The sequence below is a fragment of the Komarekiella delphini-convector SJRDD-AB1 genome, assembly GCF_014831675.1.
GTDB lineage: Bacteria > Cyanobacteriota > Cyanobacteriia > Cyanobacteriales > Nostocaceae > Komarekiella.
Genome location: NZ_VJXY01000003.1, coordinates 1 through 57,671, shown reverse-complemented (window position 1 = coordinate 57,671; position 57,671 = coordinate 1). Strand labels below are relative to the sequence as shown.

The window sequence follows — 57,671 nt, the reverse complement described above, 5'->3', positions numbered from 1 at the left end:
AAACTATCAATATTGTAGAACCTGAAATAATCCATAATTTTTGATTTTTCCACATTTCACCTGCTCGCTCCCTAACTTGGTTTAAGCGTTCCTTTGTTGGACTTTGGAAATTTTTCCAGCGTGTGACTGTTTTTTGCCAGACTTTGTTTAAACGTTTTTTTAAGTTAACATCCATAAAATAAAGCTTTTTTAGAGCTAAGGAAGAAAAATATAATATAAGAGACTTAGTATAGAATAAGCAATTCAAATATTTTTGATTCCTTATGTTTGCGGAAATTATTTTTTTTATATAGTACCCTTAAGGGTACTTTTAATTTTAAAAGCTACCCTGAGATTTCACTGACATTATGTACAAAATATCCAGTTCTTAAAATTAGCCCCGACCTCGCAAGAAAGGTAAACAGCATTGGCTCACGAAAAGCCCGCCTGTGATTAGTTTCACTCTATGTCACATGCGGGCTTTTTTGATTTTTTCTTTTCTAGAATGAATCTATAAACCCATTGAATATAACATTAGACGGTCATAAACTTTGTCGGGCAAAAAACGCTTGAGGACTGCTGCGATTTTGGCATCTTGTCCAACAAGATAACGGGTCTTTGGCTGCTTTGCAGTGAGTGCATGGACAACAGCTTGAGCGACAATATCCGCAGATATTCCTTTGGACGCGATAATCCCCACTTTCTTACGCACAGCATTCATGGCATGGCCATAGAGATGGTTTGCTGAATCAGGTAAATTCTGTTGTGCTATGTCAGCTTGAGTTAAGGACTTATCCCAAATTGGGGTAGCGATCGCACCTGGCTCAATAATTGAAACCGAGATCCCCCAGGGTCGTAATTCCATACGCAAGACATCGGTAATTGCTTCCAGCGCAAATTTGGAAGCATTGTAAGCTCCAAGCAACGGGGCGGCACTTTTACCACTAATCGAACCCATATTAATAATTCGACCGCGACCCTGGCGTAATAGTCCGAGAAACGCTTGTGTTACTGCGAGTTGTCCGGTGACGTTAACATCCATCTGCTGTTGAAATTCGGCAATGGGTACTAATTCTAACGGGCCTGGAACGGCAATTCCAGCGTTATTTACTAAACCTAAAATCCCATGACTACCGACTGCGTTTGTTAATGTTTCAACTGCAAATTTAATTGAATCAGCGTCAGTAACATCTAAAAAAATAGGAATGAGTTTTTGTGACGCTTTCTGTTTGAGCTTTTGAGCATCAATATCTTTACGTACACCAGCAAAGACAGAGAAACCCAACTTATCTAAAAGTAAAGCACATGCCTCACCAATTCCTGTTGATGCGCCTGTAACTACAACTGTACGTTGAATTTCTACAACCATTTATTCTCTCCGCGTCAGCATGTTTACTTACCAATGCTGGTCATACAAACTTCTTGATTATTGCTATTCTTATTGTTGAGTAATTGATTTGTTGTTGCTGCTACAGTAGTAACAAATTATTTAAATATTTTTCAATTTACTATTGTTTAGCTTTACGACAGATAGAAATAAAAATTAAGCTGATTGTTCTTTTTTGTCTTGTACACATAAAAAAATAACTGCGATCGCAAAGTCAGATTTGCATCATAAATAGGTATAATTAAACACAATGTAAGATCCTAGCTCGTAGTGAGCGATTTATCGCTCAAAACAAGGATTATCAGGACTAAAGTCCTTCCTACAAGCTTTAATTTATTTACGCTTAGCTACTCGATCACACTTTCGGTTTAATTTGGAATATTTGAATTAATAGTTAATATTTCGTCATAAAACTACTGAATTTAACAGTGTATAATCTCCAAGCAATAAGTACTATAGATAACCTCCCAATATAGTCTTTGAGATTGACTGTTGCTTCATGCAACTTTACAGTTCTACCTTGTTCTAGTGAGTCAGTTGGGTAAACACCAAGCTGTGATGTTGCTGATTTGTAAGGAAATAGGGACGATTTCGCACAAACAAATTGTTCAGAGGGCCTATTACATTGTTTGAAGTTATGTAGCCTTTTGATTACGGCCTATCAAGCGCTGCGGTAAACTATGCCTTGATTATGATTCTTTCGCAGAGAAGAACACTCGAAAGGAGCGGTTTTTTCAATGTCTCATACTGTAAAAATCTACGATACCTGCATTGGTTGCACTCAATGCGTCCGCGCTTGTCCTACTGACGTACTGGAGATGGTTCCCTGGGATGGCTGCAAAGCTGCTCAAATTGCCTCTTCACCTCGTACAGAAGACTGCGTAGGATGTAAGCGCTGTGAAACAGCTTGCCCCACTGACTTTTTGAGCATCCGGGTTTACCTGGGAGCTGAAACTACTCGCAGTATGGGTCTAGCTTACTAAAAAGCTCAGTGCTGACTCTTGTACAGACGCGATTAATCGCGTCTCTCAGCACTCAAGACTTTTTTGAAGTGTCTCAATAGCAAGCATCTTTAGCATTGTAGAGTGGGCGCTGCCCGCCTTGCAAAATCTGACTTTTAGATTGGGGATGTAATCCCTGGATATCCAACTCCTAGAAACTGCTCTGGTACAGTAGGCTTAAGAGCAGAAAATTAGCTGTAAAAGCCCAAAATCTATAACAATACCTAGTGGCAGAGGGAGTAAATGGCTCCCTTTTTTCTTTGTCAAAACGCTACGTTTGTGGTAAGAACTATACTGGATTTAATAATCCTGAAAACAAAGTGGTGTGAGCAATGTGCGGAATCGTTGGGTATATAGGCACTCAAGCGGCGACAGAAATTTTATTAGCTGGGCTAGAAAAACTTGAGTATAGAGGTTACGATTCCGCTGGAATCGCTACTATTTGGGAAGGTGAAGTTAATTGTGTACGGGCAAAGGGTAAACTGCATAACCTGCGTTCTAAACTCGAACAAATAGAAACACCCTCCCAAATTGGTATTGGTCATACACGCTGGGCAACTCATGGGAAACCAGAAGAGTACAATGCCCATCCCCATTTGGATACAACAAAGCGAATAGCAGTGATCCAAAATGGTATTATTGAAAACTACCGCGAGTTACGCGAAGAACTTAAACAAAAAGGTCACGAGTTTCGTTCCGAAACCGATACAGAAGTCATCCCCCACCTAATAGCTGAATTCTTAAAAAATCCCCCCTCTTCACCTCTTTCCTTCTCTCCCTCTGCATTCCTAGAAGCAGTTCGCCAAGCTGTTAACCGTTTGAAGGGAGCATTTGCACTGGCAATTATTTCTGCTAACTATCCAGATGAACTAATTGCTGTCCGCCAAAATGCGCCCTTGGTGATTGGTTTTGGTCAAGGCGAGTTCTTTTGTGCTTCTGACACACCGGCGATAGTTGCTCATACCTGTGCAGTATTACCACTGGAAAATGGTGAAATCGCCCGTCTGACACCATTGGGTGTTGAGATTTACAACTTTGCTGGCGACAGGTTGAAAAAACAACCTCGAATGCTCAACTTGAATCCCATGATGGTAGAAAAACAGGGATTCAAACACTTCATGCTCAAGGAAATTCACGAGCAACCAGGGGTAGTAAGAGCCAGTTTAGAAGCTTACTTTAATCCTGATGTAAATCCAGCCATTGCATCTACTCAATCGCCAATTAATCTTGGTTTACCTGAGAAATTCTATACTAATTTAGAACAAATCCATATTGTCGCCTGCGGTACAAGTTGGCACGCAGCATTAGTAGGAAAATATTTAATCGAACAATTAGCAGGGATTTCTACTCAAGTACATTATGCTTCTGAGTATCGCTATGCACCATCACCACTAACGCCTAATACGTTAATTATTGGTGTTACTCAATCAGGTGAAACTGCTGATACCTTGGCGGCTTTAGCGATGGAAAAAGAACGTCGCCAAGACAAAGAACCCAAATATCAAGCCCGACTGCTAGGTATTACCAATCGTCCAGAAAGCAGCCTTGGTCACATGGTATCGCATATCATCAATACCTTGGCGGGAATTGAAATTGGGGTAGCGGCGACAAAAACTTTTACTGCTCAACTAATGGCGTTTTACGCTTTGGCATTGGATTTAGCTTATCATCGTCAAACAATTTCTCCAGAAACTTTAGAGAAGATTATTGACGGGTTGAGACAGATTCCTAAAGATATTGAAGCAACTTTAGAAAGTCAAGAAAGTTTAACCGAACAGCTAGCCCACGAATTTGCTGAAACCCAGGATTTCATCTTTGTGGGAAGGGGAATTAACTTTCCTATTGCTTTAGAAGGTGCATTGAAATTAAAAGAAATCAGCTATATTCACGCCGAAGGATATCCCGCTGGAGAAATGAAGCACGGCCCAATCGCCTTATTAGATGCGAAAGTACCAGTAGTGGCGATCGCAATTCCTGGTAGTGTGTACGAAAAAGTTATTTCTAACGCTCAGGAAGCCAAAGCTAGAGATTCTCGATTAATTGGCGTTACTCCCGTTAGCGATGGCGAAGCAGCAGAAATCTTTAATGACTTACTCCCCGTCTCAGATGTGGAAGAGTTACTTTCTCCCATTCTCACGGTAGTTCCCTTACAATTATTGGCTTATCATATTGCCGCCCGTCGCGGTTTAGATGTCGATCAGCCAAGGAATTTAGCTAAGTCCGTAACGGTAGAATAGTCTATTGATAGAGGTAGTAGCGTTATAAGCTCTGAGGACTACCTCAAAAAAACCCTTTATTAGAGGTTACATCATGACACAGACAACTACAGAGCGTCTGTACTCTTTTGAAGAATATCTTGCTTATGACGATGGTACTGATAACCGTTATGAACTGGTGGATGGGAAACTTGAACGTATGAATCCACCAACTTTCAGACATTTACTGATTTCTGACTTTATTCAGGATAACTTTAAGGCAGAAATCAATCGCTTGAGTTTACCTTGGCTATGCTTTAGAGAGGCGGGGGTGAGGACGGGATGGCGGAAGTCAAGATTGCCTGATGTTTATGTTGTAACGGCTGAACAGGTGATGGAATTCCTTGATGAGTCAGCTGTTTGTCAGTCTGCGCCGATATTAGTAGTGGAAGTTGTCAGTCTTGATTCAGTGAAACGTGATTATCGCCACAAACGTTCTGAATATGCAGCGCTGGAGATTCCTGAGTATTGGATTGTAGACCCAATCAAGTCAAAAATTACGATTTTATTGTTGGAAGAAGGATTGTACGAGGAAAAAGAGTTTAGCGGAAGTCAGCAAATTGTGTCTGCAACTTTCCCAGAAATTGCGCTTACAGTTGAACAAGTGTTAGCTGCGGGTAATGTTGCTTAGAAAATAGCGATTACCAATAATATTACATTTTCTCACGATCGCCATCGTTTTCTCAGCCACCAAACCACAAAACCAACAATTATTCCAACTATCAGACTGGAACTGAAAGGGTAGTCGCAAAAATAAGGAATTTTAGGAAAAATATCTTTCATACTTTCTTTACTACAAAAATCTTTGGCGGGTGATTGTAGTAGAGATGTTGTTGCTATTACTGAACCAGCGACAGCTACTAATTCTTGAAAATTGCGATCGCGTTCTGCTTTATCAACTTCTATACGACTGCTAGTAGCATTAATTCTATCTTCTAAAAGTGCAACCCAAGCTGCATATTTTCGATATCTTTAGTACTCGTAGAGAAGGGAGCAGATCAGGTTTATCTGTTTCTTCCCTGTAGCAACTTCTGCTTTCCTTGCAGCAACTTCCGCTTTCCCTGTAGCAACTTCTGCTTTCCTTGCAGCAACTTCCGCCTTCTCTGTAACAACTTCTGCTTTCCTTGCAGCAACTTCCGCCTTTCCCGTAGCGATTTTTGCCTTGCCGTTTCCGTGTTTCGCGCAGTCTGTAGCAGCTTACGCCTTGACGTTATTAGAAACAGACTTGTGTTATCGCATCTTCTCTTAAATAGAATACGCTTATTGAGTACAGCAGTGCTGTGCCCCTACAATAAATGTGGTTTCAATTCGCAAAAAATGCTGTAAATTACTTAAATTTTAGATTTTTTCAGAAAAATCAATAATTTCACGTATGACAACTTTTTCAACAATTGTCCACTATAGAGTTATTAGAATTTGGAAAATGAGTATTAATTATGGCAAGACAAAAACGTAATTCACGTACCCTCGACAAAGCTGAAGTACGTTTAGCAAGCATTAAATCTATTAGTCCAACTCTCGATGTTGGAGAAAAATTAACAGTCAAAGACTATACTGAAAAAATCGAAAGCCTCCGACAAACTTTAGAAGCATACAATACCACCCTCTCCACTATTGATGTTTTACTAACCCAAATCATTGAAAATGAACAAGATTTGGCAGACTATTCTGAGAAAATGTTGCGTGGTATTGCTTATAAATATGGTAATAATAGCCATGAATATCAGATGGCTGGAGGTACTCGTAAAAGCGATCGCAAGCGTACTGTGCGTCAAAGCGTGGTTTTGCCGAAGTAAGTAGGCGTGATTGAATAAGTGTTAGCTGCGGGTAAGAAGTGAGTGCTATCCATAAATTGTGCAGCTTGTCAATCAATTAAACCTGCTTCTCTGGCTCGAATTTGAGTTATGATTCGCAGATTTTTTCCTTGATTTTTTAATTCTTCACCATCAATACCTAAAGCATTTTGCAGCTTATCCCAGTAATGACGTACCATGCGTTCAGATACACTAATACGTTGAGCGATCGCCTTATCTTGTAATCCTTCTTGAAATGCTAGAGTTAGCAGTAACCGCCACTCTGGTTTTAGTTCCAATTCTGAGTAAATTTCTTGAATATCTTTTGTATGAGTTAATCCCTGTAATGCCCACTTAACTCTAGCGAGCATTTGCTTACTAGAAAGGCTTTTATCAGCAATTGTAAAGCCTCCTTTGTAGGCATCAATCTCAGGTTTCATCCTCACCAATGTCCGAATATGGGCACTTTGAACAATGATATTTAGGTTAGAATAATTCTCCATCAAATTTCTCAGGAGTTGCATACCTGTATTAGTTGATGCCATTACTCCAGGCTTTTCTGGAATATAAATATCAATTACAACAAGATCGGGTTGCAAAACCGACACTTGATTTAGAGCATTCTCGGCGGTTTGAGCAGTAAATATTTTAGCATCTGGGTACTGAGAGCGTAGCACCTCGATTGTTCCATTCAGACATATTTCGTGACAATCAATTAAAAAAAGTTTAAATGATGTCTTTTCTGGTAAATTTTGGCTCATGCTGCTAACTCGCCTTTCGATGCTTCTCCGATGAATGACTACTTCTTGTTTAAGGGGTTTTCCTGACGCTGCGAGTATTTAATGGCAGGTAATACCTCTGATTCTCGGAAATAATCCTTCTTTTGTGAGATGTCGGCTTGGTCATATCCCCCGTTGCAATAATCACAATTTGCTGCTGTAAGCTCTCATAAACAGCTTTCTTCATGTAGTTGCGTTGTCACCTCTACCGATATCGCAGCGTTGATGGATAAATCGACAATTTCCGTTAAAGTGAGCAAACCATCACATTGACCAGAAGGTGCAAAGACGATCGCGCTAGGTATACTTTGATCAGTATCATCTAACAACGCATGGGTTGTTAAATGAATAATTTTCGCAGCAAATAGCGATTGCATTGGCAAGTAGTGGCTGCGAAAGTGTATAACATTCCCAATTATTTATAAAAATGCCGGAAATCTTAACTGATAAAAACTTTACTTATGGTTTGAAAGTTATTGCTTCCCGCGATTCAGACTTAGCAGATATTCTCCAAGCTTTGGGTTCCCCGCCTCTTTGGGTACGCGAACCAGGCTTTGCAACGCTCATTCAAATCATTTTAGAACAACAAGTATCTCTAGCATCAGCTAAAGCAGTTTTTGAGCGTTTGCAACAAATCATATTACCAATTACTCCAGAAAACTTTTTGATTTTAAATGATGACCAAATCAAAAAAATTGGATTCAGCAGGCAAAAAGCTCTTTATGGGCGTTTATTAGCAGAGTCTATAATTACTGGACAGCTTGATTTGCTCACTCTTAATGGAATGGATGATGAGGATGTACGTTCTGTTCTCAAAAAGAGTAAAGGTATTGGAGACTGGACAGTTGATATATATTTATTGATGGCATTGCGGCGACCAGATAGTTTACCTAAAGGAGACTTAGGATTAGCCTTAGCAATACAGAAGGTTAAACAATTGGAAAAACGCCCTACACCACAGGAAATAGAGAGTATTGCTGAAAACTGGCGGCCGTGGAGAGCATTAGCCACTCGCTTATTATGGCACTATTATTTGAGTAAGCGATCGCTAAAGCAATGACATTATGTGTTGTGTATAGCAGTGCGATCGTAAATAATTTTAAACCAATTTAAAAAAAGAATGCAACAAATAAACCATTGTAGAGACGTTGCAATGCAACGTCTCGTTATTTAAATCTGCGATGAAAATTGTCAGAGCAAATTATTTAATCAAGTTGAGTACTGTAAGCGCTAAAACCATAAGCCAAAGTTCCTTTCAAAGCATCTGATGGCTTGAGGCTTCTGTTAATAGCTTTAGCAAAAGGCATTGGAATCCCTTTGATGGTTTCCGGTAAAATTGCATATTCTTCTGTAGGTTCGACAGTGTATTGCGGACACTTCGTTTTGATGCCAGCATCAGCCAACATCTCTTCGATTTCAATGGCTGAATATTGCTTAAGATAAACTGGATTTCTTGAAAACAGGTTCAGCCTTCTAATAAAGTTGTGAATGATATGAGAAGGACAGAATTTGTTGTGAAAAGAATGATTGAAAACAAAAATTCCACCAGGCTTGAGTACGCGAGATATTTCAGCTAACAAATTTCTTAATTGTGCATCTGGTATATGCATAAACACACAGTTAGAAATTACCAAATCTATAGAATTATCTTCTAGAGGCAATATTTCCGCAGAAGTGCAAATTAAGTTAAATTCAGAGCCAGGAAAAAAATCATATTCTTGTTTAACTTTGATTAAACGACGTAACAAAGGTTCAGAAATATCAATCCCATAATATTTTTGGCATCTCAAACTTTTATCTTTAGAGAGATGTAGAGGAGCGCGACCATAACCACAACCTAGTTCTAGAATAGAATCAACAGATTTATTCAGAGGAAATTTATTCCAAGTACCTCCAGGTCTACCAGTTAACAGAGTGTAATCGTCTTTAATAGGCGAAGTTTCTGCAAGTTGCTCAATTTTTTGGGAACCATAATATGTCTTACCAATTTTGTCCCATGTTTGTTTGTGTTTAGTCTTATTTAACTGTTCGTAGTCACTAGGAAAATAAATGCCATTTTGTAATTCAAAGTCATTCAGACTGAATTTAGCATTTGCTAATTGAGTCATTAGGATTATGCCTCATGAAGAGTTAAGTCTGTTCTCTGTTATACTCTCAACTCAGCATTATCAGCAAGTATCATTTGCTCAGTCGCTTGGTATGAGGCGATAAAAGAAAGAATCATTTTCTCTAAAGTCTAATAACCTTCTGAAGCTTATCTGAACGCAAGTTCGGATACATTAGTTGATGGGCTGCAATAATTGGAGGCTAGGATGATAGAAGAGTCACAAAAAAAACGAGTGGTAGTTGTAGGTGCAGGTTGGGCTGGCTTAGGAGCAACCTACCATTTGGCAAAACAAGGTTATGATGTGACACTTCTAGAAGCTGGCTCCTATCCTGGTGGACTAGTTGCAGGTTGGAAAACAGGAGCAGGAAAATCTGTAGAAGCGGGCATTCATGGCTTCTGGTATCCTTACAGAAATATTTTTTCTCTAATCAATGAATTAGGAATTAACCCTTTCACTACTTGGACTCGTTCCTCGCAGTACTCGCCTGCTGGTTTAGAAGTTGAATCACCGATTTTTCAAGACTTACCTAGACTCCCCTCTCCAGTAGGAACTTTTCTTTACACTCAGTTTAAGCGGCTACCACTAATTGACCGTCTCAGTGCCCTGCCTTTACTTTACGCTGTTGTGGATTTTGACAATACTGATACGGCTTGGCGGCGTTATGATTTTGTAACCGCTCGTGAGTTGTTCAAAGATTTTGGCGTTTCTGCGCGACTTTACCGAGACGCCTTTGAACCAATGTTGTTAGTGGGCTTGTTTGCTCCTGGTGAGCAATGTTCAGCCGCAGCAACTTTAGGGATGCTTTACTTTTTTATTTTGGCGCATCAACCCGATTTTGATGTGGTTTGGTGTCGAGGAACTGTAGGCGAGAAGATATTTCGTCCTTGGGTAGAGCGTATTGAAAAAGCTGGCGTGCGAGTTCTTCCGCAGCGTCGGGTTACAGACTTAATTATTGATAGTAATCAGCGAGCAACAGGTGTAGTTTGCGGTGATGAAGTATTTGATGCTGATGCTGTAATTTTTGCAGTTGGTGTTACTGGGATGAAGAAAATTGTCTCAACTAGCCCTAGCTTACAAAGCCGTGAAGAATTCCGCAATTTGAGTAATTTAGGGGCAATTGACGTTTTAGCAACTCGGTTGTGGTTTGACCGCAAAATTGATATACCTCGTCCTTCTAATGCTTGCTTTGGGTTCGACACAACTACAGGATGGACGTTTTTTGACTTGAATACCCTACATGATGAATATAAAAATGAGCCAGGAACGGTTATTGAAGCCGATTTCTATCATGCAAATCAGTTTCTAAGTTTGAGTGATGAGGAAATTGTGACGATAGTTCAGCGTTATTTAGCAACTTGTGTGCCAGCATTTCGGGAGGCGAAGGTAATTGATAGCAGTGTGATTAGGCTACCAAATGCAGTGACTCACTTTTCACCTGGTAGCTACCGCTATATGTTGCCAGCTAAGACAAGTTTTGAGAATGTGTTTATGAGTGGGGATTGGATTGCGAACCGTCACGGTTCCTGGTCGCAGGAAAAGGCTTATGTTACTGGTTTGGAGGCAGCAAATTTAGTAGTGTCCTATTTGGGTCAAGGCACAACTGCGGAAATTTTACCAGTTGAGGAGGATGAGGTGCATATACAAGCGGCAAGAACACTCAATCAAATAGTACGTAACTTGGGTAAATCTATCTTGCCTGACTTTTGGTTGCCGTAATCAGTAGACTTGTTGCAAAAATCGGAATAAGACCCAGGGAAGTTAGGCAAACAGAACAACAAAAGATATCTTAATCAAACTTCTCAGACCCAACAAGCCTTTTGCTGGTTCACGACTGCGACAGAGGCTTCTATGATAGCTAGCGCGTCAGTTAAGGATGACTTCGCGCTATAAAAAGAATAATGAAGATTAAAAAGAATGTGTATTATTATAGGCGCTAAACTGTCCTTCGTCTTGTATCCACCGCTGCGCGGAGTCTAGGATTAAAAGTCCAGAGTCTAAAGTAATTTTGACTCTTAACTATTGATTCTTGACTATTGGCTCTTGACTATTGACTATTGACAAAAAGTAACACTCGTGACGCAAGTTGTTTTAGAAAACGTTTATAAAAGTTTCCCCTCGCGTAAAGGGGAAAATGTTGTCTCACAAAACCAACTCCCACTCCCATCTGGAGAGGAAACTGATGCAGCGCGAGAACGTGCAGAGAGCGTCAATGTCTTGCGGCGGATTAACCTGACGATCGCAGATGGGGAGTTTATGGTGCTGGTGGGGCCTTCTGGTTGTGGTAAAAGCACCCTCTTACGGTTAATCGCTGGTTTGGAGGTCATGACCGGCGGCAATATCTGGGTAGGCGATCGCTTAATCAATGACTTACCACCCAAGGAACGAGACATCGCAATGGTGTTTCAAAATTACGCCCTCTACCCACACATGACGGTGTACGATAACATCGCTTTTGGACTGCGCCGACGTTTGGGGGGAGCAGGGGGAGAAGGAATTGCCAAGTGGTCAGAAAATTTACTTGTGGCCGTAACTAAAAAGTTACCTAAAGGACTGCGCTACATATCTGACAAGGAACGAGTGGTGAATGAACAAGTACGTAGTGTTGCCCAATTGTTGCAAATTGAAACCTTGTTGAATCGCTTACCCAAACAGCTGTCTGGGGGGCAAAGGCAACGAGTTGCACTAGGACGAGCGATCGCGCGTAATCCCCAAGTGTTTTTAATGGATGAACCGCTTTCAAACTTAGATGCCAAACTGCGTGCAGAAACCCGCACCCAAATTGTCAAATTACAACGCCATTTAGGGACAACGACAATTTACGTCACTCACGACCAAACAGAAGCGATGACTATGGGCGATCGCATTGCCATTATGTCTGAGGGTAAAATTCAGCAAGTTGCCGCTCCATTGGAACTTTACAACTACCCTGCTAACCGTTTTGTGGCAGAGTTCATTGGCTCACCGCCGATGAATTTTATTCCCGTAGAATTTCATGCTCCCCTATTAATTACTCATTCCCAGTTTCGTTTGACACTCCCAGAAGTCTGGGGAACAGTTCTGCAAAAATATGATGGGCAAACCTTAATTTTAGGTATTCGTCCAGAACACTTGAGTTTGAGTGCGGCTGCTACCAAGAATTTACCAGCGCAAGTAGACGTAGTGGAGAACCTTGGCAACGATAGTTTTCTTACCGTCAGACTTGCCGAACCAGGTTCTAGTGACAATACAGGTAATTACTTACAAGTGCGAGTACCACCAGACCGATTAGTCCGTACGGGTGAGCAATTGTGGTTATCGCTGAGTCCCGATAAAATTCACTTTTTTGACCCGGAAACTGAGTTAGCGATATTTCCTTAAAATCTGTCTGTTATTTGACGTTTGATATCAACTAATGCCGAACAGCGTTGTCGGGCGACGCCTATGGCGGTAAACTACGCACTATCCACAATTGCTAGCCAAGTATTTCACCTACTATGCTTGTGCTATTTGTTAAGTTTTTGCTGCTTAACTCAGGCGTCAATACCAAGCACAGATTTATAAGCTTTAACTTGCAAATCAATTCCTGTAATGGCTGTGCCAACTACAACAGCGTAAGCCCCTAAATCTAATGCTTTACGAGCCATTTCAGGTGAGGAAATACCACCTTCACAAATCACGGGTATACATAACTGTTGCACTATCTGCGTGAGGAGTTCCCAGCCAGGAGGAGGGTAATTACTCTCAAGAGTGTAGCCGTAAAGAGTTGTCCCCACAATATCAGCACCAGCATCTACGGCTGCTATTGCCGCCTCAATTGTATCCACATCTGCCATCACTGGTCTACCCAATTCCTGATGTATTCGAGTAATAATATCCGCCATTTTTTCACCACCGGGACGCTTTCTGCATGTTGCATCTACGGCAATAATATCCGCTCCTGCTTTTGCAACAGCAGCCGCATGGTGAAACTGTGGCGTAATGTATACATCAGATTCAGCTATTACTTGCTTCCATAAACCAATAATTGGCACTTTCACCCTTTCACGCACAGCAATGATGTGATTCGGCGTGTCAATCCGCACACCCACTGCACCATTGTTTACAGCAGCTTTTGCCATTGCTGCGATTATTATCGGCTCATGCAATGGTGAATCAACAGGTGCTTGACAGGACACAATCAGTCCCCTGCTTAAGCTTTGAATTGGGCATTGAGCATTGGGCATTGGGGACTGGGGACTGGGGACTGGGGACTGGGGACTGGGGACTGGGATTGGGAAGAAATTTTTCTATTTTCCCCGTGTGCTCCTCAGCACTCAGCACTCTTATGTGTTGGTATCCATATAGTAAAAATTGAACCAATGCCTACAGTGGATTCTACTTCAATTCGACCTCGATGGAGTTCCACGAGTTGTTTAGTTAAAGCCAAACCAAGTCCAGTTCCTTCGTAGCGACGACGATAGGGTGTATCGAGTTGCTGGAATTTTTCAAACATTAGTGGTAACTGTTCTTCAGCAATGCCAATCCCGGTGTCTTCGACTTGAAAGATAGCGGTGTTGTCTTCGACCCAAAGGCGCAGAGTAACGCTACCACCTTCGGGAGTAAACTTAATGGCATTGGTTAATAGATTCCAGAGAATTTGCTCTACTCGCCCTGCATCCGCAGTAAAACGATCGCGCCGTGGGTCAATTTGCAAATCTAGTTTAAGACTGATGTGCTCACTATTCGCTTTTTCTAGCAGTGATTCTATGACATTTTCTGCAATTTTTGTCAATGAGAATTCTGAAATATTTAAAATTGCCTTACCAGCCTCGATTTGCGATAAATCCAGGATGTCATTAATCATTTCTAATAAATGTTCGCCACTGTCATGGATTGTTTGTAAATAACCCCTTTGTCGTTGACTCAACTCACCCAAAGGCCAACGTAACAAAGTAGAAGACATGCCAATAACGTAAGTTAAAGGAGTGAGCAATTCATGGCTGATTGTGGCGAGAAATTCACTTCTGAGGCGACTAGCGGCTTCGGCGGCGAGTAAGGCGTCACGCAGTGCCATTGTCCGCTCAATCACTCGTTGTTCGAGAGTTTGTTTTTCTTGAGTGAGTGTTCGCGCAGCATCTCGTAGAGATCGCATTAACTCAGCTTGATGAATGGCGATCGCTAATTGTTCCGCGATCGAAGTTAGCAAGTTCTTTTCACTCTCAGTCCACTGACGTGGATCATTGCAATGATGAGCAATCAGCAAACCCCACAGTTTTTCTTCAAATATAATTGGTGCTGCTAACTTAGCCCGGACTTGGCTTTCCCTTAAAAAATTTAACAAACACTCCTCTAGAGCGTAAGTTTTTTCAACATCATCCACAGCTAAGGTAAAACCTTGGTTATACTTCTCCCAACATTGGGAGGTTCGCATAAAGCAATTTTGTTCTTTGTAATTCAACACTGAGGGGATAGCATCTCTAGCACGAGCTTCGTAGACAATACAACCTCCATAATCTTGGTAGTCTTCAACTGGGGGTTGAGAATTGACTGACACAGAGGATAAGTTTTGACCATTAATTGTTGAAGCGTTAGCCGCATGAGTAGAGAAGTCAAAATACGGGTTGGCAGCACTTTGAACTGACGACTGATTTCCGTTGAGATTGTGGCGTCTCGTTTTAGTAACTACCGTTCCATTGAGGAATTTAACTTCGGACTGGCGTTGTTGAGCCTTGACTTTAGAACCCTCAAATCTATAGATTACTAATCTGTCTAATTCTAAAAACTCACGCACCTGTGTAATTGCCGTTGCCATAATTACCGACAAATCCAAACTTTTGCGGATTTGAGTTGTCACCTGATTCAACAACCGCTCTTGGGAAATCTGTTTTTTCAGGGCATCTTCCACAGGCTGACAGACATAAACTTCAGGTTTAATTGCGCTTGAAGATTCTGTTACTTCCTCATTTGGCCGCGGCAGGAGATACTCTAATAACAACAGCGTGAATTTACTTTGGAGCGTGGCATCATTAAAACCCAGAATTTGACGATAGCGTTCAAGGTTTTGGTGAGTGTAGGAATCACGCTCAAACAAGTCTCTCAACTTCGAGATAAAGGAGGCGATCGCCTCTGAATTAAATGTCAATCTAACATTTAGACCTGAGTAAATTTCTTGCTCCCTCTGCTCTATCTTTCCCACCAAGAGCGCACTAAACCGCTCAGAAACAACCAGTGTAAACTTTTGCCCTTGCCACTCTACAGGTAGACAAATCCGCGCCAGCACTGCTTCTGTGAGTATTAAAACTTCAGCTTCTACTGCTTGAGCCATCTGCTGGAACAATTCCCCAAGCTGATTAAATACAACTAAAGGCAAGTTTCGAGAAAAGCTCAAATCAGGAGAACTAAGCATTTTCAATTTTCTGGTTAGAGAGGGCTGGATGCTGTGCGGAAAGGTTGTTTTGATTATCTACCAACCAACAGTTTAAAACGGTAATACAGGATTATGCATCGTATAAGTGCCACATCAGGCGGATGGGATCAGTCAGAAGGTGTAATTTTTATAGAACAAACTCCAGCGGACTTCGTGTTGATTACGGCTGCTGATACCGATATTCAAACTCTAGCGGCTGCGCTTTCCAAATTACCAGCAACATTTCCGACATTAAGAGTTGCCAACTTGTTGCAGTTGCAACAACAAATTAGTATAGATGCTTATGGAGAGCAAGTTTTGGAACTTGCCCAAGTAATTATTTTGCGCTTATTAGGAGGACGTTCTTACTGGGCTTATGGCTTAGAAGTAGTCCAGGAAATTGTGCAACGTAATGGCACAACCCTAATTGTAATGCCAGGGGACGACGCTCTTGATCCTGACTTAATTTCTCAATCTACCTTGCCTTTAAATATTGTTAATCAGGTATGGCAGTACTTTAGCCAAGGTGGCGTAGAAAATTTCGTTAACGCGCTCCAATTTATCGCCGATACTTGCTTGTTAACTTCATACAATCCCCTCCCGCCTCAACCGATTTCTCGTGTGGGATTGTATGAATGGGGACTGGGGGCTGGGGAACTCGGGGCCCCCTCTGGGGATAAGGGGCAATGGGGACTGGGGAAAAAGGGGTTGAGGAGCAGCAGAGGAGAGTTAGAACTGGATTCATCCACCTTAGAGCCTCAAAGCTTCCAATGCCCGATGCCAAAAGTCGGCATCCTGTTCTACCGCGCCCATTATCTATCGGGAAACACTAAGGTAATTGAATCATTATGTGCAGCTTTAGCTAAGAGAAATTTACAACCATTACCAGTGTTTGTTTCTTCACTGCGTGACACTGATGTTCAAGCAGAGTTGACCGAATTTTTTCAACCCAAAGACTCTCAGCAAATTGCACTACTGCTGAACACCACCAGTTTTTCTCTAGCGCGATTGGAAACAGACACACCGCAAATCGACCTGTGGGAAAAATTAGATGTGCCAGTGTTGCAGGTTATCCTTAGCGGCGGGTCAATTGAGCAATGGGAATTGCAGTTTCAAGGGCTGTCTCCCCGCGATATAGCGATGAATGTGGCGCTACCAGAAGTAGATGGGCGAATTATTAGCCGTGCTGTGTCTTTTAAAGCAGTGCACACTCGTAATTCCAACCTAGAGACAGATGTGGTAGTTTATGAACCAGTGAGCGATCGCATCGATTTTGTTGCTAATCTAGCAGCCAATTGGGTGCGTCTACGCTCTAAACCACCTCAAGAGCGGAGAATTGCCCTAATTTTGGCAAATTACCCCAACCGTAATGGACGCCTAGCTAATGGTGTGGGACTGGACACTCCAGCTAGTTGCATGGAAATTCTTCAGGCTTTGCATTCGGCTGGCTATGACGTGGAAAACTTACCTACTCAAGGAGATGAGTTGATTCAACGTCTGACAGCTGGCGTAACAAATGATCCGGAAGGACGAGAATGGCGTCCGGTACAGCAAAGTGTTTCTTTAGCAGATTATCAAGAGTATTTTGCTTCTTTACCGCCAGCAGTGCAGCAGGGTATTAGTGAGCGTTGGGATTCAGTGACTAGAGACTGGGGACTGGTGACTGGGCAAGAAGTTTCCCAATCCCCAATCTCTAATCCCCAGTTCCCAATACCCGTTCCTGGTATTCAACTCGGTAACGTCTTCGTGGGAATTCAGCCAGCAAGGGGTTACGATATTGACCCCAGCTTGAATTATCATGCGCCGGATTTACAACCAACTCATGATTATTTAGCTTTTTATTATTGGGTCAGAGAATGTTTTGGGGCTGATGCTGTGGTTCATGTGGGAAAACATGGAAATCTAGAATGGCTGCCCGGTAAAAGTGTAGCTTTATCTAGTAATTGTTATCCAGAAGTGGCTTTTGGAGCACTTCCCCACTTATACCCGTTTATTGTGAATGACCCAGGTGAGGGTTCACAAGCAAAACGTCGCGCTCAGGCAGTGATTATAGATCACTTGACGCCACCCATGACTCGTGCGGAACTCTATGGTTCTTTGCAACAATTAGAAAATTTAATTGATGAGTATTACGAGGCGGAAAGTTTAGATCCTTCACGTTTACCAGCTATTCGCGATCGCATCCGCAAACTGGTGATCACAGAAAATCTTTATCGAGATTTGGGAATTCAAGATGAAGATGAAATTGGAAATTTAGAATCTTTAATTTTGAAGTCCATAGATGGTTATCTTTGTGAATTGAAAGAAGCCCAAATCCGTGATGGCTTGCATATTTTTGGGCAATGTCCTCAAGGCCGCCAACTCCGTGATTTAATAGTTGCGATCGCCCGGACACCAAATCGCTATTCTTCAGGTCTAACCCGCGCCATAGCTGAAGATTGGGGCTTAGATTTCGACCCTCTCACAGCAGATTTGTCAATGTCTAGTGAGCAGTGGTCAATAGTCAATGGCAAAGAATGCCGCACCATCGGCGATGTAGTTGAAGTTTTAGAAGAACACGCAGCAGAGTTAGTAGAGCAACTCATCACTCCTGTAGAGACACGATTAATCGCGTCTCATTACTCATCACTCAGCACTGTTCTTGATTGGATACGCGATCGCCTCCTCCCTGCTGTTCAACAAACTCACCAAGAAATCACCAACTTATTACATGGACTCGATGGCGGATACATCCAGAGTGCTCCATCTGGCGCACCAACGCGCGGACGCCCAGAAGTCCTGCCAACTGGGAGAAACTTTTATTCTGTAGATATTCGTGCTATTCCTACAGAAACGGCTTGGGATGTAGGTAGGAAAGCAGCTGAAACCCTCATTGAATGTTACACTCAAGAACACGGTGAGTATCCGAAAACACTAGGATTATCATTGTGGGGAACTGCCACCATGCGGACTGGGGGTGATGACATTGCTGAGGCGTTGGCTTTGCTCGGAGTACAACCTGTATGGGATGGAGCAGGGCGACGGGTAGTGGATTTTGAAATTTTGCCACTTGCGATTGTGGGGCGTCCCCGTGTAGATGTAACCTTGCGAATTTCTGGATTCTTCCGGGATGCTTTTCCCAATTTAATTGATTTATTTACTCAAGCAGTCACAGCAGTAGCAAATTTGGATGAACCACCAGAACAAAACCCCCTAGCAGTTGCGGTTCGCCAAGAAACTGAGTTATGGACTATACAAGGTTTAACTTTAGAAGCAGCACAAGAGCGATCGCGCTATCGAGTCTTTGGATCTGCTCCAGGTGCTTACGGTGCTGGACTCCAAGGTTTGATTGAATCACAAAACTGGACAGATGACCAGGATTTAGCTCGTGCCTACATTAACTGGAGTTGTTACACTTACTCTTCAAAAAGCGAGGCAGAGGGGCAGAGAGGCAGAGGGGCAGAGGGGGAAAATGGAAAAATTTCTTCCCAGTCCCCAATCCCCAGTTCCCAATCCCCAGTCCCCAATCCCCAGTCCCCAATCCCCAGTCCCCAGTCCCCAGCCCCCAATCCCCAATCCCCAGCCCCCGCACCCGAAGCATTTGAGCGGCGCTTGGCACAAATGCAAATTGTGTTGCACAATCAAGACAATCGCGAACACGACTTGCTCGATTCTGACGATTATTACCAGTTTCAGGGTGGGTTAACAGCAGCGGTGCGTTCTCTACAAGGAAAAAATCCCCAAACCTATTTTGGCGATAATTCCATTCCTGCCCAACCACGCGTTCGCCAATTGAAAGAAGAAATTGCACGTGTGTATCGTTCTCGCGTAGTTAATCCCAAGTGGATTGCAGGGGTGATGCGCCACGGTTACAAAGGTGCATTTGAAATGGCGGCAACAGTGGATTACTTATTTGCCTACGATGCTACAGCTAAATGTGTGGAAGATCACATGTATCAAGGAATAGTACAAGCGTATTTGCTTGATCCAATTGTCTCAGAATTCATTCAACAAAATAACCCCTGGGCTTTGCGTGATATGGCTGAAAGATTATTAGAAGCACACAAGCGCGGTTTATGGCAGGATGTAAATATACGGACATTAGAAACTTTGCGGAACCTAGTACATCAAGCTGAAGCAACTATCGAAGAAAAATAAACTGTGTAGGAAATAAATATGGAAAACCTTGCGTATTTGCACTTAGCTTTCGCTTACGAAGACAGCGAACCCAATGAATTAGTCTCTCTGAGTTCTTTATTAAATAAAGCAGCAGCGCCAGACTGGAAACGGCTTTCTAGTAAGGCGTGGAAGTATATGCTTCCCCTTGCTATAGCTTTGTCCATTCTCAGCGCTGTTAGCAGTGTCATGGCACTGGAAAGAGGCGATCAAGGCCCTTCTGTCAGAAATCTACAACAACAGTTGAAAAGAGCAGGCTTTTATCCAGCACCCGTCACCCAAGTATATGACTTCTCCACAGAAGATGCCGTGCGACGCTTCCAAAAAGCTGCTGGCTTACCAGTGGATGGCATGGTTGGAGCAGCAACCATGCAAAAATTAGAACGCTGGCAGACAAAGGCTACGAGTACACAAGCCAAAAAAACTAATACTACGAGGACACAAGCCAAAAAAACCATTACTGCTAAATCAGCGACTAACCAGCGCCGTAACTCCAACTACCTTGCTAAGGGTGATGAAGGTGAAAACGTCAGAGTTTTACAAGAACGGTTACGAGTCGCAGGATTTTATTACGGGAATGCCACGGGGATATTTGGCCCAATTACCGAAGAAGCTGTCAAGCGGTTTCAAAATTCTTATAAATTAGACGCTGACGGGATTGTCGGCCCAGCAACACTAAGTAAATTACCGCCAACAAGTATTGGTGATGGAGAAGATTCTCCTAAACGAGTAGTTGATCGAAATAAACTCCGCATAGGCGATCGCGGCGAGCCAGTTAGAGTTCTTCAGCAACATTTAATCCAGGCGGGATATTTAGAGGGAGAGCCAAATGGCTACTATGGCCCCTATACCGCAGATGCCGTACGTCGATTTCAGGCATCAAATTATTTGGCGGCAAGTGGTGTTGCCGGCCCAACTACTAGAGGTAAGTTATATAGCCTAGTTAATACTGCTCCCAAAAGCGAGTTTAACGTCCTGGAAATCCAAACACGACTACGGGAGCGAGGTTTTTATAAAGGCGAGCTGAACGGCGTGATGGCATCTGATACCAAAAAAGCGATTAAACAAGCCCAGGAATTCTACGGTATCAGTCTCAATGATCTTAAGAGCGGACGCTTTTAGCATCCGCTTAGGAGTTGCTAGCATGAGTTCCCAAATGTTTTTTTGCCTCCGATAACAGCGAATACAAATAGCTCAAAATTCCACTTATTTGGTTAATTGAGTAGTTTCGCATTGTTATCCCACTCAGGAACTAAAGCGGCATCAGTGCTCGTTGGCACTTGGGACAAACCGCATGGATTGTCATTTGACAATCAAGCAGATGAAAACCTTCTTTTTGTGCAGTTTTAGCTCCAATTTTTAAAATAGAGTCGTTTTTGAACTCGATAGTTGAGTTACACCTAACACAGATCAGGTGATGGTGATGATGCGGGTAGGGCTGGTTGAGTTCATAATGCTTATGTCCTTCTCCCAGTTCTAATTCCCGCAGAATTCCCATTCTTGCCATCAACTTTAAAGTCCGATATATAGTTGACAGACTTATTCCTTCACCGTCAGTTTCTAGACGATGATAAAGATCTTCCGCACTGAGATGTTCACCTTGTGGAAGTTCCTGGAAAATGTGTAAAATTGTTTCGCGCTGGGGAGTTAAACGCCAGCCTCGCTCGTTTAGTTCTGCCTTAAGTGAAGTAGTTGTGTAGACAGTCATACTAATTTTTCTCAACAAAGCTTGTTAGTTGAGAATATAACAAATATTTTGAGCAATTTGCAACAATCATTGCTTATTGATAAGCTTTACTAAATACTCAAGTACAATTAATGAAATCTTAATGAGAAATTAGGTAATACATAATCCCCATCCTAAACATATCCTGAGAGTAAGGCTGGAGATACTTCGGTTAAATTAAATGCAAATAATTTGCTATAGCTTCTCAAGAAGCTATAGTTTTAGGGATCAAATCAGTTAATTGTCCTTAGTCATTTGTCATTTGCAGTTTTCTAATGACAAACCTGTAGGGTGCGCCGGCTACCCTACCGAAACGCCGTAGAGGTGAATCGGCGAACAGACACCAGTTCGTACAAGTCAGGGAACCAGCCCAAGCGACTGGTTCAACTTTGTAACAGATGACAAATGACCATTGACTAACTTAAAGACTCCAAGTAGTCGCGGATGAGGTTACGTCGCTTAGGTTGGCGCAGTTTTTGCAAGGCTTTAGACTCAATTTGTCGTACCCGCTCCCGCGATAAATCAAGAGCGCGTCCAATTTCTGCTAATGAGTAAGGATGACCATCTGCTAAACCAAACCGCATCAGAATTACATCGCGCTCCCGGCTAGTTAAATCTGATAAAAGATGATGCAAGTCTCTTTGTAAAGATTCTCGCATTAACATCTCCTCTGGGGTTACACTGTCGGTTTCGAGTAATTCACCTAACTCAGTGTCCTTATCCTTTCCTACCTTGGTTTCTAGAGAAACGGAGCGAGGAACCCGTAACAAAACTTCCCGCACTTGGGTAGGTGTCATTTCTAACTCAATTGCTAAATCTTCTAAGGTGGGAGTGCGACCTTTTTCTTGAGCAATTTTGCGTTGAGCTTTTTTGATTTTGTTCAGCTTTTCTGTAATATGAACAGGTAGGCGGATCGTGCGACTAGAAGTTGCGATCGCTCGTGTAATTCCCTGACGAATCCACCAGTAGGCATAGGTACTAAAGCGATAACCCTTGGTTGGGTCAAATTTCTCCACAGCTCGCTCTAAACCTAATGTGCCTTCTTGGACTAAATCCAACAATTCCAAGCCGCGATTTTGATACTTCTTAGCAACAGACACAACTAGGCGAAGATTAGCCTTAATCATGTGTTCTTTTGCCTGGAGTCCTTGAGACTGAATTTGCTCCAGTTCTTCTACTGTCAACTTGGCAATTTCCGCCCAGCGACGTTTGCCATCTGCTAAAGTCGGTCTGAGATCCGATACCATCACGCCAGCAGTGGCAGCCCACCTTTCTAACGAGGGGCGATGTCCCAGTTCAGAGGCTAGACGCTCTTGAACTTCAACTAATCGGAGATAGGGTGAAATCACTTCATCCCCTTGCTTTGCGGCATTAGCAAGTACTATTCGCATCCGCAAGTAGCGCTGGACTTTTTGGGCTTCTGAAACCTCTTCATCCCGCCCTAACAACCGAACCCGACCAATTTCCTGAAGATATAGACGTACCAGGTCAGTACTGCGACGGTTAGTGTTAGCAGCAAAGTTAACAGGGTCAACAGAAGCCATCTCCAACTCGTGTAGATCATCTACCGGTAGCTCACTGTCATCAATCGTGAGATCCGGGTCTAAGACCTGTCGGGACTTTTGGGTATTGTAGGCGGCATCTGCGTAAAAAGATGTTGCTGGCATAGGGATCGTCTCAATGGCTCCAGGTAACAATAGATTACGGTCAGCTAAGATTACGTTCAGCTATTTAACTGTTGCTATTGTTCCCGTGATTCAAGATGAACTAACACGGTTAAGGATTCCATTACAGTTTTTTTTTGAAAATACTTGCAATGGTTTTATTAGATACAGTATTACTGAACTTAATTAGCTACTAAGCTTTTGATTGAACCAATAGCTATTCAAATCTACAGCTAGGTTTTAAATTTCAAACTACCTAGTCAATAGTTCAATTTTGACTGGTTATGAATGTTATTTTTGTAACTATGTATAAACATATTTCAGTAAAAATCATGCTTATAATTGGCATAGTCATATTTACATGGCTATAAAAGTAATTTCCTGACGATTTACAATTTTTCCCTAGAGAATATTCGGAAATAAGTATAGCTAATAGATTATTGGGAACAGATTAGTAATAACGCCAAAAATGTTACTGTCAGCTAATTGCTGATTAACTATTCTCATTAGTACTGCTACCCTACGTCAGAGAAAAGTCAACAACCCTTTTTTTCGCTGAGCTTTTTAGAGAGATCCAATGAGGCAGCCCTGCCACCAACAAAAAGATGGGGTTTTACACGCGATCAATAAAAGTCAATTTCCAAGGTGTGAGCATTTCTATCAGCATCAGCGTCTTCAGATTATAAAAGAGCGATCGCCTTTTTTTGATTACCTGCGAGAAAGTCCATCATCGCTCTAAGGTAAGACCTTTTTTCGTTCTCAAAGGCAGTCGAACCGTAATTATTGCCTGCAAATTTTGTAATTGCTTGTTGGGAATGCGCCTGAAACTCCGCTGACATTTGTTGTGTCCATTGTGGCTCTGGTTTTGGCTGAGTGCTACCCAATAATAAACACGGTGAACAGATGATGTAGCGCTTTTTAAGGTGTAATTTTCGGGATACGGGACATTCCACATATACTAAGCGACCACCAAGCTAGATGCGTGAATTGGGCGCACTCAAACCAGTTGAAGGTAAAGACAAGGTAGGCAATGAAGACTGCTTCAATCCCACGGTAAGGCGAGTTAAATACCTGCCACAGACATAATGCTAACAGAGCTAGGTAGGATGTCATCCCCAGTAGCCCTACTGATAAAGTTGTATCTAAAATTAGATTGTGTGCCTTGGTTGTGGGTAGTTGTCTCGTTTGCATCTGCCCGTTTTTGTCTTGAAAGTCGAAACTAAAGTCACCCAAGCGAGTAACTTTAGCTATTGTTCTACTGTGGCGCACATAGGGATAAGCTGCGCCGAAGCCATTCATACCCCATCCGAGTAAAGGACGCTGACTGATTCCATAGTTGGCCATTTCCCACAGATAAACCCGGTCGGATGTGATTTGTTTAATTAAAGGGAAATTATTGATTTGTCTGGTGCTGGTAGTAATGCCAATGACGAGCAGACACACGAGCGTTGCGGGGACTAAAAGCTTATAATGCTGGCGTCCTAATAAGTAGATACTCGCTGTTAGTAAGGCTAATAATCCCGCCCTGGTTTGAGTGAGCAGCAAAGCTGGGATAATCAAGATGCCAGCAGTTGCAGCTTTTGGTGTGTCTATCCATCGCCACTGCCAACCTACAAATGTCATAACTGCCACTGCTGCTAGGACAAATGACGCATGACCCCGATGGGAATATAAACCTATTGGTTGCTGATTTTGGAAAATTGTACTCCGCAGGATATTGTCCTGTATTAACTGCCCTGTTGTGGCGGTATAATCGATGCGCCAGTTAATGGCTTGGGGAAAGATGCTGATTGCAAGGATGACTCCGCCAATTACTAAACCTTGTAGTTGAAAACAAGCTAGCTCTGGGTGCAGCCTTAATAGTAGGCTATTGCTGAGAGTAAAGATAGCGATGAGCAGCCAGTAGAGCAAGCCATCGCCCATCTGTTCTTGACCGAATAGGGAACGCCAGGGGAAAGGACTAGCGAGAGTTGCAATTAACCCAATTCCCAAAAATATTTCCCACAGGAGTCTGCTGATTTTCCAACCTTGAGGCAGCTTTAGGTTTTCCCTGTCTTCCCAGAGGATTAAAAAGTTGAGTATGCAGATAAGGCTAATGGCAAATACTTTTGGTTGAGTCCAGATTTCCCCACGCATTGCACCGATTGGGTTGATGAGAATGATGCTGAGGGAAAATAGCAGGGTGTAGATACGGTTCACGGTTATTTTTCAAGGCGAATTTTCATCGCTTTTATTATTCCCCACGAAAGAAGTGTTAATACTCCCAATGCTGATGTAGATTCGGGGACAGACTGAGGAGAAATTTCTTGAGAAAATGGACGCATTTTGAAACTGCCTGTGCGGTCATTAAATGCGAGTTGAATGGGGAAAGCAGTTTCTTCTGTTGAACCAAATAAGGAATCGATGCCAGTGATTTTAAAGTTGGAAATACCAGAACCAAATAATGATGTAAAATCTACGCTGTCTCCCGCACCGAATTCGCCCAGTATTCTATCTCCTACTGAAACAGTAAATCGATTGTCTGAGCCAACGGGAAAATCTAGAATTTCAGTAAATAATGTGTTGTCAAGCGCTTGGAATTCAAAACCGTAGGGAGTGTGGGGATCATACCAGCGGCAACCAGGTACGTCACGGAAGACTTGCCAATTTCCCTCTTTTGCATTGGGAAGGATTGGATTTTGTTGAGTTCCACCGGGGCGTTCTTTACCTACACCACCTCCACCGCTACTACCTACAACATACGGAAAATCTGCTTCGTCGTCGAATACTGCAACATTAAGTTCATAGTTACCTCGGTCTTCCCCACGACGACCACCATTAGCAGCACGAACATTTAAGTCAATAGTTCCATTGCTTGGAACAATACCTGTTAATGCAGAAGCAAAACCATCTCCTAATTGACTATTGTCATTGTCATAGTACCAAGCTCCATTTTCACCATATGTTTCTAGTAATGTATTTGGGTTACATTGATTACCAGGTATATCGTTATTGATATAGGCATAGTATTTTGCACCTGGAGAAAGTTCTTTTAGCTGAAATGCATCTTTTTCATAACCTGAGAATAGGCTACCTGGAAGCTTTTTGAAGGTGTTAAATGGTATGTGTTCCCATCCCCATCTAACCCCATCGTAAATGTTGACTGTTCTTTGCTGACTTCCTGGAGTTGTCACTTCCTCGACAAGATAGGTTTCGGCATAGAAGTAGATTTTTCTATCAAGTTTAAAATCAGGAACCCACGGGGCATCATAGAAAGAGTTGGGCCCACTAGTTCCAGGATAGAATGGGTTGTCCTGAAAAAGTATGATATCTAACTCGTCTCTTTCAACTACATCATAGTTATCTATAAATCGCTGAATCCATCGAATTTGATTACCGCTGGGGTCGCCCTGCTGTGGAGTGTAAGTTAAATTTAAAACAGCCCCTGCACCTCCAGTTTTTAACGGGGTCTCACAATGCCCATCAGGGAAAGGGAATGTTGGAGTGCAAGGGAAGTAGTTATTTACATCAAAATCGCCTTTTAAACCACCTACGGGTACAAATTTCCAATCAGGCTCTGGAAATTGATACTTTAGTAGACTGAGCAATTTATCTGTTCCGCCTGGTTTAACTTCCCCGACTCTCCCAAAATTTAAAACAGACCGTGGATCATAAAAGGGCCATGCTTGTAATTGTATTAAGCCTAATTTTTGGTTAATTGAATCTTCGTAAGGCATTATGACTGGTCTGCCTAGTGGACTATTAACTGTGACAGCGAAGCTAGACTGACTTTGTAGTGTAGCGAGAAGAGTTGTTGCTAACAGAACTAGTGAATATTGTCGTGATAACATTTTTATAACTCCGGTAAGTATTAAGTTTTAATCAGATAGTGGCTATCTCTGTAAATGGCAATCTTGATATCGCCTGAGTTTTAGAGTTAGACTAGATGAAACTCCACTTTTGGCATAGACACCATCCCTATCCAAAGACCTTCTATTAAGTTCGTATTCAGACTTTCTCTGTAATATATTTCTATTTCTTGCGCTGTATATTTGTTGTTGTAGACAAGCTGAATTTGATACATATCCACTTTGAGAACTTTAAAATTCCAGTAGCCACCATCACCAGCAGCAATACTAAGGATAAACTGGTCACCCTTGCGCCAATAAAGACCAGCTTCTTGAAATAAGGTTGTACTTTCTCCAGGCATAACTAACGAAAAATCAGATTCTAATGGCCTTTTAGTGTGACGCCGATAATACTCTCGCAAATGTACCTGACCATCTGCTCCCACAACCTGGGGTATTAAGGTATCAAAAAAGTTAAAACGGACTGGATTGGGGGTATTGTTGGTAATACAAATCCCTAACTGCACGCGAGTCACGACACGGCGCTTTTTCTCTGGAAGAGTCAACACCCGTTCTGGCACTAAAATTTCAAAACGAATGCCATCCACTTCTACTGCATTGTTGTCAACTCCCACAGGTTCAATTAAGCGAAGATTCACAAATTGAGTCGCCAATTGCACCGCACTCGCTGTTTCTTCTGTCGGCGGGTCTGAGCTTGGTTCACTGTCACCATAATTACCCCATATAAACCGAAACTGATACTTTCCTAGTTGGAGACCATTAAAAAACCAGGATTTGTCAAGAAGGCTAAAAATGATTGGTAAATATCTAGGGCTGTTAATAACTTGAAATTGCAGCCGATTATTTTGCCAAATGAGTCTTAGAGCCAGAGTAAAGGGTATGCGTAGTCCCGAATTGATTAAACGAGGATCAAACGCTCTAGTCTCACTTCGCTTTAGCAAGTGGGCTAAGTTTGATACGAACTGTCTCAACCAAATTCCAAAACCTGGCTGGGGAGGTATGTTCCTTTGAAGTTCGTCAACAGGTTCATCTAAAGTTATTTGCCTTTGTAATACTTGACCATCTGACATTAAAAGCTCTGGAATTAAGGTTTGATTGGGGTTGAGATGACAAGTATTTGGCGTATTATTGATTAGGTAAATCTTAATTTCCACAATTTCTACAGAGATACTGGAATCAGAGCGATTTTCTGGGATAGGTAACACTATAAGATCGGGTTCCCAGATTCTTAAATGGATACCATCTATTTCAAAGAAATTGCTTTCATTTGATTCAACAGATGTCATGTTACTTACCCTCTAAATTTTTAGTTTTTCATGCGCCATCAGACTGATTGGCGTATGACTTAATGACATTATTCCGAAAAAGACTAAAACCACAGCTAAAACTGTCGCTCTTAAGTAACGTATGTGATATTTAAAGCGTGTTGCGCGAGGATTTTGTAGAAACAACGTTTCAACCAGAGGCTGAAAATAAATTCTGTACTGCGGCGCTACATCTGATACTGATTCAATTAATGATTGCAACAAATCCTTTGTTAGAGACGTTGCAATGTAACGTCTCTCTACATGGTTTATCTATCACATTCTTTTTTTTAATTTGTATGAGCAATCAGAGAACATTAAGATAAATGTAAGCTGCTTTTGAATAGGTGATAAACTAATATTTACTGAATTGTTAAAACAGCATCTACTGAATTAAAAAATAAAACTTTATGAAGCTAATCGTATACCTTGACTGCATTTTTATCTCTTTTGTATAGTGATTAACTGCAAAATAACAGTGTTATCTGCGTTCCAAATAAATCGAATTCTCCAGGTATCTAGATAACCTAATGGCACTCTAATCCCAAGATTGAATCAGGTTAAATAAAAAGATAAAAAAATCAGTTTAACCGTTGCTTTGCTAAAATATATCTAATACGGCTGGGCTAATTTTTTCTTTGCAAGTGTCTTACCTCTTGTCAGATAGTAAGTTCGTTTGCGCTTACAAGTACTAATTAATAGTTGTACTCTGGTTTGATATTTCGCAGCATTAGTTCATCAAGGGCTTGTCGGGGAGAGACTTCACTCTGAAGTAACCGATAAACTTGCTCGGTAATTGGCATAGCAATATTTTGCTGCTGGGCTATTTGCATCAAAACTCGGCAAGTGTTGACTCCTTCAGCAGTTCCTTGTAAATTGGCGAGAATTTCTGTAAGTGTCTTGTTACCAGCTAGTTGGTAGCCAACTTGATAATTACGACTTAGGGGGCTGTTGCAGGTTGCTAGCAAATCTCCTAAACCCGACAAACCGTAAAATGTTTCCGTATTTGCACCCCAGAGATTACCAATACGAACCATTTCTGTTAGCCCACGGGTAACTAAAGCAGCTTTGGCATTTGTTCCTAGTTGTAAACCATCACATACACCAGATGCGATCGCAATTACGTTTTTCAGTGTTCCCCCTAGTTCCACACCCAAGGGATCGGGATTGGTATATACCCGAAACAGATTAGAAGAAAATACCAACTGCACTACTTGGGCCGCAGTGGGGACGTTGCTGGCTACTACCGTTGCAGCTGGTAATCCCAGTTCTATTTCTTTAGATAAATTTGGCCCTGATAGAACAACCACTGCATGATCAGGGAAAGCTGTTTGCCAAATTTGCGACGGCGTACATCTGGTTTCTGGATCTAAGCCCTTTGTCGCCGTGACAAAAATCGTCTCAGGAGAAAGGGGGAAAGAATGTACTTGGGAAGTAACATCACTCACACCTTTCATCGAAATAGCAGACAGGACTATTTGGGCATTTTCTAGCACGGCTTCCAAGGTGTGTGGCCCCTGACGCGACCACACACGCACTCTATGACCATTAGCCGCTGCTAGATTTGCCAGAGCCATACCCCAAGCACCAGCACCCAGAATTGTAATGGAAAGTTTTGAGTTTTGAGTTTTGAACTTTGAGGTGGAGTAAATCTGATCACTCATAACTCATAACTTATAACTCATTACTTTTTGAGCGGGGGTAACGTTCCATTAATTCCCTTACTTCTTCGGCATGATATGAGCTTCTTGTCAAGGGAGACGAAACAACTTGTAAAAATCCCAGTTCTTCTCCGAATACCTTCCAACCAGTAAATTGTTCTGGGTGAATAAATTCATTTACTTTTAAGTGTTTTTGGCTGGGCTGGAGGTATTGCCCGATTGTCAAAATATCACAATCAACTGTTCGCAAGTCTCGCATAACTTGGCGGATTTCTGCATCAGTTTCACCGAGTCCGACCATAATACCGGATTTAGTGTATGTCCAAGGAGCAATTTGACGCGATCTATTGAGCAATTCTAATGTGCGATCGTAGTTCCCTTGGGGACGCACTCGGCGATAAAGGCTGGGAACCGTTTCCGTATTGTGATTTAGTACTTCTGGTGCAGCTTGTAAAATTATTTCTAGAGCATCCCAATTACCGCACAAGTCAGGAATGAGTACTTCAATTGTAGTCTGGGGCGAGATGGTGCGAACCGCTTCGATACAGCGCACAAATTGGGATGCACCACCATCCGGCAAATCATCTCGGTTCACAGAAGTGATAACTACATGATTGAGTCTCATCCGGCGAATGGCTTCTGCCAGTCGCCCAGGTTCGGTAGGGTCTAGTGGTTTGGGTTTTTTCTCAAAGTCAATATCACAGTAGGGACAGGCGCGTGTACAAGCTGGCCCCATAATTAAAAAAGTGGCAGTACCAGCATTGAAGCACTCACCAATATTCGGACAGGACGCTTCCTCGCAAACCGTATTGAGGGCTAAATCCCGCAAAATTTCTTTAACGTTAGCAACGCGCTCCCGCTGAGGCGCTTTCACCCGCAACCAGTCTGGTTTTACAGTCACAATCCACTTTCAATAAAGTTATCTACATTTAATCGTAGCAAGCAAAGCCCTTGAGGAAGTAATCTGTGTAGATGTAGTTTTGTCATTTACTACTGGTTGTGATATTTTAAGTGTACAGTGCCATCTTTATGGCGGGATGTAGCGCAGCTTGGTAGCGCACTTCGTTCGGGACGAAGGGGCCGCTGGTTCGAATCCAGTCATCCCGATTTTTATGGAATTAGCGATAAAAACAGACTTACTAACGTGCTGTTTGTTAACTATATTTTTATGGCGGGAATCTTGGTTCGCCGCTTCATATACTTGGTTGCTTCTTTGCTTTTGGTACTGGCATTAATTTATCAAATTAAACTGGATGATACACGTAACTGGTTTAATAAAAATAATCACATTTTTTGATTCGCAGTATGTCCCTTGACAGCTTGACTCCAGAGCAAAAAGCTTTGATACCTCCTACCCGTGAAAAATGGCAACACTTTGGGCTATCTACCAAAACAATTGACCAACAAAAAGCAGCAGATGCGGTTAATGCAATATACATTACACTTGGACTGGCCAAGCCACAAATAATATTTGTTCATAGCCCCAATGCGGCATTGGAATACATTTGGAGGTTGGTGCGATCGCATTCCTACAATACACTAGGTAGCGCGATCAATAGTCAGGATTGGAGTAAACTCTACAACAGTTTGCACTCATTGTTACTTGTACAACTACCTGTAACGCTGCAAAATGACTTACATTCGGCTTTTGAAAATCATTTTGTCAAACAGTTTGCAACTCCGCTAAAACAACAGTTAGAAAGACAGTGGCGAGATATTGCCTATCAACAGTTTGGTAATAAATATCAAGAATTTCTCAAAAATATATTTTCCAGTTGCCAAAAGCCAGAAAGTTTAGTCGCAGGGGGTAGTTTCTTTGAATTTTGCATAAATACTTTCAACTATCGGCAATTTCAAGACAAACTGCTAATTTTAGAAACATTCACTAGAAACTGTGGCTGGACATTTTTCTTCAATAATATCTGTATTGTTTGCGATCGCCCTCAAAAAGTCAGCTTCGATAGCAAGAATCGCCTCCATGCAGAAGATGAAGCAGCAATTGTGTTTGAAGATGGCTATAGTTTATACGCTAATTCTGGTAAAATTCAACGGCAACACCAGCCGAAAGCAATTGATGACGCTGCTTGGGCACGCTTATTAGAAGAATTAAACGCAACTGAAATTGATTCCTGGGAAGAATACAAGCTATTTTACACGCTTTTACGCATCGGGAAGCGAGTCAACGTCCAGCCTCATCATTTTCTCAGAGCAATCAATTCCGACACAGGGGAAGTGCGAGTCATTAAAATACCACTGTATATTACATCCGCACGCGAGGCAGTAAGGTGGATAAGCCGAGGTCAAGACTGAAGAGTTTTTATGGGATTCTAGAGTTACGTTTCAACGATTGTCGATGTTTGTGTAAGTTTTGCGATCGCCTCCGGCGGAGCCTAGCTCATCGCACAGTTCAAGTAGACTTGGAATCATCTGTATTTTAAGCTTTACCTCATCTATTAATAGTTATTTAACAAGTTAATAGCTGCTTAATAAATACCTATCTCTGGAGAGAAGACATACAATTACTTATAAAGTAGTACGGGATATTTTTAATTAGAATAGTAGCTAAACATATTAATTAATTATAAGTAAATAAGAATGTCTGAATCTCAAAAGGTAGTAGTTTAGAAAGAAAAACTCATGTTTCATTTTGTTTTCTTTACAGATGCTTTATAAAATCAAGGATAATTTAAAACAATAAGTAAAGATACTATTGTTGTGTAGCAGTAATTTTTATGAGATGTTATAAATTAACCTAAGCATAAACAAAAGTGCATAGAGAATTTACTGAAAATGCCTGTAAACTTATCGACCGATTATCCCAAGGTAGTAGCAGCCAAAAATCAGATTTTTTCTGAACTGCAAGGAGAAGCAGTTATTCTTGATATCAACTCCGGGGTTTACTACGGTTTAAATCAAGTAGGAGTCAGCATTTGGAATCTGATTCAAGCTCCGAAAACTGTGAAAGAAATTCGGGATGCCTTGTTAGCAGAGTATGAAGTTGATTCCCAAGCATGTGAAACTGACATTTTGGTATTGCTTGAAGACTTAGCAACAAAAGGACTAATCGAGATAAGACATGAAGCAGGTGCTTAAATTGCTGCGCCTCACAAACAAAGATCGCTATCTTTTGATAAATACCTTTATTCTGTTGGGATTCATCAAATTAGGATTGTGGTTACTGCCATTTCAGACCTTACGGCAAATCCTGGGTAGCATTAGTCAGCCAAATACCAAACTAAACCCAACCTCCCTTAGCAAAATTATCTGGGCTGTTAATGTAAGTACTCTTTGTATGCCTAGTGGCGCTAAGTGTCTCGCCCGTGCTTTAGCTTGCCAGGTACTCATGACTCGGCGAGGTTACTCACCAGAACTCCGTATAGGAGTTGCTAAAAGTGACGAAGGGAAACTAGAAGCTCATGCGTGGGTTGAAAGTCAAGGACAAGTTGTAATTGGTTATCTAACAGATCTTCCACGCTTTACCCAACTGCCATCTTTGCCAGGAAACAGACTATGAGTGGTATCATCGGCATCTACAACCTAGATGGCAAGCTGGTTAACTATCAGCAGCTCAAGGATATGGTCAATATTCTTGCCCATAGGGGGCCAGATGGGTCAGATGCATGGTGTGCTGGATCTGTTGGGTTGGGTCATAGAATGTTATGGACTACTCCTGAATCTTTGCTGGAAAAGTTACCTCTGGTTAATCAAACTGAAGATTTAGTGATTACAGCAGATCTTCGTATAGATAACCGAGATGAGCTGATTTATACGTTACAGCTTAATAACTATCTACCTGAAAAAATAACTGATAGCCAGCTAGTGCTGGCTGCTTACGAAAAATGGGGTGAGCAATGCCCAGAAAATTTATTAGGTGATTTTGCCTTTGCTATTTGGGATAGGCAAAAGCAAATAATATTTTGTGCCAGAGATCATTTTGGCATTAAACCCTTCTACTACTATGTATCTGAAAAAGCTTTTATTTTTGCTAGTGAAATCAAAGCTATCTTTTGTGTGCCAGATGTTCCTCGTCAGATTAATAAAGTGAGGATAGGTGACTATCTAGCATCAATGTTTCACGAGGCAGATATTACCTCATACAAGGATATCTTCAGACTACCTCCTGCTCACAGGATGACAGTAAGCCTTGAAGGAATAAAATTACAATCATACTGGTCTATTGATCCTAATCGGGAATTACGTTTAGGTTCAGATGAAGAGTATGCTGAAGCATTTCGTGAAATTTTTAGCAAAGCAGTGCAGTGCCGCCTGCGTAGTGCCTTTCCTATTGGCTCTCATTTGAGTGGTGGACTAGATTCCTCATCGATTACTTGTATGGCACGGAAACTGCTTGCTGAAAATGGAGGGCGGCGTCTGCATACATTCTCGGCAGTCTTTGATGAGTTGGCTGAATGTGATGAACGCCCATATATCAATGCAGTTGTAGCGCAGGGTGGACTTGAGCCGCACTATATCAAGGGAGATCAAATTAGTCCGTTGAAGAACATAGACCAAATGTTTTGGCATCAAGATGAGGCCTTTTACGCACCCAATTGGTCTATGAGTTGGGCTTTGTATGAAGCGATTAAAGCGCAAGGTGTTCGTGTTGTCTTCGATGGTTTTGATGGCGATAATGTCGTATCAGATGGTTACGGTTACTTAAGTGAACTAGCACGAGCAGGGCGCTGGCTATCTTTGGCCAGAGAAATTAAAGAACTAGCTAAAACTTTCAATGTGAATTTTTGGAGATGGCTATGGAGTTATGTAAAACAATATGGAATTAAGCCGGCATTTTCCAAATACCCACCTCTGAGGCTTTTTCAACGGAGTTGGCAAGCATTTACTCGGTTAGGCTCTCGCCAAGACAACCAATCGGCTAACCAGCCTGCCTGGAGTGCCACATTGAATGCTGAGTTTGTCCAGCGTGTAGGTCTCCAAGAACGCTATCAGGCTTGGCAAAAAATCCAAAGTAACTTTGGTCAAAACGAAAGAGAACGGCACTACCGCAATATTACTCAAGGCTTAGTGTCATTTGCTGCTGAGATGCAAGACAAGACTTGTGCTGCTTTTTCTATTGAGCAACGTTATCCCTTTTGGGACAAGCGTTTAGTAGAGTTCTGCCTATCATTGCCTGCTGAGCAAAAGCTGCACATGGGCTGGAACCGAGTCGTTATGCGCCGTGCAATGGCTAATATTTTGCCGGTGGAAGTGCAATGGCGTCGAGGCAAAGCAAATTTTTCTCCAAATCTCGTCCACGGTTTGTTGTCTTTTGAGCGAGAGCGTTTAGACAAGTTAATTCTGCATAATTTAGGAGTCCTTGCAGAATATATAGATGTTACTGACCTCAAGCAGACATATCAAAGATTTATCTCTTCACAATCTCCAACAAGAGGAAAGGATGTCCACACAATTTGGATAGCTGTTTCTTTAGCTCTATGGTTACAGCATTATGCACAGGACAGATCTAATGAATTTGCCGGAAAAGGAGTTTAAATCAACGTCTTAATCTTCTAGAAAAGTTTCCACGATATGTCAAATCATTGTCCTGTTGGCTGTTCTCTTTTAGGCAACATCCAACAGCACAGCGAGTTTGATTGTTACCCAGCTAGATGGCGTGATATCACACTTAGCTGCTTCTTGGTTCTGAATAGAGCCAACCTTGAAAGTAAACAAAACACCAAAAAACAATGGAGAAAATTATGACTGCTAACAAGAAGCCCTACACCCAGCCCAAACTGACTGTTTATGGCGAAGTCGAAGTTCTGACTCAAGGTCTTGGCTTGGGCTTGTTTACAGATAAAGAATTTCCCATCTCGACTCCCAAAGACGATGTGACTTTCTCCTAATGGAAGTTTGGAATCACAAATAGGTAGATTAGGATACCCAAGTTTTTAAAGCATATACATTCCTAATTATCTACCAGTCAATCTGATACATAGGCTTTACAAGCTTAGAAAGTCCAGATTATTCACTTACCTCTGTTTAGGTTACAACTAAGCAGAGGTATTTACTCAACTTTAAATAAAGAATTAGTTTGTGTGGAAAAGTAACTTATAGCTACTGAATATGGAGTTTATGAAATGTATAGTTACACTGCTTATGGCTTGAATATCTGCTCTGCTTTATCTCTACCGGAGCTACGAAGTTCAACACATATAGAAGCAGATGTAGTTATCCGCTATGGAGAAATAAATTGGTTATTACCTACACCTGCCCCATCATGGAGTTACTTTCAGATTGATGGTGAATATACTTACTTGTACTGGAAAGTGGTAGGTAAATTTTTAGTACGTTCTGGAAAGGAAATTATTATCGAGCCGCTTCCAGGTGTTGAAGAGAGCGTTATTCGCTTACCTCTTTTAGGAGCAGTTTTAGGAATGTTGCTTGATCAACGGCAGTTTTTGGTGCTGCATGGTAGCGCGGTCGCAGTGGATGGTAATGCTGTCGTTTTTTTGGGGCGATCGGGGCAAGGTAAATCTACTATGGCAGCAACTCTCTATGGCCGGGGTCATAAACTGATGGCAGATGATGTAGCTGCTGTGGATGTTGACAGTGCGATCGCCCCCATATTAATTCCAGGATTTCCGCGAATCAAGCTTTGGCCCGACGCAGCCACAGCCGCATTAGGAGATAATCCAGAAACATTAAGGAAGATTCATCCTGACGCTGAGAAACGCGATCGCCCTACTGTCGATAACTTTTTACAAACACCTCTAACCCTCAAGCGAATCTATGTACTTTCTGTAGGTTCAACTCTTCAAATCAGACTTCTCAAACCTACAGAAGCCATAACTCAGCTAATTGCTAATTCCTATATCCCCATGTTAGTTGGCAAGCAATTTATCCAGAGTGCTAAAGCATCTGTGCATTTGCATCAATGTACTAATTTAATTAACAATTTACCTATTTACATTCTAGAACGACCCCGCTCTCTAGACTTATTGCCTGATGTAGCACGTTTGGTAGAAGAAGATTTGGCAAGTGAGAACCAACCAGTCACAGCATAGATTTTGTGATTTAGCTTAATCTAAATTTTAAATTTTATTAATGGATCAATTTCAAATATGCGAGCAGGCAAAAAGATTAAACAAAAAATCCAGCAAACTTTACACCTTGTGCCTGCATTACGCCTAGTATGGCAAAGTAGCCCCGGTTGGACGATCGCTCGCATAGTACTACTAGTTATCCAAGGTATACTACCCGTAATATCAATCTATCTCACCAAACTAATCATAGATGCAGTAGTTGCTAACCTCAACGTTGCTGATAAAACCGCTGCCTTTGGTGACGTGATCCTCTGGGTGATCTTAGCTGGTGTAGTCACTCTTATAAGCAGCGTTTGCAGTTCACTAACAGAATTAGTGGTTACTGCCCATTCTCAGGGAGTAACTGACTACATGCAGGGAATTATTAATGCTAAATCAATTGCTACTGACTTAGAGTATTACGAGAATGCCCAATACTTCGATGCCCTGCAACGAGCACAACGAGAAGCACCTTACCGACCTCCCGAAATCCTTAATCGTCTAGCACAAGTTGGTCAAAGTAGTATTTCCTTAGTGGCTATGGTAGGTTTACTGCTCTCACTCCACTGGGGAATTATTGGCATTCTTTTTGTAGCAGCACTTCCGGCTCTACTAGTACGGGTAAAATACAGTCGTGTCATGTATCATTGGCAGCGTAAGCGTACACAGCCGGAACGGCAAGCAATGTACCTTGCTTGGATGCTGACATCAGACCAGTACGCTAAAGAAATTCGCTTATTTGATTTAGGTGAATACTTCAGTCAATGGTATCTTCGTATCCGACGGCAGATATATAAGGAAAAGATAGCCATTTTCAGCAAACGCTCCATAGCTAATTTTGTTGCAGAAGCTATAGCGGGTATTTTCATCTTTGGTGTTTATGCTTTCATAGTCTATCAAGCTATCCAAGGTGTCCTACGTTTGGGTGATTTGGTACTCTATCACCAAGCATTGCAACGAGGACAAAATGATATTAAAAATCTATTAGTTAGTCTGTCTAATTTATATGAAGATAATCTATTTCTCGCTAACCTCTACGAATTTCTTGACTTAAAACCTAAGTTAGTAGAACCTTTAAATCCCCAACCTATTCCTCGACCGATGCAAACTGGCATCGTTTTTAATCAAGTGAGTTTTCAATACGCTACCACTAACCGTCAGGCACTTAAAGATATCAACCTGACAATTCGACCAGGAGAAGTAGTGGCGCTTGTGGGGGAAAACGGTTCTGGAAAAACTACATTAATTAAACTTTTATGCCGCTTGTATGATCCAACGACTGGCAGTATAACTATTGATGGCATTGACCTCAGCCAATATAAAATGGCAGACTTGCGGCGGGAAATCAGCGTGATTTTTCAAGACTATGCCAAGTACCACTTCACGGCTCAGGAAAATATTTGGTTGGGCAACATTGATTTACCAGCAGAGCGAGAAAGCATTATTGCTGCGGCGCGTCGTTCTGGTGCTGATGATGTAATTGCCAAGTTACCTCAAGGTTATGATACCGTTCTAGGGAAGTTGTTTGATCAAGGAGAAGAACTGAGTATTGGGCAGTGGCAAAAAGTAGCTTTGGCGCGAGCATTTCTCCGCAACTCGCAAGTGATTGTCTTAGATGAACCTACCAGTGCAATGGATCCCAAGGCTGAATACGAAGTATTTGAACAGTTTCGCCAACTAATCAAAAATCAAGCTGCAATCCTAATCAGCCATCGCTTATCCACTGTCAAAATGGCCGATCGCATTTATGTTATGGCAGATGGCACGATTGTTGAGAGTGGAACCCATGAAGAACTGATACAGTTAGACGGTACTTATGCCTACTTATTTGAAACCCAAGCCCAACAGTATCGGTAATATATTCAATCTACTACCTTGAGTAATCCTTTTTGTAAAGCATCAAATACTCGGCTGATTTGCAGCCGTTCTTCTTCGTTTAAATCTTCTTTGGACAGCAATGTTGACATTAATAATTGCTGATCCTGGCGTGTAATTCTGCGAATAGTAAATACGCGCTCCAACACTGTTTCTAACAGTATTTGGTTTGAGGGGCCGATAGCTCGCATATTTGTTACTGTAAAAGTATGTAAATTTTATAACTAATTATATTACTATACTAGTTTTTTACAAATTTTGACCTTGGTGACTCTACGTAAGAATGAAGAATTGCTGGTTGCTATTTTACTGCCTCCCCTGCTACTCTTCTTTTCGGTAAAGTAACTTGGCGGTGCAGCAAGGAACAGGTTCAGATTATGACTCAAGCTCGTATTGGGATTATTGGTGGCAGTGGTTTATACAAAATGGATGCGCTCAAAGATGTAGAAGAAATGCAAGTCCAGACACCGTTTGGTTCACCATCTGATGCTTTGATACTGGGGACATTGGAGAATACACGAGTAGCTTTTTTAGCGCGTCATGGTCGCAATCACACGCTGTTACCTTCTGAGTTACCGTTTCGCGCCAATATCTATGCAATGAAGCAATTAGGTGTAGAGTATTTAATTTCGGCTAGTGCTGTCGGTTCTTTGAAGGAAGAAGCTAAACCACTGGATATGGTGGTGCCAGATCAGTTTATTGATAGAACTAAAAATCGGGTTTCGACGTTTTTTGGTGAGGGAATTGTCGCTCACATTGCCTTTGGCGATCCGATTTGTAAAAATTTGGCTCTGGTGTTGGCAGATGCGATCGCTTCTCTGAATTTACCAGAAGTCACCTTGCATCGCGGTGGCACTTATGTATGCATGGAAGGCCCAGCTTTTTCAACCAAGGCGGAATCAAATCTTTACCGGAGCTGGGGTGCAACTGTGATTGGAATGACAAATTTACCGGAGGCGAAGTTAGCAAGGGAAGCCGAAATTGCCTATGCAACCTTAGCACTAGTAACAGATTACGATTGTTGGCATCCAGAGCATGATAGCGTAACCGTGGAGTTGGTGATTGCTAATTTGCTGCGGAATGCAGTCAATGCTCAAAAGGTAATTCAAGAAACTGTACGGCGCTTGAGTGAAAATCCGCCATCTAGTGATGCTCATTCGGCTTTGAAATATGCGATTTTGACTCAGTTGGATCAAGCACCAACGGCGACGAAGGAAAAACTGGGATTATTGTTGCAGAAGTATTTGTAGTTTATGACTAGGCGATGCCCTCGTTCCAGGATAGAACCTATTGGTTGACAACTTAAAGCGATCGCCAAAAGAGCAAGCGGGGTGTGGATATAAGTCCAAAGTGTGTCGCTTCGAGATTTTGGTTAATATTTAGCCTAATTCAGGAGGCGGCAGCCCTCTCAATAGGTATTCCCAGTTTGAAACTGAGAACGAGACAATCATTCAAATGCCCAATTGCTGTAGAGTATGAAAAAATAACTATATAAATTTGACTATAATACTAAAATTATCAGTCTCTTCGCCTGCTAGCGTGAATAATAATTTCAGTTAGCAACATCCGAACCTAAAAGGGGTTGCACTGATAGCTAGTCAAGTTGAGAATAAATAGGCGAAGCACACGGGGAAACTAACGTGAGTCAAGGATTTGATTACGATTTAGTGATTATCGGCGCTGGTGTAGGCGGACATGGCGCAGCCCTACACGCTGTAAGCTGCGGTCTGAAAACGGCGATTATCGAAGCGGCTGACATGGGAGGAACCTGTGTCAATCGAGGCTGTATTCCTTCTAAAGCACTGCTGGCAGCATCAGGACGTGTGCGGGAGTTACGCGATGCCCACCACCTCAAGTCGCTAGGAATTCAGGTTGGTAGTGTGGACTTTGATCGCCAAGCGATCGCCAACCATGCTGACAATCTAGTATCAAAAATTCAAGGCGACTTAACTAACAGTCTCAAGCGTCTGGGAGTTGATATTATTAGAGGCTGGGGAAAAATCGCTGGGGCGCAAAAAGTCACTGTTACTGGTGATGGTGGTGAAAAAACCATCACAGCCAAAGACATTATCCTTTCTCCTGGTTCAATTCCTTTTGTTCCTCCGGGGATTGAAGTAGACGGCAAAACTGTCTTTACCAGTGACCAGGGAGTTAAGTTAGAGTCGTTACCAGACTGGGTGGCAATTATTGGTAGTGGTTACATTGGCTTGGAATTTTCCGATATTTACTCAGCTTTGGGTTGTGAAATCACCATGATTGAAGCCCTAGATCAGTTGATGCCGGGATTTGACCGCGACATTGCCAAACTTGCTGAACGAGTGTTAATTACTCCCCGCGATATCGAAACCAAAGTGGGGATATACGCCAAAAAAGTCATCCCTGGTTCACCTGTGGTGATTGAGTTAGCAGATTTCAAAACCAAAGAAGATCTAGATGTCATCGAGGTAGATGCTTGCTTAGTAGCTACGGGACGCATTCCCGCGACCAAAAATCTCGGTTTAGAGTCTGTGGGTGTGGAAGTTGATCGGCGGAATTTTATTCCAGTTGATGACCGGATGGCGGTGCTGTCAGCAGGTGAAGTAGTACCGCATCTGTGGGCAATTGGTGATGCTAATGGCAAAATGATGCTGGCGCACGCTGCTTCGGCTCAAGGCATCGTCGCGGTGGATAATATTGTTGGCAGAGAGCGGACAGTAGACTATCGCAGCATCCCCGCAGCCGCGTTTACTCATCCAGAAGTAAGTTATGTCGGCTTAACGGAAACAGCAGCTAAGGATTTAGGTCAAGCTGAAGGGTTTGAAATTGCCACAAGTAGGAGTTATTTCAAAGGTAATTCTAAAGCGTTGGCAGAAAACGAAGCCGACGGCATCGCCAAGGTAGTGTATCGCAAAGACACAGGTGAAGTCTTGGGCGTCCACATTTTTGGACTGCACGCCTCAGACTTAATTCACGAAGCGTCAGCAGCCATCGCCAACCGTCAATCTGTTCAAAGCCTCGCTCATCTAGTTCACGCTCACCCAACCCTTTCAGAAGTGCTGGACGAAGCTTATAAAAGAGCGATCGCAATTTAGAGATTGGGTACTGAGTATCAAGGATTAGGGATTGGGAATGAGCTAAATATCAAGCAAATTCCCCATTCCCCATTCCCCATTCCCCATTTCCCATTTTCCATTCCCCATTCCCCATTCCCCATTCATGCAAATCCGTCGCCGTCAACCTAACCCAGCTATTGCTGTCTCGATGTTACGTTATCAAGCTGCCGTGCCTGATGCCGCGCCAAACAATATTTTGGAAGAAATTGTCTGGCATAAAGAAGTAGAAGTTGAGCAAATGCGGGAAAAGGTTCCTTTGCGGGAATTGCAAAAACAGGCACTCTCCGCGCCACCAACCCGTGATTTTATCGCGGCTTTGCGTCAAGGTAAGACAAAACCAGCATTGATTGCAGAAGTCAAAAAGGCCTCACCCAGCAAAGGAATTTTACGAGAAGATTTTGATCCAGTAGCGATCGCCCTATCTTATCAACAAGGTGGTGCTAGTTGTATTTCGGTGTTAACGGATGCCAAGTTTTTTCAAGGTAGCTTTGATAACTTAGCCCTGGTTCGCGCGGCTGTAGATTTGCCTCTACTGTGCAAGGATTTTGTTATTTATCCTTACCAGATGTATTTGGCACGGGTTAGGGGTGCAGATGCAATTTTATTGATTGCGGCTATTTTGAGCGATCAAGATTTGCAATACTTTGTCAAAATTGCTAACAATCTGAAAATGACTGCCTTAATTGAAGTCCATAGTTTGGCGGAACTTGACCGCGTGTTAGCTTTAGATGACGTATCCTTAGTAGGAATTAATAATCGGAATCTAGAAGATTTCTCTGTTGACTTACAAACTACTTGTCAATTATTGGACGCAAGGGGTAGCCAATTGCAACAGCGGAATATCCTAGTTGTGAGCGAGTCAGGACTACACAATCCAGATGACTTAAGTTTGGTAGATGCAGCAGGTGCATCTGCTGTACTTATTGGAGAGTCTTTAGTCAAACAACCAGATCCTAAATTAGCGATCGCCCGTATATTGCCGAGGTGTTTCTAAAAAAACATCTCCTCTGTTCTGAAGGAGCAGACCAAACGCACAAAGTGTTGTTGAGCAATAGGGCGTGCTATGCAATCGCTAAACTCTTTGCCATATCTTCATCACTAGCCGAATCAAAGCAGTAATGAACTAGTTATTTCCTATGTAACAATTCATTAGCAAGAGATAAACTCTGATTAATACAATATTCAAACTTTGAAATTACAATTTAACTTCATGGAGCAAATTCCTCTACCTTCACCTGTCCACTACGAACTTATACTTCAACTCTTAGAAAGACAAACCATGATGGCAGTTAGTGATAATCCAGATTTACGGCATCAAGTAAATCAACTAATTATTACTCTCCGAAAAGCTGCTGTCCAACAAAAGCGACTGGAAGAAATTTGCCAGTTTTCCTCCGTGACAGTTGATCACCGTTGGTCGATTAATCATCATAACAGTAGCAAAGTTGTAGTCCCAGATTGATGCGGCTAGCTTAATATTTTAACTTTGATAGCACTTTTTCAGGTTTGCTTACCGTTGTGAGAAGCATACCTTATGATCCCTCAGTCTTAAACTTGACAATCAACAACTAACCCTAGCAAGGTAGAGTTGCTTTGGTTGTCATATTTTACAAATGTGCTACTTGTAAAATAAGTAATATTTACACTATTTATTTCATTCAGCCCTTCTACTTAGTGTGTGTAAGTAGGTATGTATAATTAAACACAAATACTTAGTTCGTAGTGAGCGATTCATCGCTCAAAACAAGGATAATCAGGACTAAAGTCCTTACTACAAACTTTAATTTATTTACACTTAGCTGCTTAGCATGAAATAAAATTTAATAACTTATTGTACCTGTATGCCAATTTATGAGATTCTAGATGAGCGCTTCTATAGAACTTAGACAAACTGGAGAATACATTTGGTGTCTACCTTCCGCTAGCTGACGACACCTCAGCCTAATATTTATGGGTCTGGTGAGATTGCCTAAAACAAAGGTTTCATCTGAGTTGGAGTCTAAAATAAGTTGCAAAGGTCAAGCTGACCAAAAATTAACTCCACAATATTTTTGCTATGGATGTGGAGAATACACCCAAGACTCATGACCAACTGAGTGTAATTTTATAAATGAATGTCTAGAATTTGCCATCATAGTTAACCATTCCCCCACAATTTTGACTTTTATTTTGATATTAGGACACACACATGGACGATAAGCTGATGCTGATGATTCCTGGCCCTACCCCAGTGCCAGAAGCAGCCTTGCTGGCATTAGCCAAGCACCCAATTGGACACCGCACCAGTGAATTTAGCAACATATTGGCAGAGGTGACAGAAAACCTCAAATGGCTGCATCAAACTCAAAGTGATGTGCTGACGCTAAATGTCAGTGGTACGGGTGCTGTGGAAGCAGGTATAATTAATTTCCTTTCTCCAGGCGATCGCATTTTAGTTGGCTCTAACGGTAAATTTGGTGAACGCTGGGTAGAAGTCGGTCAAGCCTATGGTCTAAATGTAGAAGAAATTACTACAGAATGGGGAAAACCCTTAGAATCAGAGGTATTTGCCCAGAAACTCCAAGCAGATACCGAAAAGCAAATTAAAGCTGTGATTATCACTCACAGTGAAACCTCAACGGGAGTACTCAATGATCTGGAAACCATCAACCGCCATGTTAAAGAACATGGTGAAGCTTTAATTATTGTTGATGCCGTAACTAGCTTGGGTGCGTTCAATCTACCTATAGATACCTGGGGTTTGGATGTAGTTGCTTCCGGTTCTCAAAAAGGTTATATGATTCCTCCAGGATTGGGCTTTGTCTCTGTTAGCCCCAAAGCTTGGGAAGCTTACAAAACCGCGAAATTGCCGAAATATTATTTGGATTTAGGTAAATATCGCAAAGCCACAGCTAAAAATACAACGCCATTTACTCCGCCTGTGAATATGATCTTCGCGCTACATACCACGTTGCGAAGCATGAAAGAGGAAGGACTGGAATCCATATTTACTCGGCATGAACGGCTCAAAAATGCTACCCGCGCCGCCATTAAAGGCATGAATCTACCCCTATTAGCAGCGGATAGTAACGCCAGTCCGGCAATTACGGCTGTAGCACCACAAGGAATTGAATCGGATAAGATTCGGTCATTGATGAAAAAGCGCTTTGATATTGCTCTAGCCGGCGGACAAGACCATCTATCAAACAAAATTTTCCGCATTGGTCACTTGGGCTTTGTGAGCGATCGCGATATCCTTAGCTGTATAGCATCCTTGGAAGTCGCCCTTTCTGAACTGGGCTATGAAAACTTCACCCCTGGAGCTGGTGTAGCAGCAGCAGCTAAAGTATTTAGTCAGTCCTGAGTATCAAGTGCTGAGTAGGAACTTTTAAACTCAGCACTGAATCAAAAGAGCGGGTTGATAATTCAACCCGCTCTTTTAATTTGTATGTAAATGAGTAGAAACTGTCAGAGCTAATTTCCCAATCTATCAACCTTTGTACAAGGTAGAGTGGATGTGACATATCTTAATTCTCCTGAATGAGCTACTCATAAGTTGCCCTTACTTTAAATTTGCATTCATTCAATCACAAAGAGACTAACACGATTGCGTTTTCTCCTAAGTGGAATTTTGATATTTATACCGTCTCCAGCCAATCATAAATTTGTTCTAACTGCTCTAAAGTAATTAACCCATACTGCCAAAGAATCATTGGCAAAGGGCCTGGGTCTTGCTCCCGATGGCGAAGCGCCACCGCCAGAGACGCAGCAGAAATTGCCAAATCTTCTTGTAAAAAATGAATAAGTCTAGAATATGTTGATGGTGACATTTGTATTTCACCTCCTTGTGTCGAGTGTATTGTCATATATTAGTTCACCGTTTTTCAGTAGCCAGTAGCCAGTATTTTATCTGTCATTGTGCTGTTACTGGATATACACTCCAGTAGAGCTTTTTGATCTGTCTCAAAGAGAGTATTTTCACAGAGGGTAGAGGAAGTAGAAATCTTGGTGGGCTTTATGCACTCGATTTTCAAGTAGCATCTTCATCCAGTCAACTGCCTTCATCTTTTTTACTTCAGTGCTTTGTTTAATTACACATATAGTAATCAAGATTCCATAGCCTATAGTCCTCTATGGAAGTCTATTTACACGTACGCCCAGAGGAAGATTTTTGCAACCAAACCTTAAAACTGCGATTTCATCTCAAAGATAGTAAGACTTCATATTATTACCACAGTTGTTAAATAGTAGCCTCATAACTGAACTTTTTACCACATTACGTAATTTTTTTTACAAAAAATTTATGTATTTATGTTTTGAGGGACTTTAACAGAGAAATTACTCAAATTTTTATCTTTGCAAGGCACTAGAATCTAGAAACTCAATTTTGACAATATCACCCACTTTCAAATTCAATTCGGCGGCTCGTCCAGACCGAAGTTCAATTACTGTGTCGATTGGTGTGTTGGGGCCATAGGTGGGACAAGGCTCACTTTTGCAGGGAGGCGCAGAAGCTTGAATATACTTGACTACTCCTTTATTTAGAAAGACCATATCCAACGGTACAGGTACATTCTTCATCCAAAAACTGACTGGTTGTGCTGAAGGGAACTGAAATAGCATCCCCCGGTTATTTGGTAAAGCTGGTCGATACATTAACCCCTTGGCTTGCTGTGCTGGCGTCCGCGCCACTTCTAACTGAATCGTTGTGCCATTGGGAACAATCGCTTTACCAGAAATCTGTAGGGTTTGACCTAAACTCTCTAGTGCTGGAGTTTGAGCAGACGTGAAAGTGGGAGGTTTAGCTGTTGTCGGCACAGAACAACTCATCAGTAACACACCCAATAACATCGAGAGTAAACTTAGCCAACGAATCATAATAATTTTTGATTTTGTAATTTAGATTTCGATTTTACAGCGATCGCAGCAGAAAACCTACGTCTTTTGTCGTCTGTGTCGTGGCATTTAGTTTACAGTATTGTCGTAGTTAGGGAGTGAGGGAATGGGGAAGAATAATTCTTGACCCTTAACTCCTAACTCCTAACTCCTGACTCCTGACTCCTGTCTCCTGACTCCTGACTCCTAACTCCATATCTACATATACAATCTTGCTTGTTGATTAGTTGACTAGGATTCTCTTAACACGTAGCCTACGCCTCGCACCGTTTGAATAAGCCGCTTTTGACTCTCATCTTCGATTTTCAGGCGCAAATAGCGGATATACACTTCAATTACATTCGACTCACCCATAAAGTCGTAACCCCAAACATTTTCTAGAATTTGTTCGCGAGTTAACACCTCACGCGGATGTTCCATTAAGAATTTTAATAGTTCAAATTCCTTCATCGTCAAGTCAATTGTTCGTCCGCTGTGTATAGCGCGGCGAGTTGCTATGTCTAAAATCAAATCCCCAAAGCGTAACTGCTCTGTGGTATCAATATCAGGTTTGAGGTAGAGGCGAATCAATTTCAAAAAGTCCTCTGAGCGGTAAGGCTTGAGGATATAATCATCAGCTCCGGCTTCTAAACAAGCTACACGATCATCGACTGTATCCCTTGCCATTAATACCAATACAGGCGATCGCAAACCAGAACTTCTGATATTTTTGCACAATGTGAGTCCTGATTCTCCTGCCAGCATCCGGTCTAGAACAATTAAAGCAGGTTGGCGATCGCGGCAGTATTGCATACCGCTCGTTGAATCATGAGCCAAAATCGAATCATAGCCGGCTTCTTGCAAATCGAAAGAAAGCTGATTTGCTAGGCTCTCATCGGTTTCAATCACCAAGACACAAGGACTTTGAGCAACTGTCATAACAATTTGGGATATTGGGTTTTGGATTGTATAGACGTTATAGAGTAAGGTCTGTACATCAGCTAGAAGTGCAATTACGAGCTTTTAGCGATGGATCAATACTGATTTGACATGCTGCATAAGATCTTTTAGCACGTTCAGGCATCAGCCATCGAATTCTCAGATGCAATCTTAATAACTAATTCCAAATACCATTCCTATACCAGTAATTCTGGAAGGAAATCACCAAATTGGGGAGTGTGGGAAGCAGAGGAGCAGGAGAATTTTAGATTTTAGATTTTGCGGAAAGTTGTAAGGAGGGTTTCCCTCCGTAGCAAACTTTTCAAGACAGATTTTGGATTGAATAATCTAAAATCCGTCTTGAAAAGTTCTGATGCCTTCTCTTCTCCTATCGGAGACACTTCGTGAACGAGAGGCTTGTCTGCGACACGCTGCGCGTAGCTTGCTTCACCGTAGGGGCACGTCAACGGCAACTCCTTAGGGGAACGGAGGAAACCTCCGCACCCTGCGGGTTCGCGTAGCGTTCCGTAGGAAAGCAAGCTACGGACTTTCCGCAAAATTGCAAATCCGAAATGGAGAAGGCACAGGGGCAGGGGAGAGAATAATTAATGACAAATGACTCCTATCTCCTGTCTCCTGTTTCCTGTCTCCTATCTCCTAACTAAGGCAATTCTCCTATCTCCTAACTAAGGCAATTCTACAGAAGTAGGTTTAGCGATATGTGGTAAACCCCAACCTAATTTTTCTCGCAAGATTCGGAAAAACTCCGGTGGTTGCAGACGAATAAATCGGGCCACATATTGCGATCGCTCTAAATATACCCGATCCTCTGGTAGGATATAACACCCGCCATTGCCATCTACCACCATCACCAGCCGAGGAATATTTACTGGGTAGATGTTGACTGGTTCCGTGTCTGGAAAAACCAAGGCTCTCGAAGCTAGGGAATGCGGACATATAGGTACTAGCTGCAAGACAGGTACACCAGGAGATACCACCGGGCCACCTGCACTGAGTGAATAAGCTGTCGAACCAGTCGGTGTAGAAACAATTACACCATCCGCTGCAATATCTACTGGCGCATGACGTCCTATGGCAATTTCAAAATGACACATAGAGGTCAAAGGTTCTCGATGCAGCACCATTTCATTCAGGCAGAGGGCTTCCCACAGTATGGAATCTCCCCGAAATACTTTGACGGTGAGCATCGCTCGTTCTTCAATTTCATACTTACCAGTTATCGCCTGTTCTATTGCTTGAGGTAATTGGTTCAGGTAAGCCTCAGTTAAAAATCCCATATGACCAGTATTCACTGTTAATAGTGGAATACCACAGGGAGCGACCTGGCGAGACGCTGCTAAAACCGTGCCATCTCCCCCTAATACCACTGCAAACTTCATGTCTGAGTCAAAACCAGGGGGCGTTAGACCATTAATTGGGGTGTGGCATACAGGACTCTCCGGGTTAGAGTAGCCCAGTATCCCACCGATACTCGTAGTGATACATACATTCCAACCGGCAGCGGTTAGCTTGTCTTTGAGTTCGATAGCGACACGACCCGCTATCGGTTTAACATCATTGTAGATAATGCCTGCTTTCGGCACATTCAAATATCCAATTTTAGGCGATGCTCTGTCTTATGTAATCCTTACACATTTTTGACATCGTAGTCATTAGTCAAAAACGTATTCACTATGACGACTGCTTAAAGGGAGTCTTTTTGGTTTTCTGCTTTTTGGTTTTATTTTTCTCGTAGTCTAATTCTTTAAGTTTTTTCATAATTCGGCTGAAATACTCTTGTAGATAGCTTTCTAGGGTTGTGGTTTGTTGTTGCTCTAACCCAAAGACTGTGTATACTTCATCCATTGAGGCATTTAATGGTTGACCACTAGCCAATACTTCTGTAAACGCTAGTCTGTCTGACACGTTCCATCCCCACTGAAAGAATCGCATGAAGCCCCGCACAGTACGTAGTAAGTTTATTGGCATCCGTGTTACCCTGGCTTCTTTTCCAGATAAGCGTTCGCACAGACTAATGATTTCCTCTGCGCTCCATGCACGAGTGCCGACTAAGGGGAAAGCTTGGTTTTCTGTTTCTGGTAAACTCAATGCGCGGATAGCAAACTTAGCAACGTCTTGAGTATCCATGTAAGCAACGGGAGAAGAAGCACCAGTTACCCAAACCGGTTGTCCTTCTAAAATGGGAATTCCGTATTGACCGATTAATCCTTGCATAAAGCCAGCCAGCCGTAAGATGGTGTAATTTAAGCCAGACTCAGCCAAAAAGAGTTCTGTACACCGCTTAATTTCCATCAGTGGCACTTCTGGGTACTTGTCAGCATTCAGAATTGAAAAAAAGATAAAACGTTCTACACCCGCAGCTTTTGCTGCTTGAATTAATGCTACTTTACCATCCCAGTCCACTTGTTTAATACTTAGTGAATCTGTGGGACGAGATGTTGCAGCATCAATAACTGCGGTTACACCTTCCAATGCTTGCGCTAACGACTGAGGGTAACACAAATCGCCCGATACGAGTTCTGCGCCCCATTCTTTGAGAAAGGCGGCTTTTCTGGCACTTCGGACAAGACAGCGAACCTTGTACCCCTCATCGATCGCACGACGAGCCACTTGTCTTCCCAAGGTGCCAGTGGCACCGACGATTAATAATGTCATGAGGATTGTTATAAATCTTAATGTTTTATGAAAAGAATGTTATCAGAATAGCCTATGTAAACAAAAGTTTACATTATTTTTAAGAAAATTAATTAATATACCGAAAAAAGCATTGTCCGGTTGCCGGACAAGCTATTTTGCTAGGCAGAGAAAATCATCTGCCCTTACAAAAGCAGATGATTGCAAGGATTATTCTTCTGATCCTTGAATTTTAAGTAATAACGCGCCTAGACCCCAGCCTACGAAGATTAAACCGAAGGACAACAGAGCCGCATTCAAAATTTCGCCGCCCATTGATGTGATTCTCCTTTGCAAATTGGTTTGTGTAAACATTAGGTCTACCAGAAGCTTTTCAATAGTTGCTGTAGGATTAGACCTGTGTAAATAATTTTAAACTAGTTTAGCAGGTAATCCTTACTCTGAAGAGAGGGGCAGATGGGTTAAGCTCATTCCACCCCTAAAAGGGGATGGGATTTCACGTTGACGGTTGACTGTTAACCATCAACCATCAACTGTCAACGGCCTAAAAAGACGTCTTTCATCCCATTCCCAGAAGGAATGGATTTTCCCGACGCCTTTTTATCAATTGATAATCTAGAAACTATATGTATCAAATTAATCAATCTAGTTTAATAAAGTTTCCTCAAGAGAACCGCCCGCGTTTGGTGCTGACGCTGGGTGATCCGGCGGGGATTGGCCCAGAAGTGATTTTGAAAGCCTTAGCAGAGCCGGAAATAAGTCAAAAATGTGATGTAAAGGTTGTGGGTAGCCGGGATTTGTTGACACGGATTTATGACAACCTAAACTTAACTAAAAACTTAGCACCTTTGGCAAATCCAGCCCAGTTGTCAGTTATTGATGTGCAGCTGGACAGCAAGATTGAGAGTCAAATTCTCTTAGGAACAGGTAATGCAGCAAGCGGTGCAGCTAGTTTTGCTTACATGGAATACGCGATCGCTCAAACACTCGCTGGGGAATTTGATGGGATTGTCACAGGCCCCATAGCTAAATCTGCTTGGAAAGCCGCAGGGTACGATTATCCGGGGCAAACAGAACTTTTGGCACAAAAGTCAGGTGTTGACCGTTTTGGGATGTTATTTGTGGCGCGATCGCCCCATACTGGCTGGACACTCCGTACTTTACTTGCCACCACACATATTCCTTTATGTCAAGTAGCAGATGCACTGACACCACAACTGCTAACAAAGAAATTAGATTTACTGGTGAAGTGTTTAGAGAAAGATTTTGGGATAGAAAAGGCGAGAATTGCGATCGCAGGTTTAAATCCCCATAGTGGCGAACAGGGACAACTGGGAAGTGAAGAACAAGATTGGTTAATTCCGTGGATTACGCAAGAGCGCCAAAATAGACCACAATTACAGCTAGATGGGCCCATACCACCAGATACGATGTGGGTTAAACCTGGTCAAGCTTGGTACGGAAATTCTGTTATCCAAAATCCAGCTGATGCCTATCTGGCACTTTACCACGACCAAGGCTTAATTCCCGTGAAGTTGATGGCATTTGATCGGGCAGTTAATACTTCTATCGGTCTGCCTTTCGTTCGGACTTCACCAGATCACGGAACAGCTTTTGATATTGCAGGTAGGGGAATTGCTGATGCTACGAGTATGAAAGCAGCAATAGAGTTAGCAGCTGAATTGGTTAGTCAAAGAGTAGCTGTGAGAGATTAGAAATAAAAGCACTCAAAAACTAGTAGTCAACCAAGAAAATTATGACAGGTGTAAATTAGGATATAACCGTTGGAATTTCACTCTGGCATCTGAAGCTGCAAAACGCCAATCGATTTTAGCTTTCTGCTGGTTACGCTCCTTTTCCCAAGCACTAATTTCTTGACGTAAAGGGCTTTGTTGCATGAAACGGAAAAAAGATAAACTTCACTCAATAGAAGGGCGAATTAATTTTCCACTTTGTAGCTAACTGGTTTACCTAAATGAATCATGCGATTGAGCGCAGCACACTGCAAGAATAACTCGACGACTTGATTGTCAAAAAAGCGTCGTCTTAACTTACCACCAAAAATAGTTTTGAGCCGAAAGATGGCAGTCTCAGACAAAGAACGGCGATGATAATCAGACTCCTGCTTCCATTGCTTGCGTCCAACTTGGTGTATCCGACACAGATTCTCATCCCTTGGAGATGGCTGTGCTTGAGTGTTTGAGTGTTGTTGAATTTTGGCATTGCTACGAGGTGGAATTGTCGGTTTTGCTCCCCGTCCAGTAATAATGTCGTAACAGTTTTTTGTGTCATAACCACCATCACCAGAGACTTGCTCTATCTGCTGATCAATCTGCTCTAATAAGTCGGGCAGCACTTCACAATCTGCGACATCATTAGTAGTTACTACCCCCGCCAGAATTTCTCCACTTTCTGAGTCGACTCCTAAATGCAATTTGCGCCACGTCCGTCGTTTTCCCATCCCATGTGTACGTACTTTCCATTCACCTTCACCATATACTTTCACCCCGGTTGAATCCACTACCACATGAACACCATTGTCTTTTGGTACTACTGGCAGTTTCATCGACAGCTTACTTAAACGACGCGATAACGTCGAGTGATCTGGTACTTGTAGCTCAATCCCCATGAGCATAAACAGTGACTCCAAAAATCCTTCTGTTTGTCTTCCTGGTAGATGAAACAGTGATTGGATTGTCCCCATTGTCGCAATCGCCACATCAGTGTAATAATTTGACGCTCCCTTGTTTCCTGTTTTCTGCTCGTTGTGCCACTGCTCGATTACCTCTTCATTCACCCAAAAAGTTATGCTGCCTCGCTGCTTGAGTGCTGCATCATAAGCATTCCAGTTACCAACTTTATACTTCGCTTTGGTTTTCACGTTTTAACTGGCAGGGAGTACAAGGGAATAAGTAAAATTTACCATTTCTCCGTATTCATGCAACAATGCCCACCTAAATTCTCTTTTGGACTTTCTACTTGTACATAACCACCGTGAGCTTCTGTTAAATATTTAACTATGGCTAATCCAAGTCCTAGTCCGCCAAATTTCCTGGTTGTGGAGCTACTTTCTTGACTCAAGCGTTTAAAAACATAGGGGAGGAAGTCGGGGCTGATGCCAATACCTGTATCTTGAACCATTATTCGGGCCCAACAGTCAAAGTATTCTAGCTTGAGTGTAATCTGTCCTGTTTCTGGGGTAAACTTCACAGCATTTGAGAGCAAATTCAAAACTACTTGTTGTAAACGGTTTGAATCTCCTTGAATTTGAAATTGAGCTGAGTTCAAAAAAGTTTGAATTTGGATTGTTTTGGCTTGTGCTTCTAAACGAATCATTAAGAGTGCATTTTCAATCACGGAAACTAAATTAACTGGTTTAACATTCAAACTCAGCTTGCCCTGGATGATACTAGATACATCTAGTAAGTCTTGGATCAGCTGAGTCTGTAATTTAGCGCTGTGTTCAATCATTTCTAGGAGGCGATCTGTTTTCGCATCGAACTTTCGAGACCGCAAAAGCTGTGCCCCAACCAGAATTGGAGTTAGGGGAGAGCGCAGTTCATGAGAGAGGATGGCGAGAAACTCGTCTTTGATTCGACTGGCTGCCTCAGCTTGGGCACGCGCTGCTTGTTCACGATGCGACAATTCAACAGCGGACTGACGAGCTTGGGCACTGTAGAGCGCGGCTGCGGTAAAATCTGCCACACTCGTCATTACCCGCAGGTCTTCCTCATCGAACTGCCGAGAAATTTCGTGTGAGACAATCCAGATAGTACCTAGCGCTCGCTCCTCCAACATTAAGGGCACAACTAACGTCTCCACAACCGCTGGTTTGACTTGTTGCAAATCGGCAAAATAGCGTCCCGGCTCAAAGAAAAGTTGAGGTTTTCCCCGTCGCAGGCAAACACCGCAGGGGCTAAAGTCGCGCTCAACTGTGCCTCCCTCATATTCCTCATAGGCTCCAGCCAAGGCTACCCAGCGGAAAACTTCTCCCCCATCTTGTGTTGCTTCGATTAAACTAACCTCTGCTGTTCCTGCCTGACACAGGTCTAGGGCAATTTCAACCAGATGCTTGAGTATCACTAACGGGGGTTGAGTCAACTGTCGTCCTAAAGCCCGTAGTACCTGATTTTCAGCTTGCAAGTTTTGAGGTCTGGGTGAACGCTCAAATAGCGCTTGAGTAATCAGGACATCATCCTCGCTAACAGGATATTTCACATACACAATAGGTTAACTTTTATGTAAATTAATATAAATTAAGCTGTCGTTGCTAGGTTATTAACTTGATCTAATTTAAAAAACTTTGTAATGTCTCTCAGTTTGCACGGCTTTCGGTGAACATCTATGCTATACCCAGTTTTTAACTACACATTAAATTAAGAAACTTGGTTGACGCATTGTCCCCCAAAAAATCAGGCAGCCTTCACGCCCCTCGATTAATCTAGGGGACAACATGCATAAATAAATTTACTCTTGCTCTAACCATTGAGCACCACAGCAGTAACCTATTGCTAGCGAAAATTATGCTTGACTTTGGGAAAGAGTGTGTTAAATTGGAAAATACATAAGTTCGTTACCAAAAAATATTTAGTATTAAATTGCAGTGTATTGCTTGCTAAAGGAAAGGGGAACTAAGCAGCAAAAAACACTAATTTTGGTGAGAGTTAAAATGTAGTGTTAGCGTTATCAGGTTGATTGCAAGCGCTGTGTGTAACAGTGCAAGTAAACAGATTTGGTATGACCTCAGTAAGTGCGACTGCACATATTGAGATGAGTAGCACTAGCAAAAATTACGCTTAAGTTTGAGAAATAGTGCATGAAAGTGACTTGAAGTCACTCTTGCACTCAAAAAAGTATTTGATAGAGATTTACAGTGTGGCGCGTGCGGAAACAAAGGGGAACTGAGCGGCAAAAGACACTAGCTTTGATTAAAAGCAAAAATACAGTATTAGTGTCAGCTAATAATTGTAAGTACTCTAGTATATGAGTGTAAGTAAATATGTGTAGTATAACTTTACAAGTGCGAGCGCATATATAAGTTTAATTGCCTCGGCAGATATTACGCTTGTATCTTGAGTAAAGAGTGTATGAGAGCGAACTTATCAATACGCTTGTGCTTATCCGGTATAGGAACGTGAGCAAGTTAATCGTCATTTATTTTTCCAATATGATTTGCTTGTAGTAAACAGCTACAGTCCTAATCCTATGCAACGCGGAATGCTCATTAGCTTAATATAGTTCCAATTAATCAATAAATAATGCTGATTGCCAGATCCAAGAACGTTGGCTGAAGCTCTTATCAAGAAAGAATAAAGGCGTCAGTCGTCAGAATGAGCGCATCAATTCTGTACCACTGGCGGATGAATAAGTGGGTTTAAGAAAAGAGCTAAATTTTTAATTTAGCTGTCTACTATTAGGGGCGGCTCTAAATCCTCCAACTTCTTGTTCTGATTTCTGAATTCGGACGAATTGATTCTTCAATCTTTTGTTAACTTCCATTTCTTTTTGTATCTACTGAAATCATATGGAACTGTCAAATAGCAACACTTCTGTTCAAGCAATAGTCACTATCAATGCTAATCAACCAGGCATCACGATTCCATTTGACTTTATAGGATTAAGTTACGAAGCAGCTACATTGCCTAGATCTATTTTCTTTAGAACTGACAATATACTATTGCGGAATTTTGTCAAGCAACTAAGTAGTAAAGGCGTGCTGCGGATCGGTGGGAATTCTGTGGATAACACATTTTGGATTGATAGCAGCAAAGCAATATCAGCAACCCAGAAGCAAATAATTACAAAAAATGATATTGACAACCTATTTGATTTTGCACGCATAGTTGACTGGAAAGTAATATTGGGAATCAATCTTGCACAATCAGAACCCAAGTTTGCTGCCTTGCAAGCAGAATATGTTGCTCTTGTTGCCGCAGATAGGCTGCTATCCTTTGCAATTGGCAACGAACCTGATTTGTATAGTAGCAATGGATTGCGTCCATCCACATATAGTTATAACGAGTTCAGGCAAGAATTTACCACCTATTTGAATGCGATTAGAAATAGTGTTGCTGATGCACCAATTTCCGGCCCAAGTACGACTGCGGTTTACGGCACATGGGCAGTACCTTTTGCAAAGGATATGGGTTCTGGAATTAGCTTGCTAACACAGCATCACTATCCAAAGGGGCCTCCAAACAATCCTTCCGTAACTATTAGTAATTTGTTGAGTCCTGATCAACGTTTAGACTATTTGCTTCAAAACCTTCGTATAGCTGCTCAACAACAGGGCTTGAAATATCGAATTACTGAGAGTAACTCTGTTTTTAGTGGTGGGAAAGAAGGTGTCAGCAATGTATTTGCGGCAGCTTTGTGGGCAACCGATTTTATGTTTATTCTCGCGCAAAACGGAGCAATGGGCGTAAATTTTCACGGTGGTGGTCTGGGACTTTATACACCGATTGCAGAGGAGATTAACAAAAATTTCTTCGCCCGACCACTTTACTATGGAATACTACTCTTTAAACTTGCAAGTCAGGGACGTTTTTTACCTATAACTATCAGTCAAAACACTCTCAACTTAAAAGTATATGCTGTGCTGGGATGGAACAACAACGTGATGCTTACTTTAATTAATAAGGATGAAACACAGAATGCCCAAGTTTTAATTGACCTCCAGGACAGAATTACTGTAGTATCAGCTTTGCGTTTAAGTGCCCCGTCGCTTAGTAGTACCTCGAATATCACTTTAGGTGGCAGTAGCGTTAACTCTGATGGTTCGTGGACACCTGGCTCCTTTGAAAACATCCAAAAATCCGGGAACTATTATTCGGTTTTAGTACCCGCAGCCAGTGCAGCGCTCATTACCCTCCCAAAGCTAGGAGGTACAGAATAGCCGATAATTGACCCCGCCGTTGCTACCTCTTGGGGGAACTTGTACCAATCGGGAAATCCTTGTAATTTCGCCGCTTCCGCAATTGACAAGGATTTGACCGTACCATCGGGCAACCAGATGTCAGCGAATTTATTGCGGTTGCAGCCTTTGTGATCTGTGAAGTGCGATCTCAAAATGGTGTTACAGGGGAATGGCACTAAGAAAAGCCGAAACACTTGTGGTTTAAGCTGTTTGCAATTGCTTGCGTAACTCATGCCGGGGTTTGGTCATTAAGGGGTAAGCTTTTGGGCGGCGTTTACGGACTCGTGGTTCACT

General features: G+C 42.1%; 49 protein-coding genes and 1 tRNA gene (1 of these 50 running past the window's edge). 24 read left to right on the top strand and 26 right to left on the bottom strand.

Going from position 1 to position 57,671, the window contains the following annotated elements:
- Positions 1-175, bottom strand: partial view of a pentapeptide repeat-containing protein gene (locus FNW02_RS04175; RefSeq protein WP_191756323.1) — the start only. It extends 839 nt beyond the left edge of the window; only the first 175 of its 1,014 coding nucleotides appear in the window; it begins with the start codon at positions 173-175; the stop codon falls past the left edge of the window.
- A gap of 315 nt (positions 176-490) precedes the next feature.
- Positions 491-1,348 carry an SDR family oxidoreductase gene (locus FNW02_RS04170; RefSeq protein WP_191756322.1) on the bottom strand — a complete coding sequence of 286 codons (858 nt, stop codon included), beginning with the start codon at positions 1,346-1,348 and terminating at the stop codon, positions 491-493.
- A gap of 755 nt (positions 1,349-2,103) precedes the next feature.
- Here FNW02_RS04170 and psaC point away from each other — a divergent pair.
- The 4 genes from psaC to FNW02_RS04150 all read left to right on the top strand — a co-directional run bounded on the left by psaC (position 2,104) and on the right by FNW02_RS04150 (position 6,418).
- Complete coding sequence (gene psaC / locus FNW02_RS04165) at positions 2,104-2,349, top strand: photosystem I iron-sulfur center protein PsaC (protein ID WP_012411495.1); 246 nt, start codon at positions 2,104-2,106, stop codon at positions 2,347-2,349.
- A 350-nt stretch (positions 2,350-2,699) separates the two neighbouring features.
- On the top strand, positions 2,700-4,604 hold the full coding sequence (glmS, locus tag FNW02_RS04160; RefSeq protein ID WP_191756321.1) for a glutamine--fructose-6-phosphate transaminase (isomerizing): 1,905 nt from the start codon (positions 2,700-2,702) through the stop codon (positions 4,602-4,604).
- Positions 4,605-4,677: 73 nt separating this feature from the next.
- On the top strand, positions 4,678-5,253 hold the full coding sequence (locus FNW02_RS04155) for a Uma2 family endonuclease (RefSeq protein WP_191756320.1): 576 nt from the start codon (positions 4,678-4,680) through the stop codon (positions 5,251-5,253).
- 805 nt (positions 5,254-6,058) lie between these two features.
- Complete coding sequence (locus tag FNW02_RS04150; RefSeq protein ID WP_191756319.1) at positions 6,059-6,418, top strand: hypothetical protein; 360 nt, start codon at positions 6,059-6,061, stop codon at positions 6,416-6,418.
- A 68-nt stretch (positions 6,419-6,486) separates the two neighbouring features.
- On the opposite strand, the gene FNW02_RS04145 is transcribed toward FNW02_RS04150, so the two are convergent.
- Both FNW02_RS04145 and FNW02_RS04140 read right to left on the bottom strand, forming a co-directional pair.
- Positions 6,487-7,176: a response regulator gene (locus FNW02_RS04145; protein WP_191756318.1), complete on the bottom strand. Its 690-nt coding sequence runs from the start codon at positions 7,174-7,176 to the stop codon at positions 6,487-6,489.
- A 185-nt stretch (positions 7,177-7,361) separates the two neighbouring features.
- A complete protein-coding gene (locus FNW02_RS04140; RefSeq protein WP_191756317.1) occupies positions 7,362-7,571 on the bottom strand; it encodes a hypothetical protein in 210 nt (69 codons plus the stop codon).
- A 50-nt stretch (positions 7,572-7,621) separates the two neighbouring features.
- Between FNW02_RS04140 and FNW02_RS04135 the strand changes: the two genes are divergently transcribed.
- Entirely contained in the window at positions 7,622-8,254 is a 633-nt protein-coding gene (locus FNW02_RS04135) for a DNA-3-methyladenine glycosylase family protein (protein ID WP_225225412.1), read from the top strand.
- Positions 8,255-8,399: 145 nt separating this feature from the next.
- Here FNW02_RS04135 and FNW02_RS04130 read toward each other — a convergent pair whose 3' ends face one another.
- A complete protein-coding gene (locus FNW02_RS04130) occupies positions 8,400-9,302 on the bottom strand; it encodes a class I SAM-dependent methyltransferase (protein ID WP_191756316.1) in 903 nt (300 codons plus the stop codon).
- A 204-nt stretch (positions 9,303-9,506) separates the two neighbouring features.
- Between FNW02_RS04130 and FNW02_RS04125 the strand changes: the two genes are divergently transcribed.
- The gene (locus tag FNW02_RS04125; protein ID WP_191756315.1) at positions 9,507-11,018 is read left to right on the top strand and encodes a hydroxysqualene dehydroxylase; all 1,512 of its coding nucleotides are present in this window, start codon (positions 9,507-9,509) and stop codon (positions 11,016-11,018) included.
- Between the two features lie 357 nt (positions 11,019-11,375).
- Positions 11,376-12,659, top strand: a complete 1,284-nt coding sequence (locus FNW02_RS04120; RefSeq protein ID WP_191756314.1) for an ATP-binding cassette domain-containing protein — start codon at positions 11,376-11,378, stop codon at positions 12,657-12,659.
- A gap of 152 nt (positions 12,660-12,811) precedes the next feature.
- Here the strand turns inward: FNW02_RS04120 and FNW02_RS04115 are convergent, their stop codons facing one another.
- Entirely contained in the window at positions 12,812-13,504 is a 693-nt protein-coding gene (locus tag FNW02_RS04115) for an N-acetylmannosamine-6-phosphate 2-epimerase (RefSeq protein ID WP_191756313.1), read from the bottom strand.
- Between the two features lie 83 nt (positions 13,505-13,587).
- Positions 13,588-15,666: a GAF domain-containing sensor histidine kinase gene (locus FNW02_RS04110; protein ID WP_191756312.1), complete on the bottom strand. Its 2,079-nt coding sequence runs from the start codon at positions 15,664-15,666 to the stop codon at positions 13,588-13,590.
- Between the two features lie 93 nt (positions 15,667-15,759).
- On the opposite strand from FNW02_RS04110, the gene cobN reads away from it, so the two are divergent.
- Together cobN and FNW02_RS04100 are read left to right on the top strand one after the other, a co-directional pair.
- Complete coding sequence (cobN, locus tag FNW02_RS04105) at positions 15,760-19,803, top strand: cobaltochelatase subunit CobN (protein WP_191756311.1); 4,044 nt, start codon at positions 15,760-15,762, stop codon at positions 19,801-19,803.
- A gap of 18 nt (positions 19,804-19,821) precedes the next feature.
- Positions 19,822-20,943 carry a peptidoglycan-binding domain-containing protein gene (locus FNW02_RS04100; RefSeq protein WP_191756310.1) on the top strand — a complete coding sequence of 374 codons (1,122 nt, stop codon included), beginning with the start codon at positions 19,822-19,824 and terminating at the stop codon, positions 20,941-20,943.
- Between the two features lie 130 nt (positions 20,944-21,073).
- Here FNW02_RS04100 and FNW02_RS04095 read toward each other — a convergent pair whose 3' ends face one another.
- The 8 genes from FNW02_RS04095 to lipA all read right to left on the bottom strand — a co-directional run bounded on the left by FNW02_RS04095 (position 21,074) and on the right by lipA (position 30,925).
- The gene (locus FNW02_RS04095; protein ID WP_162395449.1) at positions 21,074-21,529 is read right to left on the bottom strand and encodes a Fur family transcriptional regulator; all 456 of its coding nucleotides are present in this window, start codon (positions 21,527-21,529) and stop codon (positions 21,074-21,076) included.
- Positions 21,530-21,963: 434 nt separating this feature from the next.
- Complete coding sequence (sigC, locus tag FNW02_RS04090) at positions 21,964-23,214, bottom strand: RNA polymerase sigma factor SigC (protein ID WP_191756309.1); 1,251 nt, start codon at positions 23,212-23,214, stop codon at positions 21,964-21,966.
- A gap of 677 nt (positions 23,215-23,891) precedes the next feature.
- Positions 23,892-24,050, bottom strand: coding sequence for a hypothetical protein (locus FNW02_RS04085; RefSeq protein ID WP_225225411.1), 159 nt, complete (start codon positions 24,048-24,050; stop codon positions 23,892-23,894).
- Positions 24,051-24,129: 79 nt separating this feature from the next.
- The gene (locus FNW02_RS04080) at positions 24,130-25,410 is read right to left on the bottom strand and encodes an O-antigen ligase family protein (protein ID WP_348535359.1); all 1,281 of its coding nucleotides are present in this window, start codon (positions 25,408-25,410) and stop codon (positions 24,130-24,132) included.
- Positions 25,411-25,412: 2 nt separating this feature from the next.
- On the bottom strand, positions 25,413-27,041 hold the full coding sequence (locus FNW02_RS04075; protein WP_191756308.1) for a hypothetical protein: 1,629 nt from the start codon (positions 27,039-27,041) through the stop codon (positions 25,413-25,415).
- Between the two features lie 86 nt (positions 27,042-27,127).
- Complete coding sequence (locus FNW02_RS04070; protein ID WP_191756307.1) at positions 27,128-28,345, bottom strand: hypothetical protein; 1,218 nt, start codon at positions 28,343-28,345, stop codon at positions 27,128-27,130.
- A gap of 713 nt (positions 28,346-29,058) precedes the next feature.
- Entirely contained in the window at positions 29,059-30,027 is a 969-nt protein-coding gene (locus FNW02_RS04065) for an NAD(P)H-dependent glycerol-3-phosphate dehydrogenase (protein WP_191756306.1), read from the bottom strand.
- 10 nt (positions 30,028-30,037) lie between these two features.
- On the bottom strand, positions 30,038-30,925 hold the full coding sequence (gene lipA, locus FNW02_RS04060) for a lipoyl synthase (protein ID WP_191756305.1): 888 nt from the start codon (positions 30,923-30,925) through the stop codon (positions 30,038-30,040).
- A 132-nt stretch (positions 30,926-31,057) separates the two neighbouring features.
- On the opposite strand from lipA, the gene FNW02_RS04055 reads away from it, so the two are divergent.
- The 8 genes from FNW02_RS04055 to FNW02_RS04020 all read left to right on the top strand — a co-directional run bounded on the left by FNW02_RS04055 (position 31,058) and on the right by FNW02_RS04020 (position 38,903).
- Positions 31,058-31,131, top strand: a tRNA-Pro gene (locus tag FNW02_RS04055).
- A gap of 198 nt (positions 31,132-31,329) precedes the next feature.
- On the top strand, positions 31,330-32,334 hold the full coding sequence (locus FNW02_RS04050) for a DUF6745 domain-containing protein (protein ID WP_191756304.1): 1,005 nt from the start codon (positions 31,330-31,332) through the stop codon (positions 32,332-32,334).
- Between the two features lie 480 nt (positions 32,335-32,814).
- On the top strand, positions 32,815-33,117 hold the full coding sequence (locus tag FNW02_RS04045) for a lasso peptide biosynthesis PqqD family chaperone (protein WP_191756303.1): 303 nt from the start codon (positions 32,815-32,817) through the stop codon (positions 33,115-33,117).
- A complete protein-coding gene (locus tag FNW02_RS04040) occupies positions 33,101-33,538 on the top strand; it encodes a lasso peptide biosynthesis B2 protein (protein WP_191756302.1) in 438 nt (145 codons plus the stop codon). Before FNW02_RS04045 ends, FNW02_RS04040 begins: the two co-directional genes overlap by 17 nt.
- Complete coding sequence (locus FNW02_RS04035; protein ID WP_191756301.1) at positions 33,535-35,514, top strand: lasso peptide isopeptide bond-forming cyclase; 1,980 nt, start codon at positions 33,535-33,537, stop codon at positions 35,512-35,514. Before FNW02_RS04040 ends, FNW02_RS04035 begins: the two co-directional genes overlap by 4 nt.
- Positions 35,515-35,720: 206 nt before the next feature.
- Complete coding sequence (locus tag FNW02_RS04030; RefSeq protein WP_191756300.1) at positions 35,721-35,867, top strand: putative RiPP precursor; 147 nt, start codon at positions 35,721-35,723, stop codon at positions 35,865-35,867.
- Between the two features lie 234 nt (positions 35,868-36,101).
- A complete protein-coding gene (locus FNW02_RS04025; protein WP_191756299.1) occupies positions 36,102-37,028 on the top strand; it encodes a phosphoenolpyruvate carboxykinase (ATP) in 927 nt (308 codons plus the stop codon).
- A 57-nt stretch (positions 37,029-37,085) separates the two neighbouring features.
- A complete protein-coding gene (locus tag FNW02_RS04020; RefSeq protein ID WP_191756298.1) occupies positions 37,086-38,903 on the top strand; it encodes an ABC transporter ATP-binding protein in 1,818 nt (605 codons plus the stop codon).
- 5 nt (positions 38,904-38,908) lie between these two features.
- Here the strand turns inward: FNW02_RS04020 and FNW02_RS04015 are convergent, their stop codons facing one another.
- Positions 38,909-39,112 (bottom strand): hypothetical protein, encoded by a 204-nt coding sequence (locus FNW02_RS04015; protein WP_191756297.1) that lies wholly within the window; start codon positions 39,110-39,112, stop codon positions 38,909-38,911.
- A gap of 186 nt (positions 39,113-39,298) precedes the next feature.
- Here FNW02_RS04015 and FNW02_RS04010 point away from each other — a divergent pair, with 186 nt between their 5' ends.
- From FNW02_RS04010 to FNW02_RS03990, 5 genes are all read left to right on the top strand, one after another.
- A complete protein-coding gene (locus FNW02_RS04010) occupies positions 39,299-40,171 on the top strand; it encodes an S-methyl-5'-thioadenosine phosphorylase (protein ID WP_191756296.1) in 873 nt (290 codons plus the stop codon).
- 390 nt (positions 40,172-40,561) lie between these two features.
- A complete protein-coding gene (lpdA, locus tag FNW02_RS04005) occupies positions 40,562-41,992 on the top strand; it encodes a dihydrolipoyl dehydrogenase (RefSeq protein WP_191756295.1) in 1,431 nt (476 codons plus the stop codon).
- A gap of 124 nt (positions 41,993-42,116) precedes the next feature.
- Positions 42,117-43,007 (top strand): indole-3-glycerol phosphate synthase TrpC, encoded by an 891-nt coding sequence (trpC, locus tag FNW02_RS04000; protein WP_191756294.1) that lies wholly within the window; start codon positions 42,117-42,119, stop codon positions 43,005-43,007.
- Between the two features lie 216 nt (positions 43,008-43,223).
- A complete protein-coding gene (locus FNW02_RS03995; protein ID WP_162395464.1) occupies positions 43,224-43,475 on the top strand; it encodes a DUF5340 domain-containing protein in 252 nt (83 codons plus the stop codon).
- Positions 43,476-44,201: 726 nt separating this feature from the next.
- Positions 44,202-45,356, top strand: coding sequence for a pyridoxal-phosphate-dependent aminotransferase family protein (locus tag FNW02_RS03990; RefSeq protein WP_191756293.1), 1,155 nt, complete (start codon positions 44,202-44,204; stop codon positions 45,354-45,356).
- A 274-nt stretch (positions 45,357-45,630) separates the two neighbouring features.
- Here FNW02_RS03990 and FNW02_RS03985 read toward each other — a convergent pair whose 3' ends face one another.
- The 6 genes from FNW02_RS03985 to petM all read right to left on the bottom strand — a co-directional run bounded on the left by FNW02_RS03985 (position 45,631) and on the right by petM (position 50,776).
- Entirely contained in the window at positions 45,631-45,858 is a 228-nt protein-coding gene (locus FNW02_RS03985; RefSeq protein ID WP_162395466.1) for a DUF2949 domain-containing protein, read from the bottom strand.
- Positions 45,859-46,342: 484 nt separating this feature from the next.
- Positions 46,343-46,870, bottom strand: a complete 528-nt coding sequence (locus FNW02_RS03980; RefSeq protein WP_191756292.1) for a DUF192 domain-containing protein — start codon at positions 46,868-46,870, stop codon at positions 46,343-46,345.
- Positions 46,871-47,119: 249 nt separating this feature from the next.
- Positions 47,120-47,806, bottom strand: a complete 687-nt coding sequence (gene nblR / locus FNW02_RS03975) for a response regulator transcription factor NblR (RefSeq protein WP_162395468.1) — start codon at positions 47,804-47,806, stop codon at positions 47,120-47,122.
- A gap of 686 nt (positions 47,807-48,492) precedes the next feature.
- Positions 48,493-49,410 (bottom strand): NAD(+) kinase, encoded by a 918-nt coding sequence (locus FNW02_RS03970; RefSeq protein ID WP_191756291.1) that lies wholly within the window; start codon positions 49,408-49,410, stop codon positions 48,493-48,495.
- 88 nt (positions 49,411-49,498) lie between these two features.
- Positions 49,499-50,482 carry an SDR family oxidoreductase gene (locus FNW02_RS03965; protein ID WP_191756290.1) on the bottom strand — a complete coding sequence of 328 codons (984 nt, stop codon included), beginning with the start codon at positions 50,480-50,482 and terminating at the stop codon, positions 49,499-49,501.
- A gap of 189 nt (positions 50,483-50,671) precedes the next feature.
- Positions 50,672-50,776 carry a cytochrome b6-f complex subunit PetM gene (petM, locus tag FNW02_RS03960; protein WP_162395471.1) on the bottom strand — a complete coding sequence of 35 codons (105 nt, stop codon included), beginning with the start codon at positions 50,774-50,776 and terminating at the stop codon, positions 50,672-50,674.
- Between the two features lie 311 nt (positions 50,777-51,087).
- Between petM and pdxA the strand changes: the two genes are divergently transcribed.
- The gene (gene pdxA, locus FNW02_RS03955; protein ID WP_191756289.1) at positions 51,088-52,176 is read left to right on the top strand and encodes a 4-hydroxythreonine-4-phosphate dehydrogenase PdxA; all 1,089 of its coding nucleotides are present in this window, start codon (positions 51,088-51,090) and stop codon (positions 52,174-52,176) included.
- 39 nt (positions 52,177-52,215) lie between these two features.
- Here pdxA and FNW02_RS03950 read toward each other — a convergent pair whose 3' ends face one another.
- Genes FNW02_RS03950 through FNW02_RS03940 form a run of 3 tightly spaced genes read right to left on the bottom strand, consistent with a single transcriptional unit; the run spans position 52,216 to position 54,679 of the window.
- Positions 52,216-52,359 (bottom strand): hypothetical protein, encoded by a 144-nt coding sequence (locus FNW02_RS03950; protein WP_191756288.1) that lies wholly within the window; start codon positions 52,357-52,359, stop codon positions 52,216-52,218.
- 41 nt (positions 52,360-52,400) lie between these two features.
- Positions 52,401-53,342, bottom strand: coding sequence for an IS5 family transposase (locus FNW02_RS03945; protein ID WP_191756287.1), 942 nt, complete (start codon positions 53,340-53,342; stop codon positions 52,401-52,403).
- 38 nt (positions 53,343-53,380) lie between these two features.
- The gene (locus FNW02_RS03940; protein ID WP_348535358.1) at positions 53,381-54,679 is read right to left on the bottom strand and encodes a sensor histidine kinase; all 1,299 of its coding nucleotides are present in this window, start codon (positions 54,677-54,679) and stop codon (positions 53,381-53,383) included.
- A gap of 1,306 nt (positions 54,680-55,985) precedes the next feature.
- Between FNW02_RS03940 and FNW02_RS03935 the strand changes: the two genes are divergently transcribed.
- Entirely contained in the window at positions 55,986-57,356 is a 1,371-nt protein-coding gene (locus FNW02_RS03935; protein WP_191756286.1) for a glycosyl hydrolase family protein, read from the top strand.
- Here the strand turns inward: FNW02_RS03935 and FNW02_RS03930 are convergent.
- Positions 57,287-57,610, bottom strand: a complete 324-nt coding sequence (locus FNW02_RS03930) for a DNA cytosine methyltransferase (RefSeq protein WP_225225409.1) — start codon at positions 57,608-57,610, stop codon at positions 57,287-57,289. The two genes, FNW02_RS03935 and FNW02_RS03930, sit on opposite strands and share 70 nt — an antisense overlap.
- Positions 57,611-57,671 lie beyond the last annotated feature (61 nt).

Bases quoted from the DNA above. Each gene is read 5' to 3' on its own strand.
- FNW02_RS04170 (WP_191756322.1), bottom strand. From the start codon at position 1,348: ATGGTTGTAGAAATTCAACGTACAGTTGTAGTTACAGGCGCATCAACA.
- psaC (WP_012411495.1), top strand. From the start codon at position 2,104: ATGTCTCATACTGTAAAAATCTACGATACCTGCATTGGTTGCACTCAA.
- glmS (WP_191756321.1), top strand. From the start codon at position 2,700: ATGTGCGGAATCGTTGGGTATATAGGCACTCAAGCGGCGACAGAAATT.
- FNW02_RS04155 (WP_191756320.1), top strand. From the start codon at position 4,678: ATGACACAGACAACTACAGAGCGTCTGTACTCTTTTGAAGAATATCTT.
- FNW02_RS04150 (WP_191756319.1), top strand. From the start codon at position 6,059: ATGGCAAGACAAAAACGTAATTCACGTACCCTCGACAAAGCTGAAGTA.
- FNW02_RS04145 (WP_191756318.1), bottom strand. From the start codon at position 7,176: ATGAGCCAAAATTTACCAGAAAAGACATCATTTAAACTTTTTTTAATT.
- FNW02_RS04140 (WP_191756317.1), bottom strand. From the start codon at position 7,571: ATGCAATCGCTATTTGCTGCGAAAATTATTCATTTAACAACCCATGCG.
- FNW02_RS04135 (WP_225225412.1), top strand. From the start codon at position 7,622: ATGCCGGAAATCTTAACTGATAAAAACTTTACTTATGGTTTGAAAGTT.
- FNW02_RS04130 (WP_191756316.1), bottom strand. From the start codon at position 9,302: ATGACTCAATTAGCAAATGCTAAATTCAGTCTGAATGACTTTGAATTA.
- FNW02_RS04125 (WP_191756315.1), top strand. From the start codon at position 9,507: ATGATAGAAGAGTCACAAAAAAAACGAGTGGTAGTTGTAGGTGCAGGT.
- FNW02_RS04115 (WP_191756313.1), bottom strand. From the start codon at position 13,504: ATGCCCAATGCTCAATGCCCAATTCAAAGCTTAAGCAGGGGACTGATT.
- FNW02_RS04110 (WP_191756312.1), bottom strand. From the start codon at position 15,666: ATGCTTAGTTCTCCTGATTTGAGCTTTTCTCGAAACTTGCCTTTAGTT.
- cobN (WP_191756311.1), top strand. From the start codon at position 15,760: ATGCATCGTATAAGTGCCACATCAGGCGGATGGGATCAGTCAGAAGGT.
- FNW02_RS04100 (WP_191756310.1), top strand. From the start codon at position 19,822: ATGGAAAACCTTGCGTATTTGCACTTAGCTTTCGCTTACGAAGACAGC.
- FNW02_RS04095 (WP_162395449.1), bottom strand. From the start codon at position 21,529: ATGACTGTCTACACAACTACTTCACTTAAGGCAGAACTAAACGAGCGA.
- sigC (WP_191756309.1), bottom strand. From the start codon at position 23,214: ATGCCAGCAACATCTTTTTACGCAGATGCCGCCTACAATACCCAAAAG.
- FNW02_RS04085 (WP_225225411.1), bottom strand. From the start codon at position 24,050: ATGTCAGCGGAGTTTCAGGCGCATTCCCAACAAGCAATTACAAAATTT.
- FNW02_RS04075 (WP_191756308.1), bottom strand. From the start codon at position 27,041: ATGTTATCACGACAATATTCACTAGTTCTGTTAGCAACAACTCTTCTC.
- FNW02_RS04070 (WP_191756307.1), bottom strand. From the start codon at position 28,345: ATGACATCTGTTGAATCAAATGAAAGCAATTTCTTTGAAATAGATGGT.
- FNW02_RS04065 (WP_191756306.1), bottom strand. From the start codon at position 30,027: ATGAGTGATCAGATTTACTCCACCTCAAAGTTCAAAACTCAAAACTCA.
- FNW02_RS04050 (WP_191756304.1), top strand. From the start codon at position 31,330: ATGTCCCTTGACAGCTTGACTCCAGAGCAAAAAGCTTTGATACCTCCT.
- FNW02_RS04045 (WP_191756303.1), top strand. From the start codon at position 32,815: ATGCCTGTAAACTTATCGACCGATTATCCCAAGGTAGTAGCAGCCAAA.
- FNW02_RS04040 (WP_191756302.1), top strand. From the start codon at position 33,101: ATGAAGCAGGTGCTTAAATTGCTGCGCCTCACAAACAAAGATCGCTAT.
- FNW02_RS04035 (WP_191756301.1), top strand. From the start codon at position 33,535: ATGAGTGGTATCATCGGCATCTACAACCTAGATGGCAAGCTGGTTAAC.
- FNW02_RS04030 (WP_191756300.1), top strand. From the start codon at position 35,721: ATGACTGCTAACAAGAAGCCCTACACCCAGCCCAAACTGACTGTTTAT.
- FNW02_RS04025 (WP_191756299.1), top strand. From the start codon at position 36,102: ATGTATAGTTACACTGCTTATGGCTTGAATATCTGCTCTGCTTTATCT.
- FNW02_RS04020 (WP_191756298.1), top strand. From the start codon at position 37,086: ATGCGAGCAGGCAAAAAGATTAAACAAAAAATCCAGCAAACTTTACAC.
- FNW02_RS04015 (WP_191756297.1), bottom strand. From the start codon at position 39,112: ATGCGAGCTATCGGCCCCTCAAACCAAATACTGTTAGAAACAGTGTTG.
- FNW02_RS04010 (WP_191756296.1), top strand. From the start codon at position 39,299: ATGACTCAAGCTCGTATTGGGATTATTGGTGGCAGTGGTTTATACAAA.
- trpC (WP_191756294.1), top strand. From the start codon at position 42,117: ATGCAAATCCGTCGCCGTCAACCTAACCCAGCTATTGCTGTCTCGATG.
- FNW02_RS03995 (WP_162395464.1), top strand. From the start codon at position 43,224: ATGGAGCAAATTCCTCTACCTTCACCTGTCCACTACGAACTTATACTT.
- FNW02_RS03990 (WP_191756293.1), top strand. From the start codon at position 44,202: ATGGACGATAAGCTGATGCTGATGATTCCTGGCCCTACCCCAGTGCCA.
- FNW02_RS03985 (WP_162395466.1), bottom strand. From the start codon at position 45,858: ATGACAATACACTCGACACAAGGAGGTGAAATACAAATGTCACCATCA.
- FNW02_RS03980 (WP_191756292.1), bottom strand. From the start codon at position 46,870: ATGATTCGTTGGCTAAGTTTACTCTCGATGTTATTGGGTGTGTTACTG.
- nblR (WP_162395468.1), bottom strand. From the start codon at position 47,806: ATGACAGTTGCTCAAAGTCCTTGTGTCTTGGTGATTGAAACCGATGAG.
- FNW02_RS03965 (WP_191756290.1), bottom strand. From the start codon at position 50,482: ATGACATTATTAATCGTCGGTGCCACTGGCACCTTGGGAAGACAAGTG.
- petM (WP_162395471.1), bottom strand. From the start codon at position 50,776: ATGGGCGGCGAAATTTTGAATGCGGCTCTGTTGTCCTTCGGTTTAATC.
- pdxA (WP_191756289.1), top strand. From the start codon at position 51,088: ATGTATCAAATTAATCAATCTAGTTTAATAAAGTTTCCTCAAGAGAAC.
- FNW02_RS03950 (WP_191756288.1), bottom strand. From the start codon at position 52,359: ATGCAACAAAGCCCTTTACGTCAAGAAATTAGTGCTTGGGAAAAGGAG.
- FNW02_RS03935 (WP_191756286.1), top strand. From the start codon at position 55,986: ATGGAACTGTCAAATAGCAACACTTCTGTTCAAGCAATAGTCACTATC.
- FNW02_RS03930 (WP_225225409.1), bottom strand. From the start codon at position 57,610: ATGAGTTACGCAAGCAATTGCAAACAGCTTAAACCACAAGTGTTTCGG.